Source organism: Prosthecobacter sp. (assembly GCF_034366625.1).
Classification (GTDB): domain Bacteria; phylum Verrucomicrobiota; class Verrucomicrobiia; order Verrucomicrobiales; family Verrucomicrobiaceae; genus Prosthecobacter.
In genome coordinates, this window is the sequence record NZ_JAXMIH010000006.1 from 344568 (window position 1) to 402238 (window position 57671).

Consider the following 57671-nt stretch of genomic DNA (forward strand, 5'->3'; position numbering starts at 1 on the left):
AAATCGGCCTCACGCATCGCCTCAGTGTATTCGCCGAGCCATGAGATCGCCGTGAAGCAGCCGAATGGCAACGAAGCAAGCCTCACCTGCGAAACGCGTGATCCAGGAGCCTTCCGCGTGTCTTTGCTGCGCGAAACAAAAGACGAGATGACGGCCTCGTTGCTCGCTTACCCTGACCCGAAAATCGGCGGCGGCTATTTTCTCGTCATGATCGCCCCGCCGAAGCCCAAGGCAGATGCCGCGCCAATCAAACGCGAAGTGACACTCGTCATCGACCGCAGCGGTAGCATGGCGGGACCGAAGCTGGATCAGGTCAAGGCGGCGGCTTTGCAGGTGATCGAAGGTTTGAACGATGGCGAAGGTTTCAACCTCATCGTCTATAACGAGGCGGTCGAAATGTTCGCCGCGCAGCCGGTGATCAAGAACGCGGAGACGACGAAACAGGCGCGTGATTACATCAGTGCGTTGCGCGTAAGCGGTGGCACGAACATTCATGATTCCATCGTCGAAGCGCTGCGGCAGAAGCCGCTCGATGGCATGCTGCCACTCGTGCTGTTCCTCACCGACGGCCTGCCGACCATCGGCCAGACCTCGGAAAAGGCGATTCGTGAGGCCGTGGCGAAGGGAAATCCGCACCAACGTCGCGTGTTCACCTTCGGCGTCGGTGTCGATGTGAACACGCCGCTGCTGTCACGCATCGCCCGCGAAACACGCGCCAGCGCGGAGTTTGTGCTGCCGAAGGAGGACGTGGAGGTCAAAGTCGGCCGCGTATTCGACCGCTTGCGTGGTCCGCTGCTCACCCGGCCCGCTTTGCGTGTGCTGGATGATCCGAATCGTGTCAGCGACCTGATTCCATCGCCATTGCCGGATGTGTTTGAGGGCGAACAAATTCTTTTGTCCGGCACCTATCGCGGTGAAGCGCCGCTGCATTTCCAACTCACCGGCGCATCGGCAGAAGGTGAGCGGAAGTTCGATTTCACCTTCAATCTCGACAAAGCGAGCACCGCAAACGCCTTTGTGGCCCGCCTGTGGGCCAGCAACAAGATCGCCGTGCTCAGCGAGGCGATTCGTGATCTCGGTGCGGACGGCGCGACGGCGAACACGACCGAGCTGGTGAACGAAATCGTGCGTCTCTCGACGCAATTCGGCATTCTGACCGAATACACCGCTTTCCTGGCCGAAGAAGGCACCTCGCTGGCTGCCGTGACCTCCAACGCCACGCGTGCGAACTATAACTACAGCGACAAGGCCATGAAAATGCGCAGCGGACCCGCTGCCGTGTCGCAGGCGGGCAACATCAACAAGGCCGCCGAATCGAAGCAGCTCAACGTCCGCAATCGCTTCCTCGATGAGAAGATGCAGGCCGTCGAGATCACCAGCGTGCAGCAGGTTCAGGCCGGAGCCTTTTTCAACAAAGGCAATCGCTGGAGCGATGCGAACGCCTCCAAGTCCGAGCGCGCGCCGGACCGCACCATCGAGATCGGCAGCACCGAGTTTGGCCTCCTGGTCGATGAACTCGCCGCCGACAACCGCCAGAGCCTGCTCGCGCTGCGTGGCGAGCTGCTGCTCGAGCATCGCGGCCAGATCGTGCTCATCCGCTGAATTTCTCCCGTCCACTCCACCCAAACCACATCCATGAAAACGAAACACATCCTAGTCGCCACGGCTTTGACCGCGTGCCTTGCCATCGCCAAAGAAGTTCGTCCGCCCGCACCTGTGGCGGAAGTCACCAAAGTTGAAGCCGCTGTTGATGGGCCACTGGTCCAAATCGCCGTGCTTCTCGACACCAGCGGCAGCATGCAGGGCCTCATTGAGCAGGCCAAAACGCAGATCTGGAAGCTGGTGAACGAATTCATCACCGCCAAGCAGGATGGCAAAACGCCCGTCGTGCAGGTGGCGCTCTATGAATACGGCAAGGACGCCCTGGGTTCCAAAACGAACTGGATTCGCCAGATTCAGCCGCTTACGCGGGATCTCGACAAGGTCTCCGAGGAGCTGTTCGCCCTCGCCACCAACGGCGGCGAGGAATACTGCGGCGCGGTGATCCAGCGTGCGACATTGGACCTCGCCTGGGATGCGAATCCGAAGGTTTACAAAGCGATCTTCATCGCTGGCAACGAACCGTTCACGCAGGGGCCGATTGATTCGAAGCAGAGCTGCAAAGACGCCATCGCCAAGGGCATCATCGTGAACACGATCCATTGCGGCGGCGAAGCCCAGGGCATCGCGGAGCATTGGAACCAAGGCGCGCTGCTCGCGGACGGCAAATACCTCGTGATCGACCAGAACCAGGCCATCGTTCATATCGAAGCCCCGCAGGATAAAGAGATCGTGAAACTCAACGAGGAGCTGAACAAGACTTACATCAACTACGGTGCCGCTGCTCCCGCCGCGAAAGCACGGCAAGTCGCGCAGGACAGCAATGCCGCCGCAAAGCCCGAATCAGGGGCGCAGGTGCAGCGCATCGTCAGCAAGGCCAGTGCGAATTACTTCAACAGCGGCTGGGATCTCGTGGATGCCAGCAAGGACAAGAGCTTCGACATCACGAAGGTCAAAGAGGCCGATCTGCCCGAGGAGATGAAGACAATGACCGTCGAGGAGCGCAAGGCCCACCTCGTGAAGAAAACCGCCGAGCGTGAAGAGATTCAAAAGAAGGTGCTGACCCTGAACAAGGAACGCGAGGCCTACGTCGCCACCCAACGCAAGGAATCCGCCAAGAATGACACCCTGGACACCGCGATGGTGAAAGCGCTGCGCATGCAGGCGGAGAAAAAAGGCATCGCGTGGGAGAAATAGACCCGTTAACCTTTCCGCATGCACACCATTCTGGTCATCGAAGACGACGCCGCGATCCGTCGCGGCGTCTTGGATGCACTCAAGTTTGCCGGACACACGACCTTGGAAGCCGGAGACGGTGAAAAGGGGCTCAAACTGGCCTTGAGCGCGACCTTTGACCTCATGCTGCTCGATCTCGTGCTGCCGCATGCTAGCGGCTTCGATATTTTGAAGGCGCTGCGTCGTGAGCGACCGGGAACGCCGGTGATCATTCTCTCGGCCCGTGGCGAGGAGAATGATCGCGTGCGCGGGCTGCGACTTGGCGCGGATGATTATGTCGTGAAGCCCTTCAGCGTGCGCGAATTACTCGCCCGCGTCGAAGCGGTGCTACGGAGAGCACCTGAACGTCAGCCAGTGAGCGAAACGCTCACGCTGGCCGTGGCGACGATTGACTTCGGCCAGAGCGTGGCCCGCTTCGAAAACGGCGAAAGCGCCGAGCTTTCCGAACGCGAGCGTGATGTGCTGCGCTACCTCGCGTTGAATCGCGGCAGGCCCGTTTCGCGTGAAGAACTGCTTCAGCGCGTCTGGCACATCGACAACAAGCAGACGGAGACGCGCACCGTGGACATGCACATCGCCAATTTAAGGCACAAACTGCGAGATGATGCCGAGTCGCCGCGTGTGATCGTCACCGTGCGAGGAAAAGGCTACCAGCTCGCGTGATAAGATGACGTCATGAAACTAAACTCACCATTCTTTGGCACCTCCACCGCACTAAGAGTGTTTGCATCGGCGGCGATGGGTTTTGTGCTCGGTGGATGGGTGCTTTTTGCACTTGGATGGATGGGCTTGTGTCTGGCCAGCCAACTAGCGGCTTTCGTGTTCGGCATTAGCTCGTGTTGCCCGTTCGGTGGCATTGCCACGCTCGGTGCGGTGCTAAACCTGATGTCTTGGCTTGTTTACGGCATGATGATGTCAGCATCTTGAGAAGACCATGCGCAAACCTCTCCATATCTGGATCACCTTCCTCGCCTGCCTCGGGCTGCTGCTCGCGGCGATGGCGTGGGTGAGCTGGCACACGCTGGCGCTGGAGCGCACGCGGGAGGAGGCGGCGCGGGACGCGGACCAGCAGGAGCGCGTACGGCTGGCGCTGTGGCGGCTCGATTTCCAGGCGAGCGCGCTCATGATTCGCGAGAACGCGCGGCCGCCGCATGATTTCCGGCCGTTTCATGCGCCGGAAGGCCTGGTGAACAAGGCATATAGCAATGTGGCGAAGGGCGAGGTGCTGGTGCCGTCGTCTCTGCTCGCGGAGACGCCGGAGCATGTGCTGCTTCACTTTCAGATGGACTCGCGCGGGCAGATCATCTCCCCGCAAGTGCCGCAGAATGGCGAGCGCACGCTGGCGCTGGCGCAATTCGTGAACGCGGACGATTTGACGCGCTGCGAGCAACGCCTGAGCGGTCTGCGTGAGCTGCTGGCGCAACCGGCCCATTCGATCGCTCCCAAAGCAGATGTCTCATCCTACTGGCCCGGCAGCAGTACTCGCACACCGGCACCCGCACCAACCGGGCCGCCGATCTACAACCGGCAAATCCTCGCCGAACAGGCCAGCGTGCCGCGTCTTGGCTTGGATGACAACAAGCCGCTCGTTGCCAATGACGCGAATCTGCCACGCAACAATGCCTGGGCGGTACAGGAGGGGCAAGTGGCCACGCAGCAGCAACTGCAACTCAACAGCACCGAAAACGCACTGCGCAGCCGGGCAGTCACAGCGCAGAACGAGGAAGCGATCAAACAGCAGCCGATGATCAAGATGAAGGAGCCGATGCCACCATCCAAAGTCTTCTCCAAAGCTATCGCCGAGGCTCCCAAACCGAGTGGCAAGCCTGCGGAGAAGAATATCGACGCAGAAATGGACAAGGCCGCTGCCATGCCGCTGCCCGCCGCCGCTCCTGCGGCACCGGCTGCGATGGCTGGCGCGTTCAACACACCGCCGCAGAATGGTTTCGGCACCTCCAGAGCCGCAGGCGCGAAGGAAAACCTGTCTGCGCTCAAAAGCGAGGTTTCATCCACGAGTTCGCGGCCTTTTCAAGGCGTGTGGCTGGGCCAGCATCTGGTGCTGACGCGTGAGGCTGTGGTGGATGGTGCGCGCATGGTGCAGGGCGTGTGGCTGGACTGGCCGGCGCTGCGTGAGGCGTGGCTGAAAGAGATCACGGATTTGTTTCCTGACGCGCATCTCGAACCCGCCGCGAACGTGAGTCTGGGAACGCGGCCCACGGATGATCCGCTGCGCTTCGCGGCGCTGCCGGTGCGATTGGTCGCGGGTGTGATTCAACTGCCGCCGCTGCCATTTTGGACGCCGTTGCGCAAATCGCTCGCCATCGCGCTGGCCTGCGTGCTGCTGGCGGCGGCGGCGGTCGGCCTAGTGCTGCATGGCACTGTGGCGCTGAGCGAACGCCGCGCGGATTTCGTTTCCGCCGTGACGCATGAGCTGCGCACGCCGCTGACGACGTTCCGCCTTTACTCGGAGATGCTGGCAGACGGCATGGTGACGGATGAGGCGCAGCGGAAGACCTATCTCGACACGCTGACGGGCGAGGCGGGCCGTTTGAGTCATCTCGTCGAGAATGTGTTGGCTTATGCGCGTCTCGAACGCGGCAGCGCGAAGGCGAGAGCCGAGAACGTGACCATCGGCGAGCTGCTGGACCGCATTTTCCCGCGTTTGAAGCAACGCGCCGACGATTGCGGCATGGAGGTGCACGTGCATGCCACGGAAGCCGACCGCAAGACGCAACTGCACATCGACGCGGCGGCGGTGGAGCAGATCCTTTTCAATCTCGTCGATAACGCCTGCAAATACGCCGCCCCGCGCGCGGCGGAGCCGGTGATCCATGTGGAGGCGGACACGAGCGGTAAGTTCGCCATGCTGCGCGTGCGCGATCACGGTGGCGGCATCTCCCGCAGCGAGCGGCGGCGCATCTTCCATCCGTTTCACAAGAGCGCGGACCAGGCGGCGCATTCCGCGCCGGGTGTTGGCCTTGGACTCGCGCTGTGTCGCCGACTGGCGACAGCGCTGGGTGGTGCGATCACGCTGGATGCGGCGCACAAGGACGGCGCGTGCTTTGTGCTGAGCCTGCCGAAGTGAAGGATCGCAAGGAGCGGGACTTGCCAAGTCCCGCTGATTTGAAACGGCACTTGGCAAGTGCCTCTCCTTGGTCACTTCTCACCCGCGAGTGTGACAGATCCGGTGATGATGACGTTGCCCGCGTCATCGCGGATTTCGCCGATCACCTGCCCCAAGGTGTCGAGCATGCCTTGAAGTGCGCCGCTGAGGTGAAGCGACTGGCCGGGCGTGATGCTGCCGAGGATCTTGATCTGGCGCACGGCGGTCAGACGCAAGTTTTTGAGCGGCGCTTCGCCGGGTCGCGTCTGCACCAGGATGCCGCCGAGCTGCGCCAGCGCCTCGATCATGAGCACGCCGGGCATGAGCGGTGCGCCGGGAAAATGGCCGCGCAGAAATTCCTCATCGCCTTTGAGCTTCCACACTGCCTTGGCGGAGACACCGGGCACGAGCTCGGTGAGTTCATCAATGAAACGGAACTCCGGGCCGTGTGGCAGAGCGGAAAGCGCTTGGACAAGATCGGGCGATGAATGCATGCTTTGCCACTTATTCATGAATCAACCGCAGGGCAAACCCCAAAGCACCACCGTCGCATGCTGATGAAGCTGCTGCATCGCCTGTGGCTCGCATTCGTGCTGGTTCTCAGCATGGCCTATTGGGCTGGGGGCGGGTTCCTGTTTGTGCTGGCGGGGCTGGTGCTTGCGCCGTTGCTGCCGCTGGAGAGATCACGCGCGATCGGCCAGTGGCTGCTACAGGAGGCGTTTAATGACTTTTTGCGGCTGCTGCGGCTGTGCGGCGTGTTTGAGTGCGAGTTTCGCGGCTTTGAGGCGCTGGATGGCGTCACCGGCGGGCTGATCATCGCGCCGAACCACCCGGCGTTGTGGGACGCGGTGTTCGTGATCGCGAAAATACGCGGCCTGCGCTGCATTTTGAAGGCCTCGTTGATGCACAACCCCTTCCTTCGCGGCGGGGCAAGGCTGGCGGGCTTCATCCCAAACAAGCCCGCGCACAAGATGCTGCAGCACGCCATCGAGGCGCTGCGCCAGGGCGACCGCCTGCTGTTTTTCCCGGAGGGCACACGCACACGGAAGCAGGAAAACGCTGTGAATCGCTTCCAGGGAGGAATCGGCATCATCGCCACGCAGTCGAGTGCGCCGGTGTGGCCGGTCTTCATCGAGACCAACAGCGACTACCTGTGCAAAGGCTGGCCGCTGTGGCGGCTGCCAGACCGAAAGATCAAGCTGCGCATCACCCTGGGCGAGCCGCTGGCCAGCCCGCCGGATGAAAGCGCGGCAGATTTCACCGAGCGACTGCGAGCCGTGTGTCTAGCCGGTCTCGTCGCGCTCAACAACGGGCCTAAAACGGACGCGTGAGCCTGGATTGGGCGAGTTGCCGCCGGGGTTGATTTGCACTTGCGGCGGGGGGCTTCCTCGTGTCCATCACGCCTCCCTTGCGAGGGCACATGAAGCTTCTTCTCCTCATTCCCAGCTACAACACCGGACGCCTCCTGGCGGACACGGTGGCACATGCGCTGGAGCACTGGCCGGAAGTGTGGGTGGTGCTGGACGGCAGCACCGATGACAGCGAGAAGGCCGTGGAGGCGCTGCAGTCCGCGCATCCGGGTCTGCGTCTGATCAAACAGCCGGTGAATCGTGGCAAAGGCGCCGCCATCTGCCGTGGTGCCGAAAAAGCCGCCGCCGCCGGCTACACGCATGTGCTGACGATGGACGCCGACGGCCAGCATCCGCCTGAATCGATCCCGAAGTTCATCGCGCTCGCCCAAGCATACCCGGAGGCCGCCCTGCTCGGCCAGCCGATCTTCGGCCCCGAGGCCCCGATGCTGCGCGTGCGCGGCCGCCGTATCTCGAATGCGTGGGCCAATCTCGAAACACTCTGCTGGGGCATCGGCGATACGCTCTTCGGCATGCGCGTGTATCCCGTGCAAGCACTGCTGCGCGCGTTTCGCAGCACTTGGTTCGCCCGGCGCTTTGATTTCGACACGGAGGTGGCCGTGCGCATCTGCTGGCAGGGCGTTCCAGCCATCAACGTCCCCACACATGTGCGCTACCTCACAGCGGCGGAAGGCGGCGTCTCACAGTTCCGCTACATCCGCGACAACGCACTGCTCACCTGGATGCACGCGCGTCTGATGGTGAGCTTTGTCCTGCGACTGCCACTGTTGATCTGGCGTGCGGCACGTGGCGGCAATCCGCTGAAAAATATCGTCGCACCGTGATGGGCGGCCTGAAACGGGCCGTTCTCATCTCATGCGCCCGATTCTGCTTCTGCTGCTTGGCACGGCCTCTCTCTGTGCCGCGCCGAACATCCTGTTCATCGTCAGCGATGATCAGCGACCGGACACGATTCATGCGCTGGGCAATGCGGTGATCGAAACGCCGAACCTCGACCGCCTCGTCACACGCGGCACTTCGTTCACGCGGGCGTATGCGGGCTATCCGATCTGCCATGCCAGCCGGGCGCAGATTCTCACCGGCACCCACATTTTCCGCGCTTACCCGAAGTATCCCGGCGGCGCGATTGATCCCAAACTCGCCACGCTGGCCGGAACGCTTCAAAAAAGCGGCTACCACACCTGCTACACCGGCAAATGGCACAACGACGGCCATCCCATGCAGCGCGGCTACACCACGACGAGCGGGCTTTACTCCAGCGGCGGTGGGAAAGGCATCACGCAACCGGAGATCGACGACCGTGGCCGTCCGCTCACCGGTTATCGCGGCTGGACCTTCAAAGACGCCGCCAACAAGCCGCTTCCCGACCAAGGTATTGGCCTTCAGCCCGACAACAGCCGCCATGTCACCGATGGGGCCATTCACGCGATTCAGAACGCGCCGAAGGACAAACCGTGGCTCGTGCATGTGAACTTCGCTTTCCCGCATGATCCGCGCATGTGGCCCGCCGGCATGAAGAACCGTTATGATGCCGCGAAGATGCCGCTCCCGGCCAATTTCGCCAAGGACCATCCCTTTGATCACGGCAACATCGACGGCCGCGACGAACGGCTCCTGCCCACACCACGTGTCGAGACTGAGGTGCGCGAGGAATTGGCCCTCTACTACGCGATGATCACCGATCTCGACGCACAGCTCGGCCGCATCCTCGCCGCGTTGCCATCGACAGATGAGACGATCATCATCTTCACCGCCGATCAAGGTCTCGCCCTCGGCAGCCACGGCCTGCTCGGGAAACAAAACCAGTATGAGCACAGCATCCGCAGCCCGCTCATCTTCTGCGGCCCTGGTTTGCCGCAAAACAAGCGCAGCACGGCTCTGGTGACTCTTCACGATCTCTTCCCCACGCTTTGTGAACTCAGCGACACCACGATTCCGCCCACCGTGACTGGAAAGAGCCTCGCCCCGCTCCTGCGTCATCAAACCAATCGTGTTCATGATTTCGTCACCGGCGTCTTCACCGACACGCAGCGCATGATCTGCGATGAACGCTGGAAATACGTGCTCTACCCGAAGGCAAACCGCGAACAGCTCTTCGATCTGCAAAACGATCCGCACGAACAGGCTGATCTCAGCGCTGATTCTGCGCATCAGGCGAAACGTGATGAGTTGAAGGCCAGGTTGCAGGTGTGGCGGCGCGAGAATGGTGATCCAAACCTCTGATCGGACGCAACGTCTGCCATTCGCCAGCGTTTTGTGGGCATCCAATCATGAACACGCACCGACTTCCGTCCGTGCTGACAGCCTTGCTCGTCAGCCTCCTCATCCTCGGCACAAGCCATGCGCAAAAAGCCGCACGCCAGGGACCCAAACTCAAACCTGATCTCGCCAACGAGCACTATGGCCCTCATGAACGCCATGTGCTCGATTTCTGGAAGGCGAAGTCGGACAAACCCACGCCGCTCGTCGTCTTCATCCACGGCGGCGGGTTTCGGGCTGGAAGCAAGGAGGGCATCTCTGGCTCACTCTTTGCACTGCTGGACAAGGGCATCTCGGTGATGTCGATCAACTACCGCTTCTCGCCAGAGGTCACGTTTCCAGCGCATTACATGGACAGCGCCCGCGCGATTCAATACGCACGCCTCCACGCGAAAGAATGGAACATTGATCCGAAGCGCATCGGCTCCACCGGCGGCTCGGCAGGGGCAGGCACGTCGCTGTGGATCGGCTTTCACGATGACATGGCTGATCCCAAGAGCGAAGACCCCGTGTTGCGTGAGTCCACGCGGCTGAGCTGCATGGCCGTCTTCGGTGCGCAGTGTACCTATGACCCGATCACCATCACCGAGTGGATCGGCGAGGCCGCTGCACGGCATCCGGCGCTCGAAGGTTTCTACGGCCTGAAGTGGGATCAGTATCAAACACCCGCCGCACGCGAAATGTTCAAGAAGGCGGCTGCGATCACCTACCTCACCAAAGACGATCCGCCGGTGTATGCCTTCTACTCCGAGCCACGCGGCCCATTGCCGCCGGATGCCAAACCGGGCACGGGCATTCATCACATCAACTTCGGCATCAAACTCAAGGAGCAGATGGACGCGCTCGGCATCGAATGCACGATCCGCCATGCCGATGAGAAACCGAACACGGGCCAGGAGACGAACGATTTCTTCATCAAGCATCTGCTGGGAACGAAATGACCCACCATGAAACGCGTCGCTGCTCTGATGTTCATGCTGTGCTGCGGTTTCGTCGCCGCACAGACGAAGACGAAGCCGCCGCCTCCCGTCCCGCCGCCATTGCCACCGATGGCATATGCGCTGGAGGATGCGCTCGGCGGGCTGACATTTTCGATGCCGGTGGCTGTCGTCAGTGCGAAAGGAAACAAGGATCGCCTGTTCGTCGTCGAAAAGACCGGGCACATCCAGCTCGTGACGCATCTCGATCAACCAACGCCGACGAAACAGATCTTCGCCGATTTCATCGAACGTCCTGACGGCAAGCTCGATGACAAAGGCGAGTGCGGCCTGCTCGGTCTCGCGTTTCATCCCGAGTTCGCACGCAATGGTCGATACTTTGTCTGCTATAGCCTGCGCATCGGCGATCAGCTTCATCAGCGGGTCTCGCGCTTTGATGGCGATAAAGAACAGCCGCTGATCACGCAGCTTGATCCTGCGGGCAATCACAACGGCGGTGATCTCCACTTCGGCCCGGATGGCTTTCTCTACATCAGCGTCGGCGATGGCGGCGGTGGCAACGATGCCTTCGACAACGCGCGCTTCATTAACAAAGGATTCCACGCCGCGATCCTGCGCATCGACGTGGACAAGAAGCCCGGCAGCCTGCCGCCGAATGCTCATCCGGCCATCGCTCGCGATGCGAGTGGCTCGGCATTCTTCGCCGTTCCTGCGGACAATCCGTTTGTCGGTGTCACGACGCATCACGGCGAAAAGATCGATCCCGCCACCGTGCGCACGGAGATCTGGGCCACCGGTCTGCGCAACGTGTGGCGCTTCAGCTTTGATCCGCCGACGGGAAGGCTCTTTGCAGCCGATGTCGGACAGAATCTCTACGAGGAGGTCAATCTGATCGAAAAAGGCGGCGACTACGGCTGGAGCCATCGCGAAGGTTTGCACGCTTTCGATCTCGGTCCCGGCAAAGACATGCCGCCGGCAGACTTTCACCCGCTCGACCCGATCTTCGAGTATCCGCGCACCACCGGCCTCAGCATCACCGGCGGCTGTGTTTATCACGGCACGAAGTTCCCCGAGTTCAAAGATGCCTATCTCTGCGCTGACTACGCCTTTGGCCGCGTGATCGCGGCGCGTGAGAAGAAGGGACGTTGGGAGCAGGAGATCATCGCCTTTGAGCCTGCCATCACGGGCATCAGCATCGATCCGCGCGATGGCGAGCTGCTTTTCTGCAACATGGCGAAGGGGAGAGTGATGCGGTTGCGGAGACAGTAAGCCTGCGTCCGCCCGCAAAGCATGAAGTAGCCTGGCCTTTCTAGGCTGGGCATCTCGCCATGATCACAGGCTAGAAAGCCCATGCTACAAGCGCGCCTCACGCGATGATCTCCTTCACCACGCTGCCCTTCACATCGGTGAGGCGGAAGTCGCGGCCGCTGTAGCGGAAGGTGAGCTTTTCGTGATCGAGGCCGAGCAGGTGCAGCATCGTGGCGTGCAGGTCGTGAATGTGGACTTTGCCCTCCACGCCTTCCGCACCGTAGTCGTCGCTGAGACCGTGGCGATGGCCGGGCTTCACGCCGCCGCCAGCCATCCAGATGGTGAAGGCGCGGTTGTTGTGATCGCGGCCGTCGCTTTGACCAAAGGGCGTGCGGCCAAACTCACAGGCGAAGATGACTAGCGTGTCGTCGAGCAGTCCGCGCTGTTGCAGGTCGGTGAGCAGACCGGCGATGGGTTTGTCGGTGGCGGCGCAACTGGTGGGGAGCAGGTTCTTGATGTCGAAATGATGATCCCATCCGCCTGTGCCGATCTCGATGTAGCGCACACCGGCCTCGGCGAATTTGCGGGCAAAGAGACACTGGCGGCCAAAGTTGTCGGTCGCCGTATTGCCGATGCCGTAGAGCTTCAGTGTGTCGGCGGATTCGCGGCTGAGATCGAGCAGCGAGGGAACGGCAGCCTGCATGCGGAAGGCCATTTCATAGGAGTGGATGACGCCTTCGAGGTCGGGATTCACTTCGTCGAGCGCGAGCCGTCGTTGATTCGTGCGGCGCAGAAACTCAAGCTGTGCGCGCTGCTGAGCGGGCGTGAGATGCGTGGGCACGAGGTCCGGCACGGGCAGCGAGCCGGGCTTGTCCTTCGAGCCACCGGCGCTGACCATCGTGGCCTGATACGCAGCGGGCAGGAAGGCGCTGCCGTGGTTGTTGCCACCGAATTGGCGAAGCGAGTTCATGGCGATGTAGCCCGGCAGATCCTGTGTTTCGGAGCCGAGACCGTAGAGCGTCCAGGCACCGACCGACGGCCGTGCTTGTGATGCGATGCCGGTGTGGAAAAACGGCACGGCGGTCTCGTGTGCCTGCTGATCGGTATGCATCGCGCTGAGGACGCAGAGCTTGTCCACATGACGCGCCACGTAGGGATACAGCTCGCTGACCCAGTGTCCGCTCTGGCCGTATTGAGCGAACTGCCACATGCTGCCCATCAACTTTGATGTGCCCTTGGTGCCGAAGGGTTTGCCAGCATCAGCGGTGAGCTTGGGCTTGTAATCAAAGGTGTCCACATGCGACACACCACCCTGCATGAACATCATGATGACGCGCTTCGCTTTCGCCGGGAACAAGGCCGGGCGTGGCGCTGTGGGATTGTTCAGTGCTGCGATCGCCTGTGTGCTCAATCCCGCGAACGCCGCATAGCCAAAGCCATTGAGCGTGGAGCGCAGCATGTCGCGGCGGCTAAGGATGGGGGGAGAGTTCATGGCGGTGAATCAGTGGGACAGGCCAATGATAAGCCTGGGACATGGCTTGTCTTGCTTGGGGGAAAGAGAATCGGGTGATAGTAGCCTGGCCTTTCTAGGCCGGGCTTTTGATCCCGACCACAGGCTCGAAAGCCCCTGCTACGGCGTGGAGCGCGACTCACCTCATTTCTTCTTCGTCTTTGCTTTTACCTTCGCGTTGGCTGGCTGGTTCAGCTCCCGCTCAATGTCCGCAATGGTCGGCAGCGAGCCTTGCAGCTTCTTCGGCAGCGACTCCACGAGGCGCGTCTGCCACTCGGCCACGCCGATGGGCTTCTTCACGTCGCGCAGGGCATACTCCACCTTGAGCTTGTTCTTCGCGTCCTTGCACAGCAGCAGGCCGATGGTCGGGGCATCGTCCGCATGGCGCATCTGGTCGTCCACGGCGGAGAGATAGAAATTCATCTTGCCCGCGAACTCCGGCTCGAAGGGCTTCATCTTCAAGTCCACCACCACGAAGCAACGCAGCCGCAGATGGTAGAACAGCAGGTCGAGATAAAAATCCTCGTCGCCCACTTCGAGCGGCACCTGCCGTCCGACGAACGCGAACCCCGCGCCCATCTCCAGCAGCAGCTTCTGCACATGCTCCACCAGCCCGCGCTCCAGATCTCGCTCATGCGCCTCCTCCGACAGCGACAGAAAGTCGAACGTGTAAGGATCCTTCAACGCCTCCCGCGCCAGGTCCGACTGTGCCGGCGGCAGCGTCAGCGCAAAGTTCGTGATCGCCTTCCCGCTGCGCTCATGCAGTCGCGATTCGATCTGCACCGTCAGCACCGCCCGGCTCCAGCCATTCTCCAATGTCTTGCGCGCATACCACAGGCGCGTGGCGGGGTCTTTGAGCTTGTGCAGCAGGATGAGATTCGTGCTCCACGGCAGCAGCGACAGCGGTTCTGGTGGGTCGTCCAATTGTGTCACGGGCCGTGACACTAATTCTGCAACAGGCTGTTGCACTTTTGCCTTCCGCAATTGTGTCACAGCCTGTGAGACAATTGGGGCACTCGATTCTCCCACAGGCTGTGGGAGAATTTTGATGGGAGCCCATGCCGCGTAGAACGCTCGCATTCGTTTCAGGTTCAGCGGCGAGAATCCATCCATCTCCGGGAACTCAGCCGCCAAATCCTTCGCCAGCCGCTCCACCACCTTCGCGCCCCAGCCTTCCGCCTTCTGCGCCCGCAGAATCTCCCGCCCGATGTGCCAGTAGAGCAGGATCAACTCCCGGTTCACCGACACCGCCGCCTTCATCTGCGCCGCACGGACGCGGGCTTTCAGGTCGGCGAGCAGCGGGGCGTAGCTGGTGGAGAAAATTGGTTTCATGACGGAAATATACGGGGCTACTGATCAACATCGTCGAACACTGACCTATCGCTCTCGTTGGCTGGCGTGGATGCCGAACCCCTGAAATCATCATTATCCGGATCGTCTGGTTGGTCAGCGCGTAATTCCTCGACCACCGAGTCAATTTCGCTCAGCGCCTCATTGATAAGATTCACAGCGTCTTTATCAGTCTCAAAAGATTTGCGATAGGTCTTCAGGACGTCTGTGAGAGATTCGAAATACGATTCGGGATCTTCTCTCCGAGGACAGTTCCAACGCCAGTCGGAGATGGTAGAGTCTAAGTCGGTCAACAACTCCCGCCGCACGTCATCCATCGTGGCCTCAAACTCATCATCTGTGAACATTGCTCGAAGATTCTCTCGGAGAAAGCCATCATCTGGTGTGGAGACGGCTAGATCCCTCATCTCCAGCACTGCCTTACTACGAATCTCTTCGGGTAATATTCCCGCTTCATGGAGGCAAGCCAAAACGTCCACATCACTAACAGCACTCAGATATGAGTGAACACGGAGGCCTGCAATAAACCCAGGACGCATGCCAACAAAGGCCCGTAGAAAGCTGGCATCGCAGCGATAGCTGAGGAAACTATGCAGAGCATCTCGATCTTCTTCTTTTGAGGTGTTGAGTGTGCTCATGCGTTGAATGAGCGCTTCGTATCGTTCCGAAGGCACGACAACCTTGACACCCTCAATACCAACATCGCCGCAAGTGACTTCGCGAAAGACCATCTTGATTGGAGTTCCTGCCAGATAGATGTGCATCAGTTCATGATCTTCAGAGATCAGGCTGGCGAAAGCGTCTCGAATTGTGGGGTGCTTGAAGCGCCAGAAGTGGCTGCCTCCGCTGATTGTGTAAAGCACCAGTGTGCCGTCCAGAGCAGCTAATGCTTCTCGGATTCCCGAAATGCTACCTCCAAGTAGTTCAACCGCTTGTCCTTCGTCGCCATTCAGAACGATGGGGCTCGCTAGGGCCCCCTCCCGCATGAAGATCACTGCAAGAGCCGTCCTTGAATCGGTGTCAAGGTTCCGGATCACGCCACAAAGAAACTCCTTTGGATGTTCGACGAAATTCTCGATGCCAGGTTGGGTGACGATCAGACTTTTGGTGAATACGACGGAGCCTAACCGTCTGGCAATCTCAGGGCTGAATCGTTGGTGTGCCGCCACCCCAGACAAGAGCGGTTTTAGGCGGCTTTTCACGTCCTGCGGCTGCGTCCCAAGCCGAATGTGGTTGTAGAGGATCTGTTCTTTCTCTGAAGATGAAAGCTTTTCGACTTGAATGACGACCTGGGACTCATGCACAACTGGGAACGCGGACACCTTGAGGGTATTTCGCGCAGCGTTGTAAACATAGTCGCGCGAAGTGAACAAGACGCGTGCGCCGCGTTTGATCGCAGCTTGGATGTGAGGGAAAACACGGTTCCATGATGCAACGCTCTGCCAATCGCATTGAGTAGCTCCAAATGCGTCATCTACCCAAAAGAACTGCTTGGGCTCATGCGGATTGGAATGCGCAACAAAGTCATCCGCATCCCTCACTTTCAGCGTGGAGCATCTCCATTCATCGATTGACGCAACTGCCAGCGCTGCCGCTATGGTCGATTTGCCGCAGGCCGGCTCTCCCAAAAGCAGAACAAATCCATGATCGATCAAAGCCTGGGCGCTTCTTCGGTATGCGTCGGTTATGACGAGTTTTGCGAGATCATCGCCGAGGGCACTCAGTATCTCCCTGGCTTGAGCGTATGCTCGTTCATCAAGTATCTGCCCCAAATCTCCAAGACCGTAAACCCGAGGAACCAGCATTCTTAGCCGAGAAGACTCACGAATAATTTGGGAGATTCGCTCAAGACCAAAGGTCGCGAATTTTTGAATTCCCGGAACAGCTTCGAAAGCATGCCGAAGCGCTGCATCTGTTGCGCCCGAAACATGTGCGTTCGTGAACAAAAGGTAGTTATCAGCAAGGCCACGCTTCGCGAGAATCGCGGCTTTTGCGAGTTCACCTTTTAAATCGGCCGGCGACCAGTGTTTTCCAGCCTTGGCGGTGAACTTACACTGCACTGTGAAACTGCCAGACCACGATTCGTTTGCAGTGGGTTTCCAACGGCCTTGGAAGGCTCCATCTCTGCCACCATCGCGTGAATCGAAAAATGACTGGACGGTTTGGCCAAAGACTTCGCCAATGATAGTCACACAGAGGTTTTGAAACGCTTTCCAGCCAAGCGTGTGGAGTTCGTAGCATACATCCGATGCCTGAATTTTTGCTGGCTTGCGTTTGACGTTCATGAGTCGAGAGAAATCTACAACCTGGAGGTCTAATCATCCCAAGGCTTGTAGATACGTCCACAACTTCAGCAAGCACTTAAGTCCGCCAGCCTCACACTTCGTGCCTTAATACAGATACCGGAACTCCGCCGAAGCAAAGAGCGTCTGGCAGAACGCCGCCCAGGCACTCAGCTCCGGGTTCTTGCTGTCACTCGCTGGGAAGTCGCGAATGAACGCGGTGGCGTCAGCGCTCTCTTCATCGGTGGGCGCTCGGGCAAGGATGAGTTGGTAGGCGGTTTCGAGACGAGAAGGTTCGTCGTTGGTCATCTGCATCAAGCGTCGCGCAGTGCGCTGCGAGTAATCGACGACGAGTTCGCTGTTCATCATGAACAGCGCCTGCGTGGGCACGGTGGTGATGCTGCGGCGACCTGTCACCATTTCGGGTTCGGGGAAGTCGAAGACGGTCAGATCCGCCGACACCGTTTCGTGCATGATGGGACGATACACGGTGCGGTAGCGGTCGGTGGGCGCGAGCAGGTCGGGGATGTTGGTGGAGACGATGCGGGGATCGAGGGTGCGCAGGTGAACCTGTGATTTGAGCTTCGGCGGCGTGAGATAGAGGTGGCCGCTGATGGCGAGGAAGGAATCGCGAATCGCATTGGCATCGAGCCGGCGGCGATTCGCATGCCAGTTCAGATGATTGGCGGGATCGATCTCATAAGCGGCGGCATCGTGCGCGGTGCTGAGTTGATAAACGCGGCTGCTGGTGATGTCGCGGATGAGCTTCTTCACCGACCAGCCTTGCGCGATGAATCGTTGCGCGAGGTAGTCGAGCAGCGCTGCGTTCGCGGGAGGCTGTCCGGTTTTGCCGAAGTCATCGGATGACTCCACAATGCCAGCGCCGAAGAGATGCTGCCAGATGCGGTTCACCATGACGCGTGCGGTGAGGGGATTCTCCTTGCTGGCGATCCACGCAGCGAGTTCCACGCGACCGCTTTGCTTCGGGTTCACCTTCGGCGTGCTGGCGGTGGTCAGCACTTCGGGGAAGCCGCGCGGCACGAACGCGCCGAGCTGCGACTCTTCGCCGCGAATGCGAATCGCACAGTCGGCGGGCTCGGGCACATCGCGCATGGCGGACATGGCGTAGGGCAACTGAGCGTTGAGCTTGTCATTGAACTTCTCCACGATGTCCTTGAGCCGGTCCTGTTCGTTCTTGAGCACCATCACCTCGGGCCGCGTTTTGTAGAACGCCTCCAGCTCGGCCTTGCCAGCTTTTTGCATCCCGGCTTCCTGCACGGCTGCACGTTGTGCGCGGTAGATTTTGCCGCCCAAGCCCATGCGGGCCGACGCGGCCTTGAGCTGTTCGGCGAGGTCTTCGTCGGTGAACGTGATGGGCGCACCCGCGAGCGGCTGCACGCCCTGCGTCCACTTGGCAAAATGTCGGCGCCATGCTCCGGCGAGCGGCTCGGAGCTGCGCAGGATGCCCGCGAGCGCGTAGTAGTCGCGTGTCGGGATCGGGTCGAATTTATGGTCGTGGCACTTCGCACACGCAAGCGTCAGGCCGAGGAGGGAGCGGCCCATGCTGTCGATCTGTTCATCGACGACGGTCATGATGTAGCGCTGATCATCTTCATCGAGCGTGTTCTTCGTGCCGATGCTGAGGAAACCAGTGGCGATGAGCTGTTCGTTGCGTTGCGCATTGTTCGTCGCAGGCATCAGATCACCGGCGAGCTGTTCGCGCAGGAATTGGTCATACGGCTTGTCGGCATTGAACGCCGCGATGACGTAGTCCCGATATCGGAAGTTCACTGGCAGCAGCATGTTTTGCCCGCCGCCACTCGACTCGCTGTAGCCCGCGATGTCCAACCAATGCCGGCCCCAACGCTCGCCGAACTGGGGGCTCGCGATGAGCCTTTCGATTTCGGATTGGGGATTGGGAATTTCGGATTGGCTCGATGACGGTGAATTGCGCTCTTCCAACTCAGGTGGCAGGCCGGTGAGGTCATAGCTCAATCGTCGGCGCAGCTCATGCGGTTGCGCGTCTGCCACGGGCTTGATGCCTTTTTCTTCGAGAGCTGCGAGAATGAAGCGGTCGATGTCCGTGCGCGGCCATTGCTTGTCCTTCACCTCTGGCACAGGCGGATTCGAGAGAGGCTGAAAGGACCAGTGCTTGCGCCCTTCCTCGATGTTGATCGTCGTCGCCGAGCCCGGTTTGCCCTCGCGAGGATCAGCCGCTCCCATCGCGATCCATGTCGCAAAATCCGCCACCACTTCCGCAGGCAGTTGTTTCTTCGGCGGCATCTGCAAGTCTTCATCCGCATAGCCGATGGCCTTGAGCAGCAGGCTTTTCTCAGCATCCCCAGGCACCACCGCCGCCGCCGTGTCACCGCCCTGGCGTGTGCTCTCCCGCGTGTCGAGCAGCAGCCCGCCTTTGTTTTTCCCCGACTTCACGGAATGACAGGAGTAGCATTTCTCTGCCAGCACCGGGCGGATCTTGTTCTCAAAGAACTCGACGGCCTTCGCATCGTCGGCTGCCGACGCGGCAAGGCATCGGCTGGCGGCGGCGAGCAGGCAGAGCAGACTGGGGACAAAGGCGAGTTTCATCGGGCGAACAGGTGGAAAGTAAGGTCGCACAGGGGACTGTCTTGCTCGTCAGGGGGCACATTTTGCATCCGCTGCTGATTTGGCGTGGCCAGAAACTGGATGAAGCCTCGCCACGGATAGGCGGGCAGGCGCGAGGCCGTTACCATGCGAACTCTCCTCGCCATGAACACCACGCTTCACACAATTACCCTTGGATTCATTCTTGGCGGTGCCATGGCTGGAGCATCCGGTCAAAGCACAGGCGGCCTGGCGAAGGTCGAGTCGATTCCCACACAGACATCGGCGTGGCAACTGGCCTGGGCGGACCTTGAGCGCGACGGCAAGGATGAAATCATCTATGCGAGCTATCGCGGCATTCTGACCTGTCAGGATTTGCAGAGCGGACGGGTCAAATGGTCGCATGATCTCGAAGGATTGCCGTTTGCCATCAAGACCGCTGATCTCGATGGCGATGGCAAACTGGAGGTCATCGCCGCATCGGCGTCGCTGTCCGTGTTCGCACTGACGGCCGAAGGCGGGCTGTTGTGGCGTCACCGCGGAACAGCGCCGCTGTATGCCATCGCGGCCGGACATCTGCTCGATCGCAAAGCGATGCATGTGGCTGTCGGCGGTGAGGACATGACGGCGACGCTGCTCGACTCGCAGGGCAAGGTGGTGAAGCAGATCCCTTATGTGGAGCCACCGGACTTTCGCAGGCGTCTTCGGGTGATGGACGCCGGCGACACCGATGGCGATGGTTTGGATGAGTTGCTGCTCGTCAACGGCTTCGACATGTTCAGTCTTTACGATCCGCGCAGTGGCAAGGCCATTTGGAATCTGCGCGGCAAGGACTCAGGCAAGGGCAACCTTACATCCGGCATGCTCATCGACCTTGATGGCAGCGGTCGTTGCATTGCCTATGTCGGCAGCCGCAAGTCCGTCTTCGCCGTCGATGGCAAGGGCACGATGCTTTGGGAGGCCCGCCTCGACAAAACTGCCATGGGCTGCGAGCAGATCGCGCTGGCACCCGTTGATCTGGATGGCGATGGCAAACTGGACCTGGCGGCGCAACTCGGTTCCCGCGTTTTCGGCCTCGACCGTTCTGGAGCCGTGCGATTCACCAGCGACACTTCTTATTTTGTCTTCAATGGCATCGCGGGCGCGCCGGGTCCGGCTTCACGACAGGTGATGCTGGCTTCCGTCACTGGCGCGGATCGCAATGTCCATCGCGTCACATTCGGCGCAGGCTCGTCGAATGGCATCACTGCCTTCATGGACCCGCCGGGTTACCGCGACGAGATCAACAACACCTTGCGCGCGATCCGCGACCAGGTGCAGAATCTTCCTGTAGATGCGCAGACGGCGAAGCGGCCCTACACCGTCGCCATCAGCGGCGGCTCGCCGGGTCTGACGCAGCTTCCGCGCTGGGCGGAAACGCAGGCGAAGTGCCGCGCCGCCTATCCATACGACAACATCTCCTATTACGCCTACCTGGCGCTTCAGGAGGAAGGCTTCGAGACCACCCAGGCGATGACGTATCCGGTCAGCGAGCTGCTGAAATTCGCCGATGCCGCCGAGTCCTCAAAGTGTCTCCATGTGCTCATCGTCGGCCATGGCCACCACCCCGCCATGGCGCCGGGCACTGTGAATGAATGGCTCAAACGCACGCCCACGAGCTGCCTCGGCATTCTGTTCAGCGAGCTGAATGTTTCCGTGTTTCACCTGCCGCGCTTCGAGCGCAACAAGCCTGAATTCGATCGATTCATCGACGAATCCTTTTTTCCGATCATCGATGTGGCGGTGAAGCATCGCAAGCCGACGCACCTGATGATGAAGCAGAACTGGTGGGCGTACACACCCGCGATGCAAAACCTCGGCCAGCGCCTGCTCTCGCCGGAGCGACGCGCATGGATCATTCCGTCGGTCGAGGAGAGCGCTGCAACGACTCCGGAGATCAATCTCATGGCGATGGCCGGCCTCTGGCGCAGCGGACTCGTCAAGAGCTGGAAAGCCAACATCATCGACGACCAGCTGGTGGTGAATGCTCATCTCACCGAATGGAAACCGAGCGATGCACACCACATGCTCAGGCATCTCGTCGCCTCCGCCGCTCTCGGCGCGAACTGTTTCAAGTCCGAGGGTTTCTTTCCAGACCGGCAGAACAAATACGATTTCCAGGACGCACCGATGAATCCGACGCTGTTTGGCGTGTTGTCGCGGGACATCTTCATTCACCTGCTGGGCAAGGGCCTCCTCGATGTACCGACACCCGACACGATCTCCGGCCTCAGTCCTGTCGTCTTCCGCTTTGACGAGCCATCCCTGGATTTTCTGCAATGCGACAATCATGCGGTATCCGAACCGCCGCCGCAGATTCCCGAAGCATCGGCACGCGGCCTGTTCACCGGCAACGAATGGGCTTTCGTTCAAACACGTCCGCATTTCGCGCCACGCTATTTGCTGGGCATTGACCGCCACGCGCATGCCTTCATGCCAACGAACCACCACGGCCTGCCAACCATCGTCCCCTCTTGGTTTTCGTTGCCTGCGGGCGGCTATGGCAAACAGCAATTCCACACCGACGGCGTGGACGTGATGATCGAAGGTGCGCGCCGTTCCGCAGCCGAAATGCAACCTGCCATCGCATCCGCTTTTGCCGCAACGGCGGAACAACTGCCAGTTCGTGCGACCCACTGCTTCTGGATGGGCACCCGTCGCGCGGATGGAGTGATCCGCCTCACACTCGTGGACTCGCCATACGTCGATCCCGTTGGCGTCGAAGCAGAATTGATGGCGATCGGCCCGATTCAATCCCTGCGCGATGTCATCGCCAATCAACCCATCCCGTTTACCGGCACGAAGGCGAAGCTCGCGATCCCGGCAGGTGCCTTCCGCATTGTGGATGTAAAACTGTCTGCGCCATGAACCGACAATCGCTCTCGTTGCTTCTGTTCGTGCTCATCACACTCACGGGCGCATTCGCCGATGAAGCGAAGCCCGCAAGCGTGCTTTTTCAGGAGAGCTTCGATGATCCCAAAATTGGCAAACGGCAGTGGTATGATCATACCGCTCTGAGAATGGCGGGCGGCTCGAAGGCAGGCGCTGGATGCATCGAATACGAATGGACTGACTCGAGTGGCACCGTGGCGGGTTCCTCCGCCATGCGGCATCTGTTTGAGCCCACGGACGAAATCTTCATCCGCTACTATCTCAAGCTCTCCAAAAGCTGGGGCTGGAGCGGCAGGAGCTATCATCCGCATCTCACACATTTCATGACCACGGAGAACACGAAGTGGCATGGCCCGGCGGCGAGTCATCTCACCCTCTACATCGAGCCGGTGAACGGCAAACTGCGGCTCGCCGCGCAGGACATTCAAAACAAGGACACACCGCATGGATTGACTCAGGGGCCGATCAAAGGCGGCTACAACGGCCAGATGTTCGACAGTGGGGACGAGCTTTTCACCGACGACGCCTGGCACTGCATCGAGGCGCAGTTCAAACTCAACACGCTCGACCTCAAAGCCGACAAGGTGAACGCCGACGGCATCGTGCGCGGCTGGTTCGATGACAAACTCGTCATCGAGCACACGGATGTGATCCTCCGCTCCACCGATTTCCCCAACATGAAGTTCAATCAGTTCCTCATGGCCCCCTACTTCGGTCCCGGCCTGCTGCCGCACGCGCAGAAGCTCTGGATTGACGAAATGGTTGTCAGCACGAAACGCATCGGGCCGTTGGAATCGGGAGCAAAGGCTCCGTAGCGCGGTTGAGAGCGTCAAATACCGGAAAGCCCGTCCTGCGCCCGACGTTTGAGTGGGCAGTAGCCACCCTTGCCCAGCCATGAAAACATCCATCCTCATTTGGGCCGCCTTTGCCGGCCTCACAGTCATCGGCACCGTTGGTGCCGCGGAGAAGCAGAAAAAGGCCGACATCACCGGCTTTCCCTTCTGGAAATCGGAGAAGCAGCCTCACGCCCCGCCCTTCGTGCCCGGGTTGAATGCCGCCCTCGAACTGACCGATGCGCAGCGCGAGCAGATCGCCGCGGCGCAGAACGATTTTAACAACGACGAGGCCGTGAAGGCGTCACGCGGATTGCGCAAGGATGACCCCAGCGTGACTGCCGAGCAACGTGACAAGGCCCGGGTCGCCATGGAGGCCGCCACCACACGACTTCACGAAAAAGTGAACGGCATCCTCACACCGGAGCAGCGGGCACTGGTCGAAAAGATCAACGCGGCACGCGTGGCGGCGGTGGAGGAAGTCGGCATCGTCTATAAAGACAAATTCAGCATCAAAGGCGACGAAGCCGCCCGGCGCCGGGTGATGGAGGAGAAGAACCAGGATCTCGCCGAAGGCTTCCTCGGCAAACTGGATGCACTTTTGAGCACCAGCCAGAAGGAGGCGATGGCACGCGCCGCCGCCGAGGAGGAGCAGCGCATGAAGACAGCGGTGAACAAGAAGCCGCAGAAGCAATAGCCTCCCATTGCCATGAAGCCGCCGCTCACCGCCTGGAAGCTCCTGTTGCTCATCGGCGCGATGCCGGTGGCAGGCGGCGTGCTGGCGGATGAACCGGCGTTTGCCAAAGGAGAGCCAAGTTTCCGCCGCCATGTGATTCCGCTGCTCGGTCGCGCGGGATGCAGCACGCGCGAGTGCCATGGCTCATTCTCCGGGCAGGGCGGGTTTCAGCTTTCGCTGTTCGGCTACGACTTCGACGCGGATCACAAGGAACTGACGCAGGACACCGACGGCGGCGAAGGCGAGGCGCGGGTGAATCTGGCCGATGCCGCGAACAGCCTGCTCGTGACGAAGCCCACCGCGCAGGTGAAGCACAAGGGCAAGGAGCGCTTCAAGAAGGACTCGTGGGAGCATCAGTTGCTGCAGCGCTGGATCGCGGCCGGCGCGAAGAACGATGCAACGACGAGCGGCGAATTCGACCGGCTGGAGGTGCTGCCGCGCGAGATCGTGTTCAAAGCCCGCGGCGAGAAAACGCAGCTCAAAGTGCTCGTGCATTGGAAGGGCGGCGAAAGCGAGGATGTGACACAGATCACGCGCTTCCGGACGAACGACGAATCCATCGCCATCATCTCCGAGACGGGCCTCGTCGAGTGCAAAAACAGCGGCGACACACATGTCGTGGCCTTTTACGACAACGGCGTCACGCCCATTCCCGTGATGCTGCCAGTGAGCGAGTTGGCTGGTGAAAAGTTTCCGAACGTGCGCACGCCGACCAAGGTGGATGAACTGATCGCCGCCAAACTGCGCAAACTCGGCGTCGTGCCGTCGGAGTTGTGCAGCGACGCGGAGTTCTTGCGTCGTGCGAGCCTCGATGTGGCGGGAACGTTGCCAACACTGGACGAAGTCACGAAATTCCTCTCAGACACAGTGCCAGACAAGCGCGCGAAGAAGATCGAGGAACTGCTCACTTCCCCGGGTCATGCGGCTTGGTGGGCGACGAAGCTGTGCGACTTCACCGGCAACAGCGCGAAGCAGATCTTCAACGAGAGCGTGACCGAACTGAACGGCGACTTCTCGCGCCAGTGGTGGGAGTGGATCGAGCGGCGCATCGCGAAGAACGAGCCATATGACAAGCTCGCGGCCGGCATCATCCTGGCGACCAGCCGCAGCAAGCCCGACCAGTCCTACAAGGACTATGCGCTCGAAATGGCCTCGTATCTGCGGCGCGAGAATCCAGCGGACTTTGCCGCGCGCGAGACGATGCCGCACTACTGGGCGCGGAAGAACGTGCAGAAGCCGGAGGATCGTGCGTTGTCGTTTGCGCACGCGTTCCTTGGCGTGCGCATCGAATGCGCGCAGTGCCACAAGCATCCCTTCGACCAGTGGACGAAGGCGGACTACGAGCAGTTCCAGCAGTTCTTCGAGCCGCTGCGCTACGACAGCAATCTCCGCCGCGATCCCGTGGTCAATTTCGTCACTGCCGTGAAGCAAGTGAGCAATGTCGTCGGCACCGGCAAAGAAATGCAGATGCGCGAGGCCCAGAGCGCCGAAATCCGCCGCCGCATTGAAGCGGGCGAGCTCATCCCGATTCACGAGGTGTATGTCAGCACGCGCAATCCGCGCAACACCATCGCGCGGATGATGGACAACATGCGCGCCTACTCCGGCCGCGTGCTCACGCCGAAGCTGCTCGGCGGCGACCAGGTGCTGATCAAGGAATACGCCGATCCACGCGAGCCGTTGATGCAGTGGCTGCGCAGCAAGGACAATCCCTTCTTTGCCCGCGCCTTCGTGAACCGCGTGTGGGCCGCCTACTTCCATCGCGGCCTCGTCGAGCCTGCCGACGACATCAATCTCGCCAATCCGCCGGTGAATGCGGAGCTGATGGACTATCTCGCCGGTGAATTCATCGCGCACGGCTACGACATGCGGCACCTGCACCGGCTCATTTTGACCAGCGACACCTACCAGCGGAGCTGGCGGCCCAATGCGACGAACGAACTCGACGAACGCAACTTCAGCCGCTTCGTGATGCGCCGTTTGCCCGCCGAAGTGCTGCTCGATGCGATGACGCTGGCCACGGCGGCAGGTGGGCAGCAACGCGCTTTTGCAGAAGACACGAAAAACCGCGAGATCGGCCCGAATGTGGCTGCGTTCGGCCTCGCGGAGGCTTTTGCGGGCAAAAACACGCCGGACCACGCGCTGACGATCTTCGGCAAATCCGCGCGTGAGACGAACTGCGACTGCGAACGCGCCTCCGTGCCCACGCTGCTGCAATCCCTCTACACACGCAACGATCCCGAGATGCTCGCGCGCATCGAGACTCAGCGCAGCGGCACGCCCGCTTGGATTTCAGAGCTGCGCACTGCAAAGCATCGCCCCGATGACAAAATGATCACCGAAGCCTTCCTGCGCACGCTCAGCCGCCCACCCACGGCTGAAGAACTGCAAAAAGCGCGCACCGATATCGCAGCGGCGCGTGATCCAATCGACGGCTTGCGCGATCTGCTCTGGGCCTTGCTGAACACGCGCGAGTTCACCGTGAATCATTGATCTTCTCTTCAACCTCAACCGCAACATGCCATGAACCGTCTGCATCGTGATCCATTTCTCCGCCGCGACTTTTTGCGCGTCGGATCGCTCGCCGGGATCGGTCTCGGCTTGTCGGAGTATCTTGCCCTCGCCGAAAGCGGCGGCGTGAACAGCAACGCAAAGGCCAAAGCGGCCATCTTTGTGCGTCTCGGCGGCGGGCCTAGCCACATGGACACTTTTGACCTCAAACCCGGTGCGCCGGACACGCATCGCGGTGAGTTCAAGGAGATCGCGACCAACGTGCCCGGCATCCGCATTTGCGAGCATCTGCCGAAGCTGGCGCAGTGCGCGGACAAATACGTCATCTTGCGTGGCGTGAGCCACAACCTCGCCGCGCACGAACTCGGCACGCAGTATCTCGGCACCGGCAACCGGCCGCTGCCGGCGCTGCGCTACCCGAACTACGGCGCGGTCATCTCGAAGGAACTCAAGGCCGCGATGGAGATTCCGCCGTTTGTCTCGATTCCCGGCGAGAAAGAAGACGCGACCGGCTACCTCGGCGTCGAGTTCGGCCCGTTTGAGACAGGCGCGACACCGCAAGCCGGCAGGTCGATGGAGATTCGCGGCTTGTCGTTGGGCAAAGGCATCACGCTGGCCGATGTGGACCGCCGCCAGGACATGCTGCAGCGCTATGACCAGGCGTTTGGCGATTTCGCGCAGAAGGACAAGCTGCTGGCCGGCATGGAGCAGTTCAGCCAGCGCGCGTATGCGATGATGCGCTCCGAGCGCACACGAAATGCATTCGATCTCGCACGCGAGTCGAGCTCGATCTCGGGCCTGTTCGGCACCGAGCCGTTCTCGCAGAGCTGCCTGCTCGCCACGCGCCTCGTCGAGGCTGGCGTGCGCTTCATCACGGTCAATCTCACCGGCTGGGACACGCACACGGACAATTTCGGCCAGCTCAAAAATAGCCTCCTGCCCACGCTCGACGCTGGATTGAGCGGCTTGTTCCTCGCGCTGCATGAAAAAGGCCTGCTGGACTCCACGTCCGTCTTTGTCACCGGCGAATTCGGCCGCACGCCGGTCATCAACACGCGCGGCGGCCGCGACCACTGGCCGCGCGCGATGTGCTGCCTCCTCGCCGGTGGCGGCATCGCCGGAGGCCGCGTGATCGGCGAATCCGACGCCAAAGGCGAAGGCCCGAAGGAGAAAGGCATCACGCCCGACGATGTCGCGGCCACGTTTTACCAGTCCCTCGGCATCGACCCGCACAAAGAATACCAAACGCCGACCGGCCGACCGGTCCAGATCGTCCGCAACGGCACGCCGATTCGTGAGGTGTTGGGTTGATCGGCCGTCTCAACTCCATCCGTGCTCAACATGAAACATTGGTCTTTATTCCTCATCATCGCGACTACTGTCATGGCCGCAGACACAGAAAACTGGCCGCAGTATCGCGGTGCGAACGCCGACGGTCTCGGCGAAGGCGCGACGTTGCCGGAGACTTGGAGCGAGACGGAGAATGTCGTGTGGAAGGTGAAGGTGCCGGGCTGGGGCTGGTCGTCGCCGATTGTTTGGGGCGACAAGATTTTTGTGACCTCGGCGGTCGGTGAGAAGGAAGTGCCAACGCCGCATGTGGGTGGTTACCCTGGCGGTCATATTGGGACCGGAGAGGTGCATCGCTGGATGCTTTACTGCCTCGATTTCGAGACGGGAAAAATCCTCTGGGAGTTCGAGGCGCACCAAGGAATCCCGCCGCAGATGCGGCATCCGCGCAACTCCTTCGCCTCCGAGACACCAGTGACGGATGGCGAGCGCGTGTATGCCTGGTTTGCGAACATCGGCCTCTTTTGCTGCGACATGAACGGCAAAAAACTCTGGGAGCGCCGCTGGCCAAGCTACCCGATGCGCGATGGTTGGAACACCGGCACCTCGCCCGTGCTGCACGGCGAACGCGTCTTCATCCAGAACGACAACGACCAAGAATCCTGGCTCGAAACGGTGGACAAGCTCACTGGCAAAACGCTCTGGCGCGTGCCGCGCGATGAGCGCAGCACTTGGTCCACGCCGTATGTGTGGGAAAGCGGCCAGCGCAGCGAGTTGGTGACCATCGGCATGAAAAAGATTCGCTCCTATGCGCCGGAGGACGGTGCGTTGCTGTGGGAAATCAGCGGCACCGCCGGTCTCGTGAGCCAGATCCCGATTTCCAAGCACGGACTGCTCTACGCGGGCGCGGGTTATCATTATGGGCCGCTTTACGCGATCAAACCTGGCGCGAAGGGCGACATCTCCCTCACTGGCGACGCGACGAGCAACGAGTTCATCACATGGTCGCAGAAACGCGGCTCCAGCATCCATCCCGGCTACCTCATCAGCGGCGACCGGCTCTTTGTCTGCTACGACTCCGGCCTGCTCGGCTGTTTCAATGCGAAGACCGGCGAGGAGATCATCGCCAAACAGCGCCTCAACACGAAAGGCGGCCGATTTTATGCCTCACCGTGGGCTTACAACGGCCGCGTCTTCATGCTGAACGAAAACGGCGACACATGGGTGATCGAGGACAGCTCCGAATACAAACTCGTGCGCAAGAATTCCCTCGGCGACGTCGCCTGGGCCACGCCAGCCATCGCACGCGGCAGTTTGTTCATCCGCACGTTCTCGTCGCTGTTTCGCATCCAAAACAAAAAGTAGCTAGCCATGAATCTTCCGCGCATCCTCCTCATCTGGGCGGTCACCAGCGTCATGCTGCATGCCCAGGAATCGACGGTGATCAAAACTGTGAAGGACCGCGCCGAACGCGGCACGCTGAGCGATCAGCGCCAGCTTGTGCGCGGTGACACGGGCAAGTGGAACGATGCTGCCACGCTGCAACACGCCCCACCGCTCGCGCAAAAACCGCAAAGCATGTCGCTCGATGACTGGTCTGACGAGTTAAGCGAGAAAAAGCCCGCCACTACTGCCACCGACGACAACTGGCTGCTTTTCCGCACCCGCCAGCTCGACGACAACGACCGCGTGTGGATCGAGAAGATCGAGCGCAGCGGCAACGCGTTCACCATCACGATGCACGAGGCCATCTGGCAGGGGAACTACTTCAAAACCTTCACCTGGTATGAAGTCACGGCCGTGAACCTCGGCAAGCTGCCAGCGGGCGATTACACCGTGAAGTGGATCGTGAAGCCGCTGACCTTCAAACAGCTCGAAAAGCCGCGCGAAGCCCAGAACAACTACCAGACCAACTGGCCTACCGACGATCAACCCGGCAGCGGCAAGGCAGTCGAGCTGAAGGCCGCGTTTTCAGTTCGTTGAACAAACTCAATTCCATGACATTCCAACGCATTCTGTCACCCGCCATCTCCATATTCGTTATCTTGCTGGGGTTGGTTGGGTTGAGGAGCGCCGCAGCGCTTCCTGCATTCCCCGAAGCACAGGGCTGGGGCACAGAGACGCCTGGTGGCCGCAATGGCAAGGTTATGTTCGTAACGAGTCTCGCCGACAAAGGCGCTGGCACCTTGCGTGAAGCGCTGCTCACGAAGGGCGCGCGCACGATTCTCTTTCGCGTGGGCGGCATCATCCGGCTTGAGCAACCGCTGCGGATGAGCGGGCCGGATTATTCGTTCGCGACCATTGCGGGTCAATCCGCGCCGGGTGGAGGCATCGCGATCACCGGCAGCGATTTCATCCTAAACAACGGCCTGCATGACATCGTGTTCCGCCACGTCCGCTTCCGTGCGTGCGGCGAAGGTCCGACGGTGCATAGCAACTGCCGCAACGTCGTCTTCGACCATTGCTCGTTCAGTTGGGCCGCCGATGAGAACCTCGACATCTACGTGGACACCACGGATGTCACGATCTCCCACTGCATCTTCGCCGAGGGCTTGATCAATGGAGATCATGTTAAAGGAGCGGGACACAGCTGCGGCCTGCTCGTCGGCAAAGGCGTGGACCGGGTCTCGATGCATCGCAATTTCTTCACCGGCAACAGCGCGCGCAATCCGCTGCTCCTCGGCGGCAATCTCAAGAAGTGGCGCGATGCGCATGTGCTCCATCCGAGCTTCGACGTGCGCAACAACCTGATCTACAACGCGCGCGGCGGTCATCTGCACATCATGGCCGGCCCGCTGGTGAACGTCGTCGGCAACGTGTTCGTCCACGGACCGGATTCGATCCCGCACATCGCGGAGATCGGCCTGCCCGACCTCAATGACGAGGAAACGACGACTGAGGGAACGAAAGTCTTTGTCGCCGACAACATCGGCCCACATCTCAAGAACGGCGACCCGTGGTCCATCATCTACGATGAGCCGCACCATGTATGGGGACCGCGACCGGAGATGTATCGCACGGAAAAGCCGATCCCTGCGCCGCCTGTCACGACGGCGTCGAGCAAGGACGTGCCGCGCCTCGTTTTGGAGCAAGCAGGTGCGCTGCCGCACGATGAAACCGATCAGCGGCTCATCCGCGAGTTTCGCGAAGGCAAAGGCACTGCTGGCGCGCCCGACAGGCGACGCGACACGCCCTTTCCGCCACCAGCACCCGGAACACCTGCACCCGATCGTGATAATGACGGCATGACTGACGCGTGGGAAACGCAGCACCAACTCGATCCCGCCAGCGCCGCCGATTGCTGGACGGATCCCGACAAGGACGGCTACAGCAACCTCGAAGAATTCCTCAACGGCACGAATCCCAGGAGGACCGAATGAATCAAAAAAATATCGCGCTACTTGTCATCCTCTCGTCTGCTGTATGCGTCATCGCAGTTGCGCAGCAGCCCACCGGCCTCACCGCGTGGCCGAAGTCGCACACGATGACGTTCTGGACACAGGGCGGTGTTTACAAAGGGCCGGTGCAGGACGTGTTCATCGGCGATACACGCACGGGCGCGCCTCGTGGTTATCCACGCGCCGGAGCTTACACAAATCTATGGACGCTCCGCGCTGAATGGGAGCACGATCCGGGCGTGCTGCGACGGAAGACGTTTTTCGATCTCGAGAAGGAGCGCTACGATCAAATCGCCAGCGCGATCATCGGCACGGGCACCGGTGGTGTGGCGGACGGCTACGATGCGCGGCGGAAGCTTATCGACTGTCGCAAACCCGAAGTCGAGCGCTGGATTCACTCCGAGGCGAAGCGCATCATCAAAGGAGGCTTCACGCGGGCGTTTTTCGACAACACGATGATGAAAGTCACCGGCTTCTTCAAACCCGTCGATCCCGCGAAGCCGCTCAGCGACGCGGAAAACGTCGCCAGCATGGCAGCCGGCACGAAGGCCTTCGGCGATGAATGCAAACACCTGGGCAAACCCATCGAGATGGTCATCAACCTTGCCGTGCCGTGGCATTGGGACGGCGCGCCGCGCTGGCAGGATGCGAGCGAGAAATGCGTCGAGTTCTGGTGGAATCTCGGCGTGCGCGGCGTACTGCTCGAAAAACCCGAGGCACGTCCCGCCGACAGCGCCGCCTATCAAAGCATCGTCGCCACCGGCAAAGCCTGGCTCGCACGCGGCGGCAATCTTTACGTCATCCTCGAAGATGAGGCGAAGGGTGTTGCTCTCGCTCGCGAGTGGGACAGCGAACGGACGTGGGTCTATGTCCGGTAGTTCCAGATGCAAGCAATCACGGCTTTAACCGTTGAACATTAGCCAACCCACTCCAAGCCATGCGCACACTTCTCCTGATCCTTGCAGCCTCGCTGCCATCCTTCGCCGCCGACTGGCCGCAGTTCCGCGGCCCCACCGCCGATGGCGTCACCACCGACACGAATCTCCCACTAACGTGGAGTGAGAAGGAAAATCTCGTCTGGCGCACCGAACTGCCCGGCCCCGGTTCATCCAGCCCCATCATCAGCGGCGACAAAGTCTTCCTCACCAGCTACAGCGGCTACGGCATCGACATCAAAGAGCCGGGCGACATGAGCAAGCTCAAGCGCCACGCCCTTTGCCTCGACAAAAAAACCGGCAAGATCCTGTGGGATAAAGAAATCAAGACCGACCTGCCGAACAAGCCCTACACCGGCACTTACATCACCACGCACGGCTATGCGTCGAGTTCCGCCGTCACCGATGGCAAAGGAGTCTTCTTCTTCATGGCGAATGCGGGCATCCACGCCTTCACCGTCGATGGGAAAAAGGTCTGGGATGTCAGCGTCGGCGAAAAAGCGCACGATTGGGGCGTCGGCTCATCGCCCATTCTGTATGGCGAGCTGCTCATCGTGAATGCCGCGCTGGAGAGCAATCAACTCCTCGCTCTTGACCGCAAAACCGGCAAGACCGTGTGGAGCGCCACCGGTTTCCCCGCGTCTTGGAACACACCCACCATCGTGAAGGTCGATGGACACGACGAACTCGTCGTGAACTCCAACGGCAAGCTGCGCGCTTTCGATCCGAAGGACGGCAAGGAGTTGTGGTTCTGCAACAGCATCAAGGCCGCCGAGCTTTGCCCCAGCATCGTCGCGCATGAAGGCGTCATCTTTATCATCGGCCATCCCGGAGGCCAAAGTCAGGCGGTGAAAGCAGGCGGCAAGGGTGACGTGAGTGCCACGAACATCATCTGGCAGGCGCAGAAAGGCAGCAACGTCGGCTCGCCCGTTTATAAGGATGGTCATCTTTACTTCATCAACGACTCACGCGGCGTTGCCACCTGCCTCGACGCCAAGACCGGTGCTGTGGTCTATGAACAACCACTCGCCTCCCGCCAGAAGCGCGACCGCTGGTATTCCACGCCGCTGCTTGCCGGAGATAGAATGTACTGTGTGGGCCGCGAAACCGGCACCTACGTCATCGCCGCGAAGCCGCAGTTCGAACTCCTCGCCACCAACGTCATCAGTGGTGACGACAGCATCAGCAACGCCAGCCCCGCCGTGTCCGATGGCCAGATCTTCCTCCGCTCGAACAAATACGCCTACTGCTTCGGCAAAAAGTGACCGCCATGACTCTCGACGAAACCATGCAGGCGCTCGCCGCCAAGGCCAGCGCCACCACCAAGAAGACGCTGATGCGTCACGGCGCGCCGGAGCCGATCTTTGGCGTGCGCATCGGTGATATGAAGCCGATCCAAAAGCAGATCAAAGGCGATCAAGAACTCGCCATGCAGCTCTACGCCACAGGCAACTCCGACGCGATGTATCTTGCCGGTCTCGTGGCCGATGGCAGCAAGATGACGCGCGCGCAGATCGAGCGCTGGGCCAAAACATCCGTCTGGCACATGCACTCCGGAACCACGGTGCCATGTGTGGCAGCCGAGCATCCCGATGCCATCGAGATAGCACTGAAGTGGATCGAATCGCCGAAGGAATCCATCGCCGAGTCTGGCTGGGCCACACTGTCCAACGTGGTGATCACCACACCGGATGACAAACTTCCCATCAAGCAACTCGACACGCTGCTCACCCGCGTGGTGAAGACGATCAAGTCGTCTCAGAACCTCGTGCGTTACGCGATGAACAACTTCATCATCTGCTGCGGCACCTACGTCGCTCCTCTTGCCGACAAGGCTGTCGCCGCCGCGCGCAAGATCGGCCGCGTCGAGGTGGACATGGGCCAGACCGATTGCCAGGTGCCGGATGCGGAGACTTACATCATCAAAAGCCGTCGCGGCCTGCCCGTGGCTCCGAAGCGCAAGACAACACGCTGCTGATCGTAGCACGAGTTTTCCAACTCGTGGCTTCACGGGCTAGAAAGACCGTGCTACGTCGTTCAAGACCATCATGCGCCATCTCTTTGCTGTTCTTCTGCTCCTCACCATTCCCGCTTCCACCCAAACACCCGCCAAGGCACCCGATGCCGTGGACATGCTGGCGAAGGATTTGAAGCCGACGCGCGTCCTCGTTTACAAGAAAATCGCCGACCGCGAGCTGCAGATGCACGTCTTCGAACCCGAAGGATTCAAACCCGGCGACAAGCGTGCGTGCTACCTCATCATCCATGGCGGTGGATGGACCGGTGGTGCGCCGCCACGCATGTATCCGTTCGCCGCACATTACGCGAAGCTCGGTCTCGTCGGCATCAGCATGTCCTATCGACTGCACAGCGCGAAGACGGGTGTCAGCGTCTTTGATTGTGTGAAGGATGCCCGTTCTGCCGTGCGCTACCTCCGCACCCATGCCGCCGAACTCGGCATCGATCCGCAGAAAGTCATCGTCAGCGGTGGTTCGGCAGGCGGCCATCTCGCAGTCTCGACCGCGCTGTTCGACAAAGTGAATGAAGACAGCGATGACCTCACGATCTCTGCGACTCCATCGGCCCTCGTGCTGCTCTTTCCGGTCATCGACACCTCCAAAGAAGGCTACGGCCAGGCCAAGATCGGCGAACACTGGCAGGAACTCTCACCCGCGCACAACGTCCGCGCCGGACTGCCGCCCACGCTCATCTTCCACGGCACCGGTGACACCGTCACGCCCTTCGCCGGAGCCAAGACCTTCCATGAAGCAATGGTCAAAGCCGGAAACCGCAGCGAACTCGACATCAATGAAGGCGGTGCCCACGGCTACCTCATGCGCGACAAGGCGCTCTTTGATGACACGATGAAGAAGACGGACGCGTTTCTGAAGTCGCTCGGATTGATGCCGTGATCAAAGTGGTCCGCACAGTCCCTTGTGCGGCTTCCCAATCACCGCACATGGAGTGTGCGGACTATTCCCCGATCCAAACCTGTGTTCCCACCGGCACGAGATCGAAGAGTTCGATCACCTCGCGATTGCGCATGCGCACGCAGCCGTGGCTGCCGGGGCGACCGACACCGTTCTCGTCGTTCGTACCGTGGATGTAGATGTAGCGCTGGAAGGTGTTCGCATTGCGCGGCTCCAGACCGTGCAGCCAGAGGATGCGGGTGAGCACGAAATCGCTCTTTGAGTCCATTCCAGGCGTCCACAGGCCCACCGGCTGACGCGATTTGAAGATCGTGCCGCATTCAGCGCCGTCGCCATGCTTCTCCTTCACCACGAAGCTGCCCAGCGGCGTCTTGTTGCTGCCTTCGGTGAAGCCGATGCCAAACTTCGACGTGGAGCAGGCCCATTCTTTGACAAGCCGCGTGCCATCGAACAAACGCAGGCGCTGCGTGCCGATGCTGACTTCGAGGCGTGGGTTCGTGAGGTTCATGCGGTCTTCTGGCTCAACAGCTTCTCGTAACGGAGCCGATCCGCCTCCGAGAAGCAACAGAAGATGATTTTGCGCAACGATGAAGGTGCTGCGGTGAATTCACGCACGACACCAACGGCGATTACCGCCGCATCATCCGCCGGATAGCCATAAACACCGGTCGAGATGCATGGAAAGGCGATGCTTTGCAGTCCTTGGGCTGCGGCGATTCGGAGCGAGTTCTGGTAGCACGAGCGCAGCAGCTCCGATTCGCGCTTGCCGCCATCCACCCAGATCGGTCCGACGGTGTGGATGACATGCCTCGCTTTGAGACGATGACCCTGCGTGATCTTTGCCTCACCGGTGCGGCAACCGTTCAGCGTACGGCATTCCGCCAGCAGTTCGGGCCCTGCCGCGCGGTAAATCGCCCCATCGACACCACCACCGCCGAGCAGCGATGCATTGGCCGCATTCACGATGGCATCCACGTCGAGCGTGGTGATGTCCGCGCGGATGGCTTCAAGGGTGGTCATGGAAGCTGATTTCAGCCGGAGAAGGGCTTTCAGGCAAGCACCTTTCCCGTCCTTGCATCCGGCCCGCTTGCTCGTAGTATCGCGGCCCTTTTTCACCCCAAAACTCGTTAGAATACCATGAGCACCCTCAAGAACGTCGCCATCGTCGGAGCCACCGGCGCTGTGGGCGCGGAGATGATCCGTTGCCTCGAACAGCGCCAGTTCCCCGTCGGCCAGCTTACCCTCCTCGCCTCCGCACGCAGCGCCGGGAAAAAGCTGAAGTTCAAGGGCCAGGACATCACGATCCAGGAGCTGACGCCGGATTCGTTCAAGGGCATCGACATCGCGCTGTTCAGCGCCGGCGGCGACATCTCGCGCGACTTTGCCCCGCATGCCGTGAAGGCCGGTGCCGTGGTGGTGGACAACTCCTCCGCCTTCCGCATGGACCCGGACGTGCCGCTCGTGGTGCCGGAGATCAATGCCGCCGACGTGAAGGGGCACAAAGGCATCCTCGCGAACCCGAACTGCACTACCGCGATCTCGCTGATGGCGTTGTATCCGCTGCATCAGGCCTTCGGCGTGAAGCGCATCTTTGCCTCCAGCTACCAGGCCGTGTCCGGCACCGGTGCGCAGGCGATCGAAGAGCTGGCGAACCAGTCCCGCGAGTGGGCATCTCAAAACCGAGCCTGGGACGCGGCGAAGCTCGACAGCAAGCCGCACGTCTATCCGCACCAGATCGCCTTCAATGCGATCCCGCAGGTCGATTCGTTCCTCGACTCCGGTTACACGAAGGAAGAGATGAAGATGGAGAACGAAGGCCGCAAGATCATGCACCACGACAAGTTCCGCGCTTCCGTGACCTGCGTGCGCATCCCGGTCTTCCGTGCTCACAGCATCGCCATCAGCGCCGAGTTTGAAAAGCCCGTCACGGTCGAAGCCGCGCGTGAAGTGCTCAGCAAGGCTCCCGGCCTCGACGTCCTCGACGATGTGGCGAACAAGGTCTATCCGCTGGCGCTCGACATCGCCGGCCGCGACAACTGCGCCGTGGGCCGCCTCCGCATGGACTGCGCCCTCGACAATGGTCTGTCCTTCTGGGTCGTCGGTGATCAGCTCCTCAAAGGAGCGGCGCTCAATGCGGTGCAAATCGCGGAGTGTCTGCTGTAGCCATGAGATTTCCCAGGTAAGCAGACTGGTCAGCGTGCAGGCGCAGGTGGCAGGATGCCTGCGGCAGGCTTGTTCCAGTGCAGCTTCAGCAGCTTTGAGACATCGCTGCTTTGCGCGGCGGGCGGCACATGCTGGTAGCAGAAGGAGATGAGCAGGTTGTCGAGTGGGGAGAGCTTGAGGTCGAAGGTGTTGTTGCCGCCGAAGGTGGAGTCGTGGAACTGCGGGCTGTTTTTCATGAAGCCGAACCCGGCCAGCAGGTTGTGAAACAGCACATGCTGCTGAAACTCCTCGGTTTGGTCCGGGCTGTCTTTGAGAAACACCAGCGCCTCCTTCAGGCTGTGATCCTTGTCCTGCCAGAACATGCAGCCGTCCTTGCCGACCATCTTGAGCTGCCGCCGTTTGGCGATGTCCAGCGCGGTAAAATCACGCGAAGTGCCGACGAAGACATGCAGAACGCCGTCGCCCGGCGTGTTCAGACCGGTGGCCTGGGTGATGCTGGCAAAACTGCTCTCCACAAAGCCCTTCAAGGCGGGTGAGGTGGCGGTGACCTCCAGCCGCGGCAGTGCCAGCCAGCGGGTGGTTTTGTTCTGGCGGCCGCACAAGACGATGTCGCGCACAAATTTGTCCACCTGCTGCGTGGGGGTCTGGTAGTCGAGGGTTGGTGCCAGGGCAGGGGATGACTGCGCGTCACGCGCACGGCGATCTGCGGCAGGCTGCCGTTCCCCGATGTCCTGCGCCGAAGCATGGGCTGTAAGACACATGGCTGCGAGAGTGGTGATGGCTTTCATGCGAGTGAGACGGTTGAAGGAACGGGATGGGCCGCCAAATTTACTTCGGCGTGGTCAGGAGCACGAAATCGGCGAGGTCCATCGCCATGACGGTGGCGGCGGTGGAGCCTTGCTTGAAGCTGCCGACCAAGGAAAGATGTGAAGAGGGAAAGTCTGGGATAATGCGTTTGTCGCGTATCATTATCACCTCAGTCCAGTCGCCATCATTGGCCGTCCCAGACCAAGCTTTGGCAAATTTCCTGCCTTCAACCCCTGCAAAGTAAGCAGCCGACACATTTTTACTCCGCGCTCGAAACACGATGGCCACTGGACTGCCAGTGAGGTTTTTCGGCATAGGACGAGGATTTATTCTGTTTAAACGGCTGTAGCTGTCATCGCTGTAGTTGGTGCCGCTCTGGCCGCCGAAATCGAAGAAGCATTGATAAGCAGCGCCTGGCTGCTTTGCGGTCCAGACGTAACTCAGCATGCCATCAGCGGACAGCTTGGGTGAGACCGGGTTGCTGTTGCGGCCAGATTTAAGCACCCGCCAGTCAAGATATGGGCCGATCTTGGGATCCAGGCTGGTGCCGTAATGGACATGATCCACGCTCTCCTCACCAACGACGGACAACTGACCGTTTTGAAACAGCAGGATCTGCAGTTTCTTCGTGTTTGGCACCGGACTCTTGATGGCGACGGGTATGGGCGTCCGCACCAGGTCGGCGGCGGCGTATTCGGGTGCGTAGCCGTTCTCTTCATCCGTCATTGCCCGCATCTCGCTGAGAATGCCGGGGCTGGCGCTCACGGCGTTGCCGGCTTCCAATATGACGCTTTTGCCGCTGCCGGGCTCCGTCACCGTCACGCTGCCTTCATGCACGCCGATGGTGTCGGTGCCGTCGGTGCTCACCGTGAAGAATTTGGTGCCTTTCACCGCGAGCAGCGCGGCGGGCGTTTTCAGGCGAAACTCGCCTGCGGCACGTTTTTTGAGCTCTTCGCCGCTGATGTTCATAAAAAGCCGGCCTTTGAGCAATTCCAGACTGTGATTCTTCTCGGTGGTTTCAGGCACCTGCACCGCTGTGTCCGCACCCATGCGTGCGGTTCCGGTGGTGCCGAGCAGCAAGGATGTCGCGCTATTTGCCCCGGTGACAACCCTGCCGCCTTCGGCAATCAGCGTGGCAGGGATGGCGGGAGTGATGCTGGTTTCAGTCGTGCCGCCGGAGGGAGGAACCATGGCGGTGGCGATCTCGCCTTTCGCCAGCGACGTGACAGCCCCGCGGCTGGCGAAGGGCAGCGCCTGCGAAACTGTCACCACGGTTTGAGCACGAGCATCGCTGCACATGATCGAGAGCAAGACGGCCAGTGTGCAGGCGTGCAGATTCGCAGCTTCCATAGGTGCATCGTGGGCTGCGCCATGGGTAGGTCAAGCATTTACCATCACGAACACCCCCTGTAAGCACAGAATGCTTTGGAACATAAGATCGGCATGTGCCCCGGTCTTTCATGGCAGCGGTTTGTGCTAATTCTCCTGCGTGATCAGCGTGATGCCGGTGATTTCGATGACGGGCTGCTTGTCGGGATCAGCATTGAACTGCCTGATGGAATCCAAGATGCCGCACTTCAAGAGCAAAGGGTTTGGCAACTTGTCAGTCTGGGCGCGGTCAAACGGCACAACCACGGTCCATTCCCAGGTGTTCGATGTCTTTGGTGCGCTGTTCGAAGAACCTTGGAATGGCAGGTGATCATCGCCGCTCCTGGCAGACGAGGCTGTGAGAGCCGCAAAAAACGCTGCATTGGAAATGGAGATATGTGGCAGGTTCCAGCACCGCACCACCAGTTCCAGCGCCACGGCCTTGCGTTTGATTTTACGGACGTCGAGTTCGAGCTCGGCTGCCACCGCAGGGATTGGCTGCTTGCCGTAGGCATTCACATCCAGGGCGAACTGATATTCAGTTCCAAGCTTGTTGTCGGGGTGAAAACTCTTGGTGCCCTTGCCATAAGGGTGCTGGGGTTGTTTCCACTCCGCTTTCAGCGGTTCGCGCCGCAGTTGTGCCTCGGCGTAGTTTGGCTCCAGTTTTTTCTCGTCGAGATTCAGGTTGCGAGGCTTGGAAATTTCCGTGGCGGTGACTGTCACCACCTGACCTGCGGTCAGGGCGACAGACGATTCACCACCGGGATGATACACGATCACCTCGCCCTCATGCACGCCCACCACTTCCCCGGCGGGGGTGGTTTCGGCAAAAAACCGGGTGCCTTTGACGGCGAGCAGCGCGGAAGGCGTTTTGAGGCGGAAAGTGGCAGGCCCGCGCTGCTTCACCTGCTCAGGATCGATATTCAGGAACAGCCGGCCCTTGAGCAGCTCCAAACTGTGACTCCTGCGTTCGTGGTCGAACTGCTCTTTCGGCGTCCATTTGGGATCAGGCTTCGGTGGCAGTCGAACCTCCGTTTCCGCACCGAGTTTCGCCGCTCCGGCAGTGGGCAAAATGATGGCAGCGGAAGAACCGGCCCCCGTGCTGATCGCGGCATTGTCACCAGCGGCCACAATGCCGGTGGTCTGATTCGCCTCGTTTGTGTCGAAATTGACTGTGCCGCCTTTTCCTGACGCGGTATCGGCTTTCACCATTCCCTTCGCGGCGTAAACGAGAACTTGGTCCGTGGGAACCGCGCCCTTGGTGAACCACGGGGGGGTGGGAGTGGTCGTTGTGGTCTGGGCTGAACAGAGGTGAATTTGCCATGACAGCCCTGCTGCCAGCACACTGATGCCACGAAGAAAAGTGTTCATTGAAGGCCAGCCTGCGACCGGCATGCGCGGCAGTCAAGCACCCACCACCTCGAACACCACCTGTGGCTCGGGAATGCCTTTGAGTGTGAGATCATGATGTGGTTTGGTCTGCACCTGCTCATGCACCAGCGAGTGCGTGCGGGCGGAGATGAGAATCTTGCCGCCGTCAGCCTGGGATTCGATGCGGGCGGCGAGATTGACGCCGCGGCCGATCACGGTGTAATCGAGAAAGGCCGCAGAACCAAAGCTGCCCACGGTGACATAGGCGGTATGAATGCCGATGCCGATATGCAGCGGCTCGTTGCCGTGCCTGGCCCAGTTTTCGTTCAGACGGGTCATCTCGCGCTGCATGTCGAGCGCCATGCGCACGGCACGCAGGGCGTGATCCTCAGCTACTGCCGGCGCGCCGAAGAACACCATGATGCAGTCGCCGATGAACTTGTCGAGCGTGCCGCCGTGGCGCTCGATGAGCGGGGTCATGGCGGTGAAGTACTCGTTCAAACGTGTGGCGACCTCGTCCGGCTCGGCACGTTCGGTCCAGGCGGTGAAGCCGCGAATGTCCGAGAAGAAGATGGTGAGTTCACGGCGCTCGGTTGCGGCAGGGGTGGCTTGTTCCGTGTCCACCAAGCGTTCCAGCACTGGACGGGCGATGTAGCGGCCCAGCACACCGACCACGCGCGAGCGATCCTGCTTAATGGCGGCGGCTTCCAGCCCCAGTAGGGCCAGCGTGGCCGTGCCAAAGGTCATCCAGGCAGGCACCACCGGCAGAATGAAGTTCGCGCTGGCCGCTAGGACGGCGACACCACTCCAGACGGCGGTCATCACAAGGAAAATGACAATTCCCAACCACGAGCGCGCGGGCCACATGCCGAGGCCGAGCAGCGCTCCCGCGAGGATGATGAGCAGCGCCTGCTGCCAGCGCGGCAGGAAATGCAGATGGCTGCCCGTCAGGATGTTGCTCACCACCGTGGCCTGCACAGCCACGCCCGGTACGCGACCGATGGAGGAACTGACCACATCGGTGTTGCCCGTGCTGACGAGGCCGACGAGAACGATGCGATCTTTCACCGCCGCCTCGACCTGAGCACCCAGTTCCTGCGACTGCACCGCTTGATAGAGATCGAGGTATTCAAACGCCGGCATGAAAACGCCGAGTTCACCGAGAAAATTGACCCGATACTGACATTGGACATCGATGGGAATGCGCAGCGTGCCGCGCGGCGTGTCCACCAGCGTGACTTCCTTTCCCGGCACGATGTTGATTTGATCCGCACGCAGACCCAGGGCGGCAATGACCGTCTGCATCGCCAGACTGGGATACAAACGCCCGTCATGCGCAAAGAACAGCGGCACCCGGCGGATGACACCATCGGCGTCCGGTACGGCGTTCACCGCGCCATAACTGACCGGCAGCTTCGCGAAGGGCGCGACCGGCATGTGTCCGCGCACGAGATGCAGCTCGTTCACACGCAGGCCAAAGCGGCTGGCATCCGTGATGAAATGCGCGCGATTCTCCGCTTTGGGCGCATGCCAGTCAGGCTCGGCGGCCTCAAAGTGATAGGCCAGCGTGACATTGGTCTGCTTTTCGATGGCGGCCTGCAGTCGCGCATCCTGCTCCGCATCCGCCGAGGGTTCGGTGAACAGCACGTCAAAGGTGGTGTGCTTTGCACCGGCGGCGTTCAGAATGCTCAGCACATCGCCATGCACCGCACGCGGAAACGGCCAGCGGCCAAGCTGCGAGCCGACATCGCGATCCCCGATGCCCACCAGCCGCACGTCATCGGAAACCACCTGCGGCTTCCGCAGGCGCAACCGGTAGTCCACCGTTAGATCCTCCAGCGAGTCCAGCGCGCCGCACCATGCCAGCGCGGCGAAGATCGTGCCAATGAAACCGCCAAGGATGGCGCGTGCTTTGAGCAATAGCAGACCTTTCATGCGGGATGGACCACGATATGCGTGATCGACACAAAGCCGCAAGGCGGTAAATCAACACATCTGCGTTTTGTATCTCACAGCCCCAGCAGTGCGCGCATGCGTTCCTTCGGAATGCCGCCGACTTCGCGTCCAGTCTCACGACCGGATTTGTAGGCGATGAAGGCGGGGATGCCCCGCACACCATGCTCGCGGGCGAGCTTGGGCTCTTCATCGACGTTGATGCGGATCACGATTGCCTTGCCTTTCAATTCTTGCGCAAGCTCATCGACCATCGGGCCGACGACTTTGCACGGACCGCACCAGTCGGCATAGAACTCGACGAGCACCGGCACCTTGGCCGTGCGCACGGCGGAGAGCGAGGACGTGCCGCCCGACGATGATCCCGGCCGGTTCATGTCGAACACGATCCAGCCGATGTAGAGCATGACGGCTCCGACGAGCCAGAGATGGAAGTTGCCCTTGTTCACACGGTACCATCCGGGCCGGTTTTTGATCTGGCAAGCAGGATCACGCCTTGAAGTTGATCGTTGAGACTCCCTTGACCATTTTGAAACAGAGCAAGGTGGCGTCTTTTTCACGGCACCACATGCCGGGCTTGAGTTTGAGGCGTGAATCGACTTCCGTCAGCGATTCTGGCACTCCCACAGTCGCCGGCACCGCAAGCGTGAATTCCTCGCAGGCAAACGGTGCCATGAGTGTCACGGCACGCTTCGCCGTATCGAATTCGATGCGCGTCAGTTCCTTTGCGGCCCAGTAGCGGGCGATCTCGCTGAGTTTCATCCAGTGGAGGTGATCGAACGTCGCGTGGAGTCGCTTCACGACCTCGCGGAAGATTTCGAAACCGATTTCGAGGCCGTTCCAATAAATGCCGGTCCAGTGGCAGACGATGATCGCGGGTTCACCGCGCTGGATGACCTCGACCATGCGGCCGGATTTGCCGTCTGCGGTGATGAAGGCGTCCGCGCCTTTCGGTGTCACGCAATCCCAGCCGCCGGACCAATCACCCGTGCAGCCGAGCACATGCACGACGCAGTGCGGATCGTCGGAATCGAGACCACTGGCGTTTTGCACGATGGGGGCCACGCTTTGCCCGCCCTTGTCATACAGATCGCGGAAGTAGTGCGGGATCTCCGCTTTGAAGACACTGCGACACGATTCGAACGTCGCCTGCGCAAGCTGTGGCCGCGCCTTGCTGCCGAATCCGCCGGGCGTGGTGATGCCTTCGCACGGCAGGCCGATGTTTTTCAAGATCGTGAGCGCATAGCTCATGTAATCGGCGATTTCGTCGGCGCTGCGGCCATTGCACCAGTCCCAGTTCTCCATGAAACACGGGCTGATCTCGGGATACGGGTGGCCGGTCTTCGTGTCGATGATGCGCGTGTGTGTGACCATCTCGGGATGGATGTCCCAGTTTGGCATGAGGCGCTCCCGCACGAGCTTGATGCTGTCCTGCAACTCACGCTGGCTCCAGCCGGGAATTTCGCGGTCGAGACGGCCAACGCATGCCGGAAACGGCACGATGCTGTACTTGCCCTTCACGCCATTCTCCGTGGCCCAGTCGGCGAATTTGCGCACGAAGCTGTCGGGAATCTCATCCGGCCAGCTTTTCCACGGGTAGTGGTCGTAGCGCCCGGGATTCGCCACCGCGAACTGCGGGATGGCGAACTTGTTGAGGTTTACCAAGCACGTCGAATCATCAATGATGATGCTCACCGGCACACGGGCGCGTGGATTGAGCACTTTCACCGCCGCGTCCTGCCTTGGGCGGTCACCCGGCACTTGGCCGAGCAGTTGGGAACCGAACGTGAGTGCGGAGGCCTCAAGGAAACGGCGGCGGGAAAGGTGGAACGGCATGGCCATTAAACGTCCGAATCGCCCCAGTTTTCGGCCTTGAATCCACCCCCTGCGCCGGTAAAGAACGCTCCCCCTGCGCCTGGCCGCCTCCGGTGCTTCTCCCCAACTCTCAGCCCTACGCTCTCAGCTCTTTGCCCATGAACAAACCCATCCTCGCCCAAGCCGCCAACGAAGCCCGTGGTCTCGCCATGGACGCCGTACACAAGTGCTCCTCCGGCCACCTCGGCCTGCCGCTGGGTGCGGCGGAGATCGGCGCCGTCCTCTTCGGCCACGCCCTCCAGTGCGACCCCGCCGCGCCGAAATGGCTGAACCGCGACCGTTTCATCCTCAGCGCCGGCCACGGCTCGATGTTCCTCTATTCGTGGCTGCATCTGTCAGGTTACGACCTGCCGATGAAGGAGTTGGAAAACTTCCGTGCGCTGCACAGCCGCACGCCGGGCCACCCGGAATCCTTTGAGACGGTGGGTGTCGAATGCACCACCGGCCCGCTCGGCCAGGGCGTGGCAAACGCGGTCGGCTTCGCGATGAGCGGCAAGATGGCCGCGGCTAAGTACAACACGGCGGACCACAAGCTATTCGACAGCCACGTCTTCGTGCTCGCTGGCGACGGCTGCCTGCAGGAAGGCGTGGCGCGCGAGGCGGTCGCCTTTGCCGCCCACAACGGCCTCGACAACCTGATCCTCATTTTCGACTCCAACGACGTGACGCTCGACGCCATGGCAAAGGTCACGCAGAGCGAGGACACGCATAAGGTTTACGAGGCGATCGGCTGGGACGCCATCACCATCGACGGCCATGACATGGATGCCGTGCTCGCCGCCATCGACCGCGCCAAGATCAGCGACAACGGCAAGCCAAAGATCATCATCGCCAAGACCGAAATCGGCCGTGGCATCGTCGAAGTGGCCGGCACCGCCAAGGCGCACGGCGAAGGCGGCGCAAAATTCGTCGATGCCGCCAAGAAGAGCCTCGGCCTGCCGGACGGCGCTCATTTCTACGTCAGCGACGCGGTCAGCACTTACTTCAACGAGCTCAAGACCAAGCGCGCCGAAGCCCGTGCCGCCTGGCAGAAGCGTTTCGAAGCCTGGGGTGCGGCCAATCCCGCGCTCAAGGCCCAGCTCAATGACGCCATCAATCACAAGTACTCGTCCGAAGAGCTGCTCAAGCTCGTCCCCGAGTATCCCGCCGAAGGCAAGGCCGCCACGCGCAACAGCGGCGGAGACATCCTCAATCACATCGCCAAAGCCATCCCGCACATGGTCACCGGCAGCGCCGATCTCTTCGGCTCCACGAAGAACTATCTCAAGGACGGCGGAGATTTCTCCAAGAACAACCCGACCGGCCGCAACATCTGGTTCGGTATCCGCGAGCACGCCATGGCTGGCATCGTGAACGGCATCAAATACGACGGCCTGTTCCGCGCCAGCAGCGCCACTTTCCTCGTCTTCGCCGACTACTGCCGCCCCAGCATCCGCCTCGCCGCGCTCGCCGGCCTGCCCGCCACCTACATCTTCACGCATGACTCCGTCGGTGTGGGTGAAGATGGCCCGACGCATCAGCCGGTCGAAACCGTCAGCTCGCTGCGCCTCATCCCGAATCTCGATGTCATCCGTCCTGGCGATGCCGAAGAATGCGCGGGTGCCTTTGCCGCCGCCTTCAGCCGCAACGACGGCCCCACGCTGCTCGCCCTCAGCCGTCAGGATTTGCCGCATCAAGGCCACGTCAGCGCCGCCACACGTCGTGAAGGCACGCTCAAAGGTGCTTACGTCCTTGTGAAGGAAACCGCGCCGCTCGAAGCCATCGTCATCGCCACCGGCTCCGAAGTTCAGTGGGCCGTCGAAGGCGCGAAAGGCAAGCCCGGCGTCCGCGTCGTCAGCATGCCATGCATGGAGCGTTTCGACCGCCAGGACGCCGCGTATCGCGAAAGCGTGCTGCCCGCCGCCTGCACGAAGCGCATCGCCATCGAAGCCGGTGTCTCCGCCCTCTGGTGGAAATACGTCGGCACGCAGGGCCAGATCATCGGCATTGACCGCTTCGGCATCAGCGCCCCCGGCAACACCGTCTTCAAAGAACTCGGCATCACCGCTGAAGCCGTCGCGAAGGCGCTGGCCTGATAAGGGGAGCGCGGACACTTTTGTCCGCTTCCGCGTCACAACTCACGAAGGGAGGCTGGCAACAGCCTCCCTTTTTCTTGGCGTCAATTGACGGCACTTGTGGCAAAATGAGGACATGAAAACAATCTTCAGCCTTCTGTTTGCAGTCATTCCGCTCATGAGCCACGCCCAGACAGCACCCAAAGAAAAAGACATGAGCAAAACGGACAGCATGACCTTCACCCGCGACACATCGGTGATCGAGGAGCAACGGCGCGACGGGAAACACGCGGATGATTTCCAAAAGTCGTTCCCAGCGATGAAAATCGACCCACAGACGATGACAGCGATGAAAACCACGGCGGAGTTCCGCCTCGACGACCAGCCGCTGCTGTGGTTTGCCGCCGACAAATCAAATGCGGTGCTGGATGAGCGCTGTTTTGGCGAACTGACGATGGTGAACGTCACCACCCTGGCCAAAGACGGCAAGATCACGCTGGGCCAGCTCAAAGAACCAGGCCGCAAGCTCACACCACGAGCCGTCGCATGGTTTTTGATGCGCGCCGGTGTCGTCCAGACCTTCGTGCATCTCGAAGCCACCGTGCATCTGGACAGCGAGAAGCATGAGGGTTCGCGTTACGAGGCGGTCTTTTCCGGCAAGCACCTCTTTTACACCAACGAGCGCCACGAGTCGGCCTTCCGCTTCCGGTTCATCATCGAAGAGGATGGCACGATGCGTGTGGAGGTTTGACGAGGAGCCCGGCGCCATGGCGCACAGCAGGCTGGACATGGTTCCCTGTTCCTGCTGGGATAGGCTGATGCATGCGTCACGCTTCCTCCTTGTGGCCTTTGTCCTGCCAGTTTTGCAGGCATCGGCGGAATGGGTTTCCCATCCGCCGATGCGCCCCCTGCCGGTTGTTTCAACACGACCTTTGCCCGCTGGTTCGCTCAAGTTTGTCGATGCAGTAAAGGGAAACGATGAGCACGATGGTTCTGAGACAAAGCCGTGGCGCACGCTGGGCCTCGCGGTGACGAAACTGGCTCCGGGCGACACGCTGGTGCTGCGTGGCGGGATTTATCGAGAGCATGTGACCGTGCGCTGTGCCGGGACACATGAGAAGCCGATCACGATTCGCTCACATCCGGGTGAGTTGGTGATTTTGGATGGTGGCCTCTCGGATTTCTTCGAGGCACCGGAGACGGCGTGGGAACCGTTCGCAGAAGGTGCGCCGGGGGAGTTTCGCTCGACGAAGACGTATGAGAACGCGGGCATCGCGAGCACGGACGACCAGATGGAGACGACATTGCTGGGCAGTTTCGCGGATTCGATGGTGCCGCTGCAAGGCTGCCATGCGATGGGAGATCTGCGCAGCACAAACATGTTCTGGACGCTCGGCGGCGGTGACAAGGTGAGCAGGGAGAAGTTCATCTACTGCGGCCCGAGCATCTGCTACGATGTAAAGACGCAACGCATTCATGCCCGCTTTGCCCACACGACGCTGCAAGGCCTCGGCGCGGACAATTATCGCGGTGAAACCGATCCGCGCAGACTGAAGCTCGTCATCGCGACGCTGAACGCAGGTCCGGTGCTGACGCTGCGTGAGGCGCGGTATGTGCGCGTGCAGGACATCGTGGTGCGCGGCGCGCGCATGGCCACGGTGGATGTGGAGGACTGCGCGGGCATCGCGTTTGAGAGTATGACGGCCTACGGCGGCGCGGCGGCAATTCGCGTGCAGGGAACGAAAAGGCTGCGCATGTCGAATTGCGCGCTGCGAGGCATTGCGGCACCGTGGACGTTCCGCAGCAGCCTGAAATATCGCTCCATCGAGGCGCGCATCTTTTCGGCGAGCAGTTGGACGCCGAGTGGCGGTGACAACGAAGATTTCGAGATCGCGAACTGCGAGTTCACCGACTGCGTGGACGGTGTGTTCATCGGCAATGTGCGCGACGTGAATTTTCATCACAACCTCGTCGCCAACGTCAGTGATGACGGCCTGTTTCTCACCTGCGGCACCGCGCCGGATGGCACGACGCACGGCGGCAACGTGCATCTGTGGCAGAACCGTTTTGAGCGCTGCCTCACGGTGTTTGCCTTCGGCGTCGGGCATGGACGGCAAAAGATGCTGCCCACCGGCAGCCAGACCGGCGCGGGCGTGTGGGCGCACAACAACGTCTTCGATCTGCGGCAGTGGGTGCCGTATTTCCAGCCGCACAGCGCGGAAGAGCCGCAGGATTTCACCTTCACCGGACGCATGTGCGGGGATCACGGCAGCCCGGCATGGGAACCGCTGTTCTTTTATCACAACACGATCCTGGCGGGCAATGAGCCGTTTCGCGGCGTGTATCTGGATGGACTCGGACGTGGCATCGCGAGCGGTTCGCCGCGTCGATTGCTCAACAACATCGTCGTGCAGGCCAAGGGTGTGCCTGGCACGGTGTTGCAGGAGAACAAGCCGGATTTCATCGGCGATGGCAATCTCCACTGGAGCGCCGCCAAGGACAGCGCGGTGAATGCGGAGGAGTTTCTGCGTAAGCTGCGCGGCGCGCGGACCGCGCAGGAGCTTCAAGCGGCCACGCATGATCTTTATGCAGATCCATTGTTCGATGCCGACTCGCGTTTGCAGCCGCAAAGTCCGGCGATTGGCGTGGCTGTCGCGATTCCAACGGAGTGGCCCGCGCCGCTGTCTTCGAAAGACCTCGGTGCTCTGCCCGCTGGAGTCGAAGCGTGGCAAATCGGCGTCAAAACCGGTGATCATTCGAGCCTGCCGCTGCCACAGATCGAGATGAAGCCCACGACCGGCAAACCGGTCGCCGTCGTTGAAGGCTATCCGGCGTTTGATGCACCGCTGGTGCGCTACGCATTGCGCAAACAAGGGCGAAAGGCCGAAGTCATCGAGCGTGCATGGTTGGACACAACGCGCTTGCCGGAGTTCTCGATGGTGGTGTATGCCGGAAGCCTAGCGCGTGCGAAATCACCGGTGACGAAATTCAGCGCGGAGGATTTGCCGCGTGTACGTGCTTTCCTGGAGCAAGGTGGCACGCTGGTGCTGCTGCGTGCAACCAATGAGATGTTTGCCAGCGATCACGGCAAATCGTTTCTGAACGAGCTGTGCGGCGAAACGCCCAAACTCGCCGCCGCACCGTCACAACTGCTGCTCCCGCAACATCCGTGGGTGAAGCATCTCGATTCCTCGTCTCATCCATGGCTCTCCGCAAAAAATGCTGTGCCATTACGAGCCGTGAAGGGCGAGCGCATCCTCGGCACGCCGGAAGGGCTGACGACGTTCTGCCGCATCGCCGTTGGCAAGGGATCTCTCATTTACATCGGCTGGGAGATCGCCGAATCCATCCCGCATGGCCGACTCAAAGCGACGGTGGAAATGGAACGCATTTACGAAGAGCAGTATCGTGTGCTGGAGAAGGTGCTGAGCGCAGATGTGCCATGAAAGAAGCCGCGCAGGTTTCCCCGCGCGGCTTGGTGAAAGTAGCTTTGTTGCTGCGCAACAAAGGCCCGGAGACCTGTTGCACAGCAACAGGTCAACTTTACTTCGCGGCTTTCTTGAGGGCCTCGGCCTTGTTGGTGATTTCCCATGTGATGTCGGGATCACCGATCTTGCCGAAGTGACCGTAGTTGGTGGTCTTCGAGTAGATCGGGCGGAGCAGATTGAGCTGCTTGACGATGTCGGCAGGCTTGAAGGAGAACACTTTGAGGACGGCGGCGAGGATCTTGCCGTCGTCAATGGTGCCGGTGCCGAAGGTGTCGATGTGGACACTCACGGGCAGCGGATGACCGATGGCGTAGGCGAACTGCACTTCGCACTTCGAGGCGAGGCCGGAAGCGACGACGTTTTTGGCGACCCAGCGGCCCATGTAGGCGGCGCTGCGGTCCACTTTGGACGGGTCTTTGCCGGAGAAGGCACCACCGCCGTGACGGCCCATGCCGCCGTAGCTATCGACGATGATTTTACGACCGGTGAGGCCGCTGTCGCCCTGCGGGCCGCCGACGACAAACTTGCCGGTCGGGTTGATGAGATACTCGGTGTCCTTGGTGAGCATGTTCTTCGGCAGCACCTTCTTGATGACCTGCTCGATGCAGAACTTTTCGATCTCGGCGTGGCTCACGTCCGCAGCGTGCTGCGTGGAGATGACGACGTTCACGATGCGGGTGGGTTTGCCATCGACGTATTCGACGGAGACCTGGGACTTGGCGTCGGGGCGCAGCCACTTGGCGAGTTTGCCGGCCTTGCGGATGCGTGTCAGCTCACGGCCGAGGCGATGGGCAAACATGATCGGTGCAGGCATGAGTTCCGGCGTTTCGTCACAAGCATAACCAAACATGATGCCCTGGTCGCCAGCGCCTTGTTCGCCGTGCTTTTTGCCTTCGGCTTCAGCGGCATCGACGCCTTGGGCGATGTCGGGGCTCTGGATGGTGAGGTAGTTGTTGATGAAGATCTGGTCGGCGTGGAAGACGTCGTCCACATTCGTGTAGCCGATGCCACGGACAGCGTTGCGGATGATCTGGCCGACGTTGATGACCTCATCAATGGGCTTGGTGGTGCCGAGCTTCTTGTTCTGGAGCTTCGGAATGGTGATCTCACCACCGACGACGACGATGTTGCTCTTCACGAAGGTTTCGCAGGCGACGCGGCTCTTGGAGTCGATGGCGAGGCAGGCGTCGAGGATGGCGTCGGAAATGGTGTCGGCAACTTTGTCAGGATGGCCTTCGCCGACGGACTCGGACGAGAAAATGTAAGAGCGGGACATGGTGGTGGTCTTTTGGTTATATGGACGAATCATGATTTGATGATGCGTCTTGGAGGGAGAGTATTCCCCAAAGCGGGGGCGTCAATGTGGATTTCGGGGCCGGGAGGCGGTGTGATCTGGATAGTTGATGGATGAACGAGGCCGATAAGGCGCCCTTTCGCCGCCGTTTGGCATGAATCCTCATGCGTTGCCTGCTCTCTGTCATCCTCGTTGCCCTCTATAGTTGGGCTGGTGCTGCCGAACAGCCCAATGTCGTCTGCATCCTTGTTGATGACTTTGGCTGGGCTGATCCATCGTGCTTCGGCGGCAAAGTCCCGACGCCGAACATCGACCGGTTGGCGCAAGAGGGGATGCAGTTTCGGCAGTTCTACGTGGCCTCGCCGATTTGTTCGCCATCTCGATGCGGTGTGATCACAGGGCAGTTCCCGGCGCGGTGGAAAATCACGAGTTATCTGCAAACCAGGGCGGGCAATCGCGAGTGCGAGCAGGCGGATTTTCTCGATCCGAAAGCACCGTCGCTGCCGCGTGTGTTCAAGGAGGCGGGTTATGCCACGGCACACATCGGCAAATGGCATCTCGGCGGTGGTCGCGATGTGACGGAAGCGCCGAAGTTTGCCGCGTATGGCTACGATCTCGGTCTTGGCACGTATGAGAGCCCGGAACCGACGGCTGAACTTGGTTTGATGACGACGCCGTGGGAGAGCCAACGCGAACCGCAGCAGGTGCCACGTCATGAACGCACGCGCTGGATGGTGGATGAAACGCTGAAGTTCATGCAGCAGCAAGCCGACAAGCCCTGTTTCGTGAATCTCTGGCTCGATGACACGCACACGCCCTTTCGTCCGCAGGAAGGCGAAGATGCTCGCGAGTTGTCTGCAAAGTATCGTGACGTACTGACCACGATGGACACGCAGATTGGCCGCCTGATCGACGCCATGCCGCAGGACACGTTGATCCTGCTCTGCGGCGACAACGGCCCTGAGCCGAGCTTCGACCGCACACGCAGCGGCGGCCTGCGCGGCATGAAATGGAGCCTCTATGAAGGCGGCATTCGCACACCCTTGATCGTGCGCTGGCCTGGCATGGTGCCAGCAGGCGTCGTGAATGAGACCACGGTGGTCAGCAGCGTCGATTTCATGCCCACGCTGTGCGCTTTGGCCAAAATTCAGGCACCTGCGGCTGAATACGATGGCGTGGACATGAGCGCGGCGTTTCGTGGCGGGAACGTCGTGCGTCAGAAGCCGCTGTTTTGGGAGTATGGCCGCAAACCAGGCTCCGCTGGCAAGGTGAAGGGCGGATTTCCCTACCCGAACGAGCCTGGCTCGAAATCACCCAATGTCGCGGTTCGTGACGGCGACTGGAAGTTGCTCGTAAACGCTGATGGCTCGCAAACCGAGCTTTACCACCTCGCCCGTGATCCCAACGAGACGAAAAACCTCGCCGAGACAGAATCCGCCACGGTGGAACGCCTGCGGAAAGCCGCTTTGGCGTGGCGGGCTGCCATGCCATGAAATTCCCCTCGCCAGCCGAAAATATGCCGCTAGGATGCGCGCCCCTTTCCCCCCACCCATGGCCGACCCCAAGAACATCCTCCGTCTCGGACTGCCCAAAGGCAGCCTGCAGGAGCCGACGCTTGAATTGTTCAAGCGCGCGGGGTTCAACATCGTCATTTCCTCCCGTTCCTACCGTCCTTCCGTGGATGACGAGGAACTGGAACTGCGCCTGCTGCGGGCACAGGAGATCGGGCGTTATGTCGATCATGGCTTCCTGGACTGCGGCATCACCGGACGCGACTGGATCGTGGAAAACGGAGCGGATGTCGAGGTCATCACCGACCTGCGCTACAGCAAGGCCACCTCATGGCCCACCCGCTGGGTGCTGGTGGTGCCTGAAGATTCGCCCGTGCGCAGCGTGAAAGACCTGCAGGGCAAACGCATCGCCACCGAGGCGGTCGAGATGACGAAGAAATACCTCGCCAAGCACGACGTGCAGGCCGAGGTCGAATTTAGCTGGGGTGCCACCGAAGTGAAGGTGCCGGAAATGGTCGATGCCATTGTGGACATCACCGAGACCGGCTCCTCCCTGCGCGCGAACAAGCTGCGCATCGTGGACACCCTGATGGAAAGCTACCCTCAATTTGTCTCCAGCAAACCTGCCGCCCGTGATGAATGGAAGCGGCAGAAGATGGAGACGCTCGTGCTGCTGCTCAAAGGTGCGCTCGAGGCCCGCCACAAGGTGGGCCTCAAGATGAATGTGCCCGCGAAGCAGTTGCAGGAGGTGGTCGCATGCCTGCCGTCGCAGCGCTCGCCCACGATTTCACAGCTTGCCAGCCAGGAATGGGTGGCGGTGGAAACGGTCATTGACGAAGCCACCGTGCGGGTAATCATCCCGCGGCTGAAGTCACTGGGCGCCGAGGGAATTGTGGAATACCCACTGAATAAAGTCGTCCACTAGATCAAAGCAACACACAGGAGAACACGAACATGGGATCGCTCAAAAAGCGGAGAAAAACGAAGATCAACAAGCACAAGCGCAAGAAGCGCATGCGTGCGAACCGCCACAAGAAGCGTTTGCGCTACAAGGCGTAAACGTTAGCCTCACCGCATGGCTTGTCTCCGCAGCGCGAATCGATGGCATCGATGCGCCGGACGTTGTTTCATGCACTGGTGCCGCTCGGCAGACAGGGTTTTTCGGCCCTGTCAGATGGTCCGCATGGCTGCGTTTCTCGGCGCGGTCCTCTCGCTTCGTGCCGCCGCGCCGGCGGATCTGACGCTGGGCGTGAAAGCGCCTGAAAAATCAGACCTGCAGCTTTCACGCGGCGGTGAGGTCTATGCGGACGTGCTGGCGCATTACAGCGCCGCCCTGCAGTTCGAATCCTCCGGCAAACTAAGGCAGGCGCTGGAGCATTACCTGGCCGTGTTCAAGGCCGACCCGACCAACGCGGACCTGGCCGCACACACCGCCGGAATCGCCATGCAGTTCCAGGGCCGTGAGGCGGCGGTGAATATTCTCGAAGACGCCGTGCGGGCCAACCCGCGCTCACCCGCGCCGCTGCTGCATCTGACACGTTTCGCCAGCACCTACCCGCCGGAGGATCTGTTTGAAAAAGACGAGCGACCGGCCAAGGCCATGGCCGAGGCACTGGAGAAATTCCCCATGCATGCGGAGGTTTACGAGGTGGCGGTGATGCTTCACCTCACCCAAAACGAGCGGGACAAGGCCATCGCCGTCATGGACCAGGCCGCGAACCAAAACAGCCGTGATCCGCAGTTCTGGCTGGCCACGGGACGCACCGCCGAGCGCGTCTGGCCGCTGGGGCAGGCCGAGTTCCGCCTGGAGTACAGCCAGCGCGTCGCACCGTTCTTTGAAAACGCCCTCAAGCAGGTCACCAAGGCTGACGCGGAGCAGGTCACGCTCGAAGTCGCGCAGCAGTACCTCCTGACGAACGATCCGGAGCGTGCCCGGCAGCTTTGCGAAAAACTGGCGGCGGAGCACAACAGCCTGGATGCGCGCAAGCTGCTCTACCGTCTTTACGGAGCCGCCGAGCAGAAGGACAAGGCGCTCGCCACGCTGGAGCAGATCGTCAAGCAGGCTCCTGACGATGCCGAGCAGCGGCGTCTGCTGGCCAACGAATACGACAAGCTCAAGCAGCCTGAAAAAGCCATCCTGCACCTTGAGGCCGCCATTCAAAATGGCGGCGGCGAGATCGGCGACTATGTGAAGCTCGGCTGGGAGCTTTACCAGACGCAGAAATACGAGGACATGGTGCGTGTCGGCCAGCGCAGCGTGCGGCTCTTCCCCGATCATCCGCTCGTTCACTACCAGCTCGCCATCGCACATCGTGCACGCGAGGAGTGGGCCTCTTCCGTGAAGCACTTTGCCGAAGCCGAGCAGTTCGCCGGCTCCACGCAGACGGAACTGCTCGATCATCTGTTCTATTATCAATACGGCGTCACGCTGGAGCGCATGGCCCGCTACGAGGACGCCTCACGCATGCTGGAGAAATCCATCACGCTCACACCGCGCGAGGAATCGAAGGCGGCGGCGAACACGCTGAACTTCCTCGGCTACATGTGGCTGGAACAGGGCTCGCACCTCGACAAAGCGGGCGAATTCATCACCAAGGCCAACGAACTGCTGCCCGACCAGCCCGCCTACATCGACAGCCTCGGCTGGTTCCATTACAAGAAGGGTGACTACACCACCGCTCTCAAGGATTTGCAGCGCGCCGAGTCCCTGCTGGAACAAATCCAGCCTGAAGACGCCGAAATCCTCGAACACCTCGGCCTCGCCCATCAGTCGCTCGGTGACAAAGCGAAGGCGCTCGAATATCTCGAACGTGCCAACGCCTTGAACACACCCGATCTGAAAGCGCGCAAGCGCATCGAAGAGGCCCTGAAAAAACTCAAGGGCGGCGGCAAGACCGACACCGAGAAGAAGTGAAGTGATGCCAGCATCACTCAGTCATGCAGCCGCTCTTCGGAGTTGATGAAGAACCAGCAACCGGCACCGAGGAAGTAGGCCACGGCAAAAAGCGTGATGTTCATGCTCCAGTCATTGTCTGTGGCGGCAAGCACGAGAGGCACCACCATCGGGGCGATCGCACCACCGGCATTGCCCATCATGTTCATGCTGCCGGAAAGCGCCCCGGCATGACGTCCGCCCACATCCATGCAGGCACCCCAGGCACCAGGCATGGCGAGGTCGTTGCACAAGGCGGCGAGCCCGATGGCCAGCACCGACGCGAGCGGTGCATCCGTTTGCATCGAGATCAACAGCATGACCCCGGCAACACTCATGCCAAGCACGCCGAGCCAGCGACGCGTCCGCGCGATGCTGCCAAACATCCGATCCAGCCGCGCGGAGAGCATCCCGGCGGTGATGCAACCGATGCCGCCGAAGAACAGCGGCACGCAGGCAAGCAGGGCACGCTCCATGTCCGTGAGCGTGGTGAACTTCTCCTTCAGATAAGTCGGAAACCAGGTGATGTAGAAATACCAGGCGTAGGACATGCAGAAGTACTGCGCCCACAGCATCCAGACCGTGCGTGAGGCGACCAGCCGCGCCCACGGCATGGCGTGATCACCGGGAGGCTCCGTTTCACCGATGTGCGCCAGCTCGGCGGCACTCACCGACGGGTGATCCTTGGGATGATCGCGGAACCAGTGGAAAAACGACAGCGCCCACACCACGCCGAGCAGTCCGAAGATCAAAAACACCCACTTGTAGTGCAGTCCGAGGCCGACTTTCCCTTCCGTGCCGCTCGCGAGCATCCAGCCGACGAGCAACGGCGTGAAGGCCCCGCCCCAGCGCGCGCTGAGCCAGAGAATGCCCTGCGCTTTCACACGCTCGGCCACCGGGAACCACAGCGTGAAGGCCTTGGTCAGATTCGGGAAGCAACCCGCCTCTCCCACGCCAAAAAGGAAACGCGAAACGACCAGCGAAACCAGATTCCACGCCCAGCCGGTGGCCACAGTGAAGATGGACCACATCGAAACCACCCGCATCAGCACTTTTCGCGGCCCGATGCGATCGCCCAGCCAGCCGCCGGGGATTTCAAACAGCGCATAGGCCCAGCCAAACGCCGCAAAAGCATAGCCCATCTGCGTCTTCGTCAGCCCCAGTTCCTCCTGCATCATCGGCGCCGCCTGCGAGATGCACACCCGGTCGATGTAAGTGATGATCGCCAGCGTAACGGCAAAGAAGAGCACCACCTGACGGGCGCGGGAGGGTCGAAGGGTGGATTCCATGAACGGTTGGGAAAAACGGCGATGCTGTCACGCGGCAGGCATCGGCGTCAACAGTTCAAATGCCTGCATCATGGGCAACTGAGCGAATGGGCCAGGTCCTCCGGGTTGTGGGCAGGGCAGATCGAAACTTACGAGCGTATCCTCGCGCTCAATGCCCAGGACCATGAGGCCAGGCGTCTGCTGGCTGATGGTCTCAACCAATGTACGCTCGCTCTCGGCAGGCAGCACAGGCATGCTGACGCTGTGGCAATGCTCACTAGGGCGCTGCAGATTCTGGAGCAGCTTGAAACAGACGGCAAGCTGAGTGGCAAAAGTCTCTCGTGGCCGGCCAATGTGCGGGCAAATTTGACCAGAGCCAGCGAACTGCTGGAGCAACAACAGCCACCGGAAACAACGAAGCCGTAATCATGCCGGCGTCAAAGCAGGAGCTGAGAAGTGCAGGAACACCCTCTGCCTCCCAAGCCAAACCCGCTCCAAATGCCGCTCATGAACAGAGTGCTCGACTTCCAGCAGCGTTCTGCTGAAGC

At 60.7% G+C, this 57671-nt stretch carries 46 protein-coding genes (1 of these 46 only partly in view); 31 read left to right on the forward strand and 15 right to left on the reverse strand.

What is annotated here, in order from left to right:
- The 5 genes in view from U1A53_RS04335 to U1A53_RS04355 are tightly spaced (at most 33 nt apart) and all read left to right on the forward strand, a layout consistent with a single transcriptional unit that may run on beyond the window.
- Nucleotides 1–1602 carry the 3' portion of a VIT and VWA domain-containing protein gene (locus U1A53_RS04335; protein ID WP_322279224.1) on the forward strand. The gene continues 534 nt to the left of window position 1, outside the view, so 1602 of the gene's 2136 nt are visible here — the last part of the coding sequence; the start codon falls outside the window, past its left edge; it ends in the stop codon at nucleotides 1600–1602.
- Nucleotides 1603–1635: 33 nt separating this feature from the next.
- Nucleotides 1636–2796 carry a vWA domain-containing protein gene (locus tag U1A53_RS04340; protein WP_322279226.1) on the forward strand — a complete coding sequence of 387 codons (1161 nt, stop codon included), beginning with the start codon at nucleotides 1636–1638 and terminating at the stop codon, nucleotides 2794–2796.
- Between the two features lie 18 nt (nucleotides 2797–2814).
- Nucleotides 2815–3498, forward strand: coding sequence for a response regulator transcription factor (locus tag U1A53_RS04345; protein ID WP_322279227.1), 684 nt, complete (start codon nucleotides 2815–2817; stop codon nucleotides 3496–3498).
- A gap of 12 nt (nucleotides 3499–3510) precedes the next feature.
- Nucleotides 3511–3762, forward strand: coding sequence for a hypothetical protein (locus tag U1A53_RS04350; protein ID WP_322279228.1), 252 nt, complete (start codon nucleotides 3511–3513; stop codon nucleotides 3760–3762).
- A gap of 7 nt (nucleotides 3763–3769) precedes the next feature.
- The gene (locus U1A53_RS04355) at nucleotides 3770–5920 is read left to right on the forward strand and encodes a HAMP domain-containing sensor histidine kinase (RefSeq protein ID WP_322279229.1); all 2151 of its coding nucleotides are present in this window, start codon (nucleotides 3770–3772) and stop codon (nucleotides 5918–5920) included.
- A 71-nt stretch (nucleotides 5921–5991) separates the two neighbouring features.
- On the opposite strand, the gene U1A53_RS04360 is transcribed toward U1A53_RS04355, so the two are convergent.
- Entirely contained in the window at nucleotides 5992–6450 is a 459-nt protein-coding gene (locus U1A53_RS04360) for a beta-hydroxyacyl-ACP dehydratase (protein ID WP_322279230.1), read from the reverse strand.
- Nucleotides 6451–6495: 45 nt separating this feature from the next.
- Here U1A53_RS04360 and U1A53_RS04365 point away from each other — a divergent pair, with 45 nt between their 5' ends.
- The 5 genes from U1A53_RS04365 to U1A53_RS04385 all read left to right on the forward strand — a co-directional run bounded on the left by U1A53_RS04365 (nucleotide 6496) and on the right by U1A53_RS04385 (nucleotide 11774).
- Entirely contained in the window at nucleotides 6496–7269 is a 774-nt protein-coding gene (locus U1A53_RS04365) for a lysophospholipid acyltransferase family protein (protein ID WP_322279231.1), read from the forward strand.
- A gap of 89 nt (nucleotides 7270–7358) precedes the next feature.
- Nucleotides 7359–8132, forward strand: a complete 774-nt coding sequence (locus tag U1A53_RS04370) for a glycosyltransferase family 2 protein (protein WP_322279232.1) — start codon at nucleotides 7359–7361, stop codon at nucleotides 8130–8132.
- 31 nt (nucleotides 8133–8163) lie between these two features.
- Nucleotides 8164–9531, forward strand: coding sequence for a sulfatase-like hydrolase/transferase (locus U1A53_RS04375; RefSeq protein ID WP_322279233.1), 1368 nt, complete (start codon nucleotides 8164–8166; stop codon nucleotides 9529–9531).
- A 47-nt stretch (nucleotides 9532–9578) separates the two neighbouring features.
- The gene (locus U1A53_RS04380; RefSeq protein WP_322279234.1) at nucleotides 9579–10508 is read left to right on the forward strand and encodes an alpha/beta hydrolase; all 930 of its coding nucleotides are present in this window, start codon (nucleotides 9579–9581) and stop codon (nucleotides 10506–10508) included.
- Nucleotides 10509–10514: 6 nt separating this feature from the next.
- On the forward strand, nucleotides 10515–11774 hold the full coding sequence (locus U1A53_RS04385) for a PQQ-dependent sugar dehydrogenase (RefSeq protein WP_322279235.1): 1260 nt from the start codon (nucleotides 10515–10517) through the stop codon (nucleotides 11772–11774).
- Nucleotides 11775–11871: 97 nt separating this feature from the next.
- Here U1A53_RS04385 and U1A53_RS04390 read toward each other — a convergent pair whose 3' ends face one another.
- From U1A53_RS04390 to U1A53_RS04405, 4 genes are all read right to left on the reverse strand, one after another.
- A complete protein-coding gene (locus U1A53_RS04390) occupies nucleotides 11872–13245 on the reverse strand; it encodes a DUF1501 domain-containing protein (RefSeq protein WP_322279236.1) in 1374 nt (457 codons plus the stop codon).
- A 162-nt stretch (nucleotides 13246–13407) separates the two neighbouring features.
- Nucleotides 13408–14595 (reverse strand): PDDEXK nuclease domain-containing protein, encoded by a 1188-nt coding sequence (locus U1A53_RS04395; RefSeq protein WP_322279237.1) that lies wholly within the window; start codon nucleotides 14593–14595, stop codon nucleotides 13408–13410.
- Nucleotides 14596–14612: 17 nt separating this feature from the next.
- A complete protein-coding gene (locus tag U1A53_RS04400; protein ID WP_322279238.1) occupies nucleotides 14613–16898 on the reverse strand; it encodes a hypothetical protein in 2286 nt (761 codons plus the stop codon).
- 105 nt (nucleotides 16899–17003) lie between these two features.
- Nucleotides 17004–19481, reverse strand: coding sequence for a PSD1 and planctomycete cytochrome C domain-containing protein (locus U1A53_RS04405; RefSeq protein WP_322279239.1), 2478 nt, complete (start codon nucleotides 19479–19481; stop codon nucleotides 17004–17006).
- A 162-nt stretch (nucleotides 19482–19643) separates the two neighbouring features.
- Here U1A53_RS04405 and U1A53_RS04410 point away from each other — a divergent pair, with 162 nt between their 5' ends.
- The 12 genes from U1A53_RS04410 (at nucleotide 19644) to U1A53_RS04465 (ending at nucleotide 35021) form a co-directional block, all read left to right on the forward strand.
- A complete protein-coding gene (locus tag U1A53_RS04410) occupies nucleotides 19644–22385 on the forward strand; it encodes a hypothetical protein (protein WP_322279240.1) in 2742 nt (913 codons plus the stop codon).
- A complete protein-coding gene (locus U1A53_RS04415) occupies nucleotides 22382–23224 on the forward strand; it encodes a hypothetical protein (protein WP_322279241.1) in 843 nt (280 codons plus the stop codon). The genes U1A53_RS04410 and U1A53_RS04415 overlap by 4 nt, the downstream gene beginning before the upstream one ends.
- 79 nt (nucleotides 23225–23303) lie before the next feature.
- Entirely contained in the window at nucleotides 23304–23939 is a 636-nt protein-coding gene (locus U1A53_RS04420; protein ID WP_322279242.1) for a Spy/CpxP family protein refolding chaperone, read from the forward strand.
- A gap of 12 nt (nucleotides 23940–23951) precedes the next feature.
- Nucleotides 23952–26471 carry a DUF1549 and DUF1553 domain-containing protein gene (locus tag U1A53_RS04425; protein ID WP_322279243.1) on the forward strand — a complete coding sequence of 840 codons (2520 nt, stop codon included), beginning with the start codon at nucleotides 23952–23954 and terminating at the stop codon, nucleotides 26469–26471.
- Nucleotides 26472–26501: 30 nt separating this feature from the next.
- Nucleotides 26502–27800 (forward strand): DUF1501 domain-containing protein, encoded by a 1299-nt coding sequence (locus U1A53_RS04430; protein ID WP_322279244.1) that lies wholly within the window; start codon nucleotides 26502–26504, stop codon nucleotides 27798–27800.
- A gap of 30 nt (nucleotides 27801–27830) precedes the next feature.
- Entirely contained in the window at nucleotides 27831–29141 is a 1311-nt protein-coding gene (locus U1A53_RS04435; protein WP_322279245.1) for a PQQ-binding-like beta-propeller repeat protein, read from the forward strand.
- A gap of 6 nt (nucleotides 29142–29147) precedes the next feature.
- Nucleotides 29148–29759 (forward strand): hypothetical protein, encoded by a 612-nt coding sequence (locus U1A53_RS04440; protein WP_322279246.1) that lies wholly within the window; start codon nucleotides 29148–29150, stop codon nucleotides 29757–29759.
- 14 nt (nucleotides 29760–29773) lie between these two features.
- The gene (locus U1A53_RS04445; RefSeq protein ID WP_322279247.1) at nucleotides 29774–31156 is read left to right on the forward strand and encodes a hypothetical protein; all 1383 of its coding nucleotides are present in this window, start codon (nucleotides 29774–29776) and stop codon (nucleotides 31154–31156) included.
- A complete protein-coding gene (locus tag U1A53_RS04450; protein ID WP_322279248.1) occupies nucleotides 31153–32052 on the forward strand; it encodes a hypothetical protein in 900 nt (299 codons plus the stop codon). The genes U1A53_RS04445 and U1A53_RS04450 overlap by 4 nt, the downstream gene beginning before the upstream one ends.
- Nucleotides 32053–32111: 59 nt before the next feature.
- Nucleotides 32112–33374: a PQQ-binding-like beta-propeller repeat protein gene (locus U1A53_RS04455; RefSeq protein ID WP_322279249.1), complete on the forward strand. Its 1263-nt coding sequence runs from the start codon at nucleotides 32112–32114 to the stop codon at nucleotides 33372–33374.
- A 5-nt stretch (nucleotides 33375–33379) separates the two neighbouring features.
- Nucleotides 33380–34087, forward strand: a complete 708-nt coding sequence (locus U1A53_RS04460; RefSeq protein ID WP_322279250.1) for a DNA alkylation repair protein — start codon at nucleotides 33380–33382, stop codon at nucleotides 34085–34087.
- 70 nt (nucleotides 34088–34157) lie between these two features.
- Nucleotides 34158–35021 carry an alpha/beta hydrolase gene (locus U1A53_RS04465; RefSeq protein WP_322279252.1) on the forward strand — a complete coding sequence of 288 codons (864 nt, stop codon included), beginning with the start codon at nucleotides 34158–34160 and terminating at the stop codon, nucleotides 35019–35021.
- A gap of 61 nt (nucleotides 35022–35082) precedes the next feature.
- Here the strand turns inward: U1A53_RS04465 and U1A53_RS04470 are convergent, their stop codons facing one another.
- A complete protein-coding gene (locus tag U1A53_RS04470) occupies nucleotides 35083–35547 on the reverse strand; it encodes a L,D-transpeptidase (RefSeq protein WP_322279254.1) in 465 nt (154 codons plus the stop codon).
- Nucleotides 35544–36059: an O-acetyl-ADP-ribose deacetylase gene (locus U1A53_RS04475; protein WP_322279256.1), complete on the reverse strand. Its 516-nt coding sequence runs from the start codon at nucleotides 36057–36059 to the stop codon at nucleotides 35544–35546. Before U1A53_RS04475 ends, U1A53_RS04470 begins: the two co-directional genes overlap by 4 nt.
- 117 nt (nucleotides 36060–36176) lie before the next feature.
- On the opposite strand from U1A53_RS04475, the gene U1A53_RS04480 reads away from it, so the two are divergent.
- Nucleotides 36177–37202, forward strand: coding sequence for an aspartate-semialdehyde dehydrogenase (locus U1A53_RS04480; RefSeq protein WP_322279257.1), 1026 nt, complete (start codon nucleotides 36177–36179; stop codon nucleotides 37200–37202).
- Nucleotides 37203–37231: 29 nt separating this feature from the next.
- Here U1A53_RS04480 and U1A53_RS04485 read toward each other — a convergent pair whose 3' ends face one another.
- The 6 genes from U1A53_RS04485 to U1A53_RS04510 all read right to left on the reverse strand — a co-directional run bounded on the left by U1A53_RS04485 (nucleotide 37232) and on the right by U1A53_RS04510 (nucleotide 44537).
- Nucleotides 37232–37990 carry a hypothetical protein gene (locus tag U1A53_RS04485; protein WP_322279258.1) on the reverse strand — a complete coding sequence of 253 codons (759 nt, stop codon included), beginning with the start codon at nucleotides 37988–37990 and terminating at the stop codon, nucleotides 37232–37234.
- Nucleotides 37991–38030: 40 nt separating this feature from the next.
- Nucleotides 38031–39359, reverse strand: coding sequence for a FecR family protein (locus U1A53_RS04490; RefSeq protein ID WP_322279259.1), 1329 nt, complete (start codon nucleotides 39357–39359; stop codon nucleotides 38031–38033).
- 126 nt (nucleotides 39360–39485) lie between these two features.
- Complete coding sequence (locus tag U1A53_RS04495) at nucleotides 39486–40748, reverse strand: FecR family protein (protein ID WP_322279260.1); 1263 nt, start codon at nucleotides 40746–40748, stop codon at nucleotides 39486–39488.
- A gap of 33 nt (nucleotides 40749–40781) precedes the next feature.
- Complete coding sequence (locus U1A53_RS04500) at nucleotides 40782–42683, reverse strand: adenylate/guanylate cyclase domain-containing protein (protein ID WP_322279261.1); 1902 nt, start codon at nucleotides 42681–42683, stop codon at nucleotides 40782–40784.
- Nucleotides 42684–42757: 74 nt separating this feature from the next.
- The gene (locus tag U1A53_RS04505) at nucleotides 42758–43150 is read right to left on the reverse strand and encodes a thioredoxin family protein (protein WP_322279262.1); all 393 of its coding nucleotides are present in this window, start codon (nucleotides 43148–43150) and stop codon (nucleotides 42758–42760) included.
- Nucleotides 43151–43190: 40 nt separating this feature from the next.
- Nucleotides 43191–44537 carry a hypothetical protein gene (locus U1A53_RS04510; RefSeq protein ID WP_322279263.1) on the reverse strand — a complete coding sequence of 449 codons (1347 nt, stop codon included), beginning with the start codon at nucleotides 44535–44537 and terminating at the stop codon, nucleotides 43191–43193.
- A 137-nt stretch (nucleotides 44538–44674) separates the two neighbouring features.
- Here U1A53_RS04510 and tkt point away from each other — a divergent pair, with 137 nt between their 5' ends.
- From tkt to U1A53_RS04525, 3 genes are all read left to right on the forward strand, one after another.
- On the forward strand, nucleotides 44675–46651 hold the full coding sequence (gene tkt / locus U1A53_RS04515) for a transketolase (RefSeq protein ID WP_322279264.1): 1977 nt from the start codon (nucleotides 44675–44677) through the stop codon (nucleotides 46649–46651).
- A gap of 115 nt (nucleotides 46652–46766) precedes the next feature.
- Nucleotides 46767–47381, forward strand: a complete 615-nt coding sequence (locus U1A53_RS04520; protein ID WP_322279265.1) for a hypothetical protein — start codon at nucleotides 46767–46769, stop codon at nucleotides 47379–47381.
- 148 nt (nucleotides 47382–47529) lie between these two features.
- Nucleotides 47530–50076, forward strand: coding sequence for a right-handed parallel beta-helix repeat-containing protein (locus tag U1A53_RS04525; RefSeq protein ID WP_322279267.1), 2547 nt, complete (start codon nucleotides 47530–47532; stop codon nucleotides 50074–50076).
- A 97-nt stretch (nucleotides 50077–50173) separates the two neighbouring features.
- Here the strand turns inward: U1A53_RS04525 and metK are convergent, their stop codons facing one another.
- Nucleotides 50174–51394 (reverse strand): methionine adenosyltransferase, encoded by a 1221-nt coding sequence (gene metK / locus U1A53_RS04530; protein WP_322279268.1) that lies wholly within the window; start codon nucleotides 51392–51394, stop codon nucleotides 50174–50176.
- Nucleotides 51395–51576: 182 nt separating this feature from the next.
- Here metK and U1A53_RS04535 point away from each other — a divergent pair, with 182 nt between their 5' ends.
- The 4 genes from U1A53_RS04535 (at nucleotide 51577) to U1A53_RS04550 (ending at nucleotide 55837) form a co-directional block, all read left to right on the forward strand.
- Nucleotides 51577–52905, forward strand: coding sequence for a sulfatase-like hydrolase/transferase (locus U1A53_RS04535; protein WP_322279270.1), 1329 nt, complete (start codon nucleotides 51577–51579; stop codon nucleotides 52903–52905).
- 58 nt (nucleotides 52906–52963) lie between these two features.
- Nucleotides 52964–53848, forward strand: a complete 885-nt coding sequence (gene hisG / locus U1A53_RS04540) for an ATP phosphoribosyltransferase (protein WP_322279271.1) — start codon at nucleotides 52964–52966, stop codon at nucleotides 53846–53848.
- Nucleotides 53849–53877: 29 nt separating this feature from the next.
- The gene (locus U1A53_RS04545; protein WP_294229817.1) at nucleotides 53878–53982 is read left to right on the forward strand and encodes an AURKAIP1/COX24 domain-containing protein; all 105 of its coding nucleotides are present in this window, start codon (nucleotides 53878–53880) and stop codon (nucleotides 53980–53982) included.
- Nucleotides 53983–54106: 124 nt separating this feature from the next.
- Entirely contained in the window at nucleotides 54107–55837 is a 1731-nt protein-coding gene (locus U1A53_RS04550; RefSeq protein ID WP_322279273.1) for a tetratricopeptide repeat protein, read from the forward strand.
- Nucleotides 55838–55854: 17 nt separating this feature from the next.
- Here U1A53_RS04550 and U1A53_RS04555 read toward each other — a convergent pair whose 3' ends face one another.
- Nucleotides 55855–57144 (reverse strand): MFS transporter, encoded by a 1290-nt coding sequence (locus U1A53_RS04555; RefSeq protein ID WP_322279275.1) that lies wholly within the window; start codon nucleotides 57142–57144, stop codon nucleotides 55855–55857.
- A gap of 21 nt (nucleotides 57145–57165) precedes the next feature.
- On the opposite strand from U1A53_RS04555, the gene U1A53_RS04560 reads away from it, so the two are divergent.
- The gene (locus U1A53_RS04560) at nucleotides 57166–57549 is read left to right on the forward strand and encodes a hypothetical protein (RefSeq protein WP_322279278.1); all 384 of its coding nucleotides are present in this window, start codon (nucleotides 57166–57168) and stop codon (nucleotides 57547–57549) included.
- Nucleotides 57550–57671 lie beyond the last annotated feature (122 nt).

Excerpts from the sequence above, each read along its gene's own strand:
- U1A53_RS04340 (WP_322279226.1), top strand. The coding sequence starts at position 1,636 with ATGAAAACGAAACACATCCTAGTCGCCACGGCTTTGACCGCGTGCCTT.
- U1A53_RS04560 (WP_322279278.1), top strand. The coding sequence starts at position 57,166 with ATGCTGTCACGCGGCAGGCATCGGCGTCAACAGTTCAAATGCCTGCAT.
- U1A53_RS04430 (WP_322279244.1), top strand. The coding sequence starts at position 26,502 with ATGAACCGTCTGCATCGTGATCCATTTCTCCGCCGCGACTTTTTGCGC.
- U1A53_RS04490 (WP_322279259.1), bottom strand. The coding sequence starts at position 39,359 with ATGGAAGCTGCGAATCTGCACGCCTGCACACTGGCCGTCTTGCTCTCG.
- U1A53_RS04520 (WP_322279265.1), top strand. The coding sequence starts at position 46,767 with ATGAAAACAATCTTCAGCCTTCTGTTTGCAGTCATTCCGCTCATGAGC.
- U1A53_RS04345 (WP_322279227.1), top strand. The coding sequence starts at position 2,815 with ATGCACACCATTCTGGTCATCGAAGACGACGCCGCGATCCGTCGCGGC.
- U1A53_RS04465 (WP_322279252.1), top strand. The coding sequence starts at position 34,158 with ATGCGCCATCTCTTTGCTGTTCTTCTGCTCCTCACCATTCCCGCTTCC.
- U1A53_RS04415 (WP_322279241.1), top strand. The coding sequence starts at position 22,382 with ATGAACCGACAATCGCTCTCGTTGCTTCTGTTCGTGCTCATCACACTC.
- U1A53_RS04460 (WP_322279250.1), top strand. The coding sequence starts at position 33,380 with ATGACTCTCGACGAAACCATGCAGGCGCTCGCCGCCAAGGCCAGCGCC.
- U1A53_RS04365 (WP_322279231.1), top strand. The coding sequence starts at position 6,496 with ATGAAGCTGCTGCATCGCCTGTGGCTCGCATTCGTGCTGGTTCTCAGC.
- U1A53_RS04450 (WP_322279248.1), top strand. The coding sequence starts at position 31,153 with ATGAATCAAAAAAATATCGCGCTACTTGTCATCCTCTCGTCTGCTGTA.
- U1A53_RS04405 (WP_322279239.1), bottom strand. The coding sequence starts at position 19,481 with ATGAAACTCGCCTTTGTCCCCAGTCTGCTCTGCCTGCTCGCCGCCGCC.
- U1A53_RS04485 (WP_322279258.1), bottom strand. The coding sequence starts at position 37,990 with ATGAAAGCCATCACCACTCTCGCAGCCATGTGTCTTACAGCCCATGCT.
- U1A53_RS04525 (WP_322279267.1), top strand. The coding sequence starts at position 47,530 with ATGCGCCCCCTGCCGGTTGTTTCAACACGACCTTTGCCCGCTGGTTCG.
- U1A53_RS04390 (WP_322279236.1), bottom strand. The coding sequence starts at position 13,245 with ATGAACTCTCCCCCCATCCTTAGCCGCCGCGACATGCTGCGCTCCACG.
- tkt (WP_322279264.1), top strand. The coding sequence starts at position 44,675 with ATGAACAAACCCATCCTCGCCCAAGCCGCCAACGAAGCCCGTGGTCTC.
- U1A53_RS04400 (WP_322279238.1), bottom strand. The coding sequence starts at position 16,898 with ATGAACGTCAAACGCAAGCCAGCAAAAATTCAGGCATCGGATGTATGC.
- U1A53_RS04470 (WP_322279254.1), bottom strand. The coding sequence starts at position 35,547 with ATGAACCTCACGAACCCACGCCTCGAAGTCAGCATCGGCACGCAGCGC.
- U1A53_RS04545 (WP_294229817.1), top strand. The coding sequence starts at position 53,878 with ATGGGATCGCTCAAAAAGCGGAGAAAAACGAAGATCAACAAGCACAAG.
- U1A53_RS04380 (WP_322279234.1), top strand. The coding sequence starts at position 9,579 with ATGAACACGCACCGACTTCCGTCCGTGCTGACAGCCTTGCTCGTCAGC.
- U1A53_RS04555 (WP_322279275.1), bottom strand. The coding sequence starts at position 57,144 with ATGGAATCCACCCTTCGACCCTCCCGCGCCCGTCAGGTGGTGCTCTTC.
- U1A53_RS04410 (WP_322279240.1), top strand. The coding sequence starts at position 19,644 with ATGAACACCACGCTTCACACAATTACCCTTGGATTCATTCTTGGCGGT.
- U1A53_RS04440 (WP_322279246.1), top strand. The coding sequence starts at position 29,148 with ATGAATCTTCCGCGCATCCTCCTCATCTGGGCGGTCACCAGCGTCATG.
- U1A53_RS04420 (WP_322279242.1), top strand. The coding sequence starts at position 23,304 with ATGAAAACATCCATCCTCATTTGGGCCGCCTTTGCCGGCCTCACAGTC.
- U1A53_RS04455 (WP_322279249.1), top strand. The coding sequence starts at position 32,112 with ATGCGCACACTTCTCCTGATCCTTGCAGCCTCGCTGCCATCCTTCGCC.
- U1A53_RS04375 (WP_322279233.1), top strand. The coding sequence starts at position 8,164 with ATGCGCCCGATTCTGCTTCTGCTGCTTGGCACGGCCTCTCTCTGTGCC.
- U1A53_RS04360 (WP_322279230.1), bottom strand. The coding sequence starts at position 6,450 with ATGAATAAGTGGCAAAGCATGCATTCATCGCCCGATCTTGTCCAAGCG.
- U1A53_RS04350 (WP_322279228.1), top strand. The coding sequence starts at position 3,511 with ATGAAACTAAACTCACCATTCTTTGGCACCTCCACCGCACTAAGAGTG.
- U1A53_RS04435 (WP_322279245.1), top strand. The coding sequence starts at position 27,831 with ATGAAACATTGGTCTTTATTCCTCATCATCGCGACTACTGTCATGGCC.
- U1A53_RS04445 (WP_322279247.1), top strand. The coding sequence starts at position 29,774 with ATGACATTCCAACGCATTCTGTCACCCGCCATCTCCATATTCGTTATC.
- U1A53_RS04510 (WP_322279263.1), bottom strand. The coding sequence starts at position 44,537 with ATGCCGTTCCACCTTTCCCGCCGCCGTTTCCTTGAGGCCTCCGCACTC.
- U1A53_RS04395 (WP_322279237.1), bottom strand. The coding sequence starts at position 14,595 with ATGAAACCAATTTTCTCCACCAGCTACGCCCCGCTGCTCGCCGACCTG.
- U1A53_RS04370 (WP_322279232.1), top strand. The coding sequence starts at position 7,359 with ATGAAGCTTCTTCTCCTCATTCCCAGCTACAACACCGGACGCCTCCTG.
- metK (WP_322279268.1), bottom strand. The coding sequence starts at position 51,394 with ATGTCCCGCTCTTACATTTTCTCGTCCGAGTCCGTCGGCGAAGGCCAT.
- U1A53_RS04550 (WP_322279273.1), top strand. The coding sequence starts at position 54,107 with ATGGCTGCGTTTCTCGGCGCGGTCCTCTCGCTTCGTGCCGCCGCGCCG.
- U1A53_RS04500 (WP_322279261.1), bottom strand. The coding sequence starts at position 42,683 with ATGAAAGGTCTGCTATTGCTCAAAGCACGCGCCATCCTTGGCGGTTTC.
- U1A53_RS04385 (WP_322279235.1), top strand. The coding sequence starts at position 10,515 with ATGAAACGCGTCGCTGCTCTGATGTTCATGCTGTGCTGCGGTTTCGTC.
- U1A53_RS04480 (WP_322279257.1), top strand. The coding sequence starts at position 36,177 with ATGAGCACCCTCAAGAACGTCGCCATCGTCGGAGCCACCGGCGCTGTG.
- U1A53_RS04425 (WP_322279243.1), top strand. The coding sequence starts at position 23,952 with ATGAAGCCGCCGCTCACCGCCTGGAAGCTCCTGTTGCTCATCGGCGCG.
- U1A53_RS04495 (WP_322279260.1), bottom strand. The coding sequence starts at position 40,748 with ATGAACACTTTTCTTCGTGGCATCAGTGTGCTGGCAGCAGGGCTGTCA.
- U1A53_RS04475 (WP_322279256.1), bottom strand. The coding sequence starts at position 36,059 with ATGACCACCCTTGAAGCCATCCGCGCGGACATCACCACGCTCGACGTG.
- U1A53_RS04355 (WP_322279229.1), top strand. The coding sequence starts at position 3,770 with ATGCGCAAACCTCTCCATATCTGGATCACCTTCCTCGCCTGCCTCGGG.
- hisG (WP_322279271.1), top strand. The coding sequence starts at position 52,964 with ATGGCCGACCCCAAGAACATCCTCCGTCTCGGACTGCCCAAAGGCAGC.
- U1A53_RS04535 (WP_322279270.1), top strand. The coding sequence starts at position 51,577 with ATGCGTTGCCTGCTCTCTGTCATCCTCGTTGCCCTCTATAGTTGGGCT.